This window comes from Microbispora sp. ATCC PTA-5024 (genome assembly GCF_000511135.2).
Taxonomy (GTDB): domain Bacteria; phylum Actinomycetota; class Actinomycetes; order Streptosporangiales; family Streptosporangiaceae; genus Microbispora; species Microbispora corallina.
Genome location: NZ_KI866523.1, coordinates 1,424,606 through 1,475,599 on the forward strand (window position 1 = coordinate 1,424,606; position 50,994 = coordinate 1,475,599).

Sequence of the window (50,994 nt, forward strand, 5' to 3'; positions counted from 1 at the left end):
GCGCCCTCGGCGGCGGGGTCCCGGGCGGGGCCGGGACGCGTGGGGGGAGGCTCGGGGACGCCGGGCGGCGCGGCCGGATCCGGAGCAGGGTCAGGAGCGGAGGCGGGCGGCCGGGTCAGGCCCGGGACGCCCGTCGTGTCCTGTGCGGTCAATGGGTGCTCACGCTCCGGGGCGGCGTCCGCTGATGGGCAGAGCGCACCCTAACCGACCTTGGTGACGCGGACGGGCTCTCCCGGGTGAACGGTGGACGGCGAACCGCTCCGGCACCGAACCGCCGCGCTCCCCGGCCCGCCGGGGGCGCGCTCGGGCTCTCCGGGGACGGCGAAAGGCCTGGAGGCGTCAGCGCGTCCCCGGCCCGCGGCGGCTCACGATCCATCAGCCGATAATCGGTCGCCCGGGTGCCGTCCGGCGTCCCACACTTGGCGGCATGGGCAGGACCGTGAGCGCGTGGGTGACGTACGGGGACGAGGTCCTCGGCGTTTCCGGGCCGTTCGCGGTCGACGTGCCGTGGTGGTCGGAGGTCGAGCCGGTGGTGGCGCACCTGCGGCAGGCCCTGCGGGTCCCGGTCGTCGTGCTGCGCCTGCTGCGGGTCGAGGGCGGCGACGGCGCGCGCGACGGCCACGTGACCTACCACGTGGAGGCGCTGGCCAGACCGGACGCGCCGCTCCCCGGCGGACCCGCCGAGCCCGGCCTGTCGGACGAGCCTCATCCGCTCCGGTCTCCGTGGGCGCGCCGGGAGGGCCTGATGGAGGCGCTCACCTGGGCCTCCGAGGCGCTCGCCGCCGCCGGGAGGCGTGTCGTCGGCCCGGTCGAGCAGCGCAAGACGTGGAACCTCGCCGGTCTGTTCCGCCTGCCGACCGCGGACGGGCCGGTCTGGCTGAAGACGACGCCGGCGTTCGGCGCGGACGAAGCGGCGGTCATCGGCGCGTTCGCCCGGGTGGACCCCGGTCTGGTTCCGGTCGTCCTCGCCGCCGCCGAGGGCCGGATGCTGATGGAGCACCTCCCGGGCGTGGACTGCTGGCAGGCCGGAGCCGACGTGGTCACCGCGGCCGTCACCCGCTTCGTCGCCGCCCAGGCCGCCCTGAGTGTCGCCCCCGCTTCCGGCACGGCGAGCCCCGCCGCTCAGGCCGTGAACACCGCCGCGAGCACCGCCGTCGCTGCGTCGGGCGGCGGCGCCTCGGTCGCGGCCACGCTGGAAGACCGGGTGCCCGGGCTCGCGGACCGCCGTACGGAGGGGATGGGACAGCGGGTGCGCACGCTGCTCGCGGGCGAGGGGGGCCGCGAGTTGACGGCGCGCGAGGTGGACGAGGCGCACGGCCTGCTCGAACGGCTGCCGCAGCTGGAGGCGTGCGGCCTGCCGGACACGCTCGTGCACGGCGACTTCCACCCGGGCAACTGGCGCTCGGACGGCGGTCCGCCGGTCGTGGTCGACTTCGCCGACGCCCACCTCGGCAACCCCGTGCTGGACGGGCTGCGGGCCTGGGACTTCCTGCCGGAGGACCGGCGCAGTGCCGCCGCCGCCGTGTGGATCGACGCCTGGAAGGCCGCCGTCCCCGGCAGCGACCCGGCCCGCGCGCTGGCCGTCGGCGAGCCGCTCGCGCATCTGGCGTACGCCGTGCGCTACCAGGAGTTCCTCGACGGCATCGAGCCGAGCGAGCGCGTCTATCACCAGGGGGATCCGGCCGCGTCGGTCCGGGCCGCCCTCCGCGCCGCGAACGAGCCAGGCTTCGCGCCGGCGTGGTGAGCCGGGAGCGTGACGAGGCGTGGAGCCGCCCCCGGCACGCTCCCGGCTGACCACGATGACGCGATGACGGCCGGACGCTGAATCTTTCAGAGCGTCGTGTCCGCGGCGGCGTCCCGGCACGCCCGCCCCGGGGCGCGTTCCGGGAGGTCGTCCGCCCGATGCGGCGTTCCCTCCGAACCGCTCGCCCGATGCGGGCCTTTACACCGGCCGATGCCGTACCGAGCCTGGGAGACGCGCGAACCGCCGACCCCGGGAACGGCGTCGGCGCCGGACGACCGTCACGACACGGGCGCAGGCGCCCCATCCGCGGAGATGATCGCTCATGGGACACGGCACGAAACTGCTACGGCGCGGACCTCGCACCACGGTCGCCGCCGTCGCCGTCGGCGCGCTCGCCACGGCGGGGGTGACACTGGGACCGGCGACGGCTGCCCGCGCCGCCGTCAGCTGCGAGGTGACCTACACCGGTTACCAGTGGGGATCGGGCTCGGGCGGCTTCACCGCGAGCATCGCCGTGAAGAATACCGGCGACCCCGTCACGGGGTGGACGCTCACGTTCACCTTCCCGGGCTCGCAACGGCTCACCCAGGGCTGGTCGGCGCAGTGGACCCAGACGGGGGCGAGGGTCACCGCGACCAGCCCGGCCTGGGGCGGCCCGGTCGGCGCCGGCTCGTCCTTCTTCCTCGGGTTCAACGGCACCTGGACAGGCAGCAACCCGCCGCCCACCGACTTCGCGATCAACGGCGTCCCCTGCACGGTGAACCAGGTCCCGGACCCGTCTCCCTCGGTGACTCCTGTGACGACCCCCTCGGCCACTCCCACGCCGCCCCCGCTGCGGATCGTGATCTCGCCCAAGTCGATCGTCGTTCCTGAGGGCGGCACGGCGGGCGTACAGGTCACGCTCAGCCAGCGGCCGCCGGGCAACGTGATCGTCGGCACGGGACGCGTGGCGGGCGACACCGACCTGACCGCCAGTGCGCCGCTGACGTTCACGCCGGAGAACTGGGACGTCCCCCAGACGATCACCGTCACCGCGGCTCAGGACGGCGACACGACGGACGGCTCCGCGACGTTCGACTCCCGCAGCAGTCAGATCACCGGCAGCAGCGCCGTCCTGTGGACGGCGGTCGAGCGGGACGACGACATCGTGCGGTAGTGCGCCGCGCCCACCGGTCCCGGCCCTGCGAGGCATGGCCGGGTGCCGGGCCGGGGATGTGGATCAGGCGGCGCCGCAGGCGGCGGCGCGGCCGAGGAGCAGGGCCCGCTCCCGGCCGTTGCGCGTCAGCGCCGCCGCCCGCTCGAACTCCGTCCGCGCCTCATCCGTGCGGCCCAGCTTCACCAGCAGGTCGCCGCGCACGCTCGGCAGCAGGTGGTAGTCCTTGAGCGCAGGCTCGCCGGCCAGCGCGTCGGCGAGGGCGAGCCCGGCCTCCGGCCCGTACGCCATGCCGACCGCCACGGCGCGGTTGAGCTCCACGATGGGCGACGCGGTCAGGGCGGTAAGCGAGCCGTACAGGGCCGCCATCCGGGCCCAGTCGGTCTCTCCGGCCGTGCGGGCGCGGGCGTGACAGGCCGCGATGGCCGCCTGCAGCGCGTACGGCCCGAGGGAGCCGCCGAGAGCCTCCGCGCGGGCGAGGGCCGCCAGACCCCGCCGGATGTGCAGCTGGTTCCACCGGCCGCGGTCCTGGTCGAGCAGCCGGATCGGCTCGCCCGAGGGCCCCACGCGGGCGGCAGACCGGGACTCCTGGATCTCCATGAGCGCGACGAGACCGTGCACCTCCGGCTCGGACGGCACGAGCTGCGCCAGCATGCGGCCGAGCCGCAGCGCCTCCGCGCACATCTCCGGGCGCATCCAGTCGTCGCCCGCGGTCGCCGAGTAGCCCTCGTTGAAGACGAGGTAGACGACCTCGAGGACCGACGACAGCCGGGCCGCCCGCTCCGCGCCCTCGGGCACCTCGAACGGCACCTCGGCGTCGGTCAGCGTCCGCTTGGCCCGGACGATCCGCTTGGCGACGGTCGGCTCCGGCACGAGGAACGCGCGGGCGATCTCGTCGGTCGTGAGGCCGCCGAGCAGCCGCAGAGTGAGCGCCACCCGCGCCTCGGTCGACAGCACCGGGTGGCAGGCGACGAACATCAGCCGGAGGACGTCGTCCTCGATGTGGTCCTCCAGGGCGGCCTCGATCTCGGCCGCCGTGGCGTCGCCGCCCGTCTCGAGCTCGCGGCCCAGCTGCGCGACCTTCTCCTCCAGACGTTCGCGGCGTCGCAGCATGTCGACCACCCGGCGCTTGGCGACCGTCATGAGCCACGCGCCGGGGTTGCGGGGCACGCCCGACTCGGGCCACTGCTCCAGCGCCGCGACCAGCGCGTCCTGCGCCAGCTCCTCGGCCAGGCCGACGTCGTGGACCATGCGGGTCAGACCCGCGATCACCCGGGCCGACTCGATGCGCCAGACCGCCTCCACCGCGCGCCGCGTCTCGGTAGCCGTCACAGCGCCCATTCAACCGCAGGCAACCGACAACCCGCAGGGTGCGGCGGGCGGAGGTCCCGGCGGGCGGCAGAGTGCGGAGGAGCGGCAGGGTGCGGGGGGCGGAGGCCTCGGCGGGCGGCAGGGGGCGGCGGCCCCGGCGGGCGGAGGTCTCGACGCCCCCGCCCGCCGTACGGGGGTCAGCGGCCGAGCTCTGGGAACGCCTCCTCGGCCGTCTGGGCCGACTGGCGGACCTCGACGACAGCCTCCTGGTCCCCCTGCACGGCGTACTCCACGGGGCACCGGGAGGCCCACTCGATGGCCTCCTCCCTCGACTTCACGTCGATGAGGAAGAAGCCGGCGACCAGTTCCTTGGCCTCGGCGAACGGGCCGTCCACCACGGTCTTCTTCCCGTTGGCGGTCACGACGCGGGCGCCGTGCGCGCTGGGGAACAGCCCCTCGCTGGCGAGCAGCACACCGGCCTCGGCGAGCTCGCGGCCGTACGCGCGCATGGCGTCGACCAGCTCCGGGGACGGTGGCGTGTCGGGGGACGGGTCGCCCTTGAGCAGCAGCATGAAGTGCATCGCGGTCTCCTTCGTTCTCGGTGTCCGTCTACCACCGCGTCGAACGGGAGGACGCCCGGAGGACACGGACCGCCACAGATTCTTCCGGAGCACCGGCACGACACCAGAGCCGGATGTCGAGCGCGATGCGCGGTAGGAAGCACGACGAATGCTTCCGCCGACTCAGACAGCGACCCGGCCATGCATCCAGGGCACTGCGGCTCGCCGAGCGCACCGGGACCTGCGACGTTCAGCTTCACCCGGCCGCTGTCGGTCGTCTCGATGCTGACGCTCGCGGCCGGCCGGCTGCGCCCTTGGACTTCCGCGACGCCTCGCAGCCGGTAAGAACCGATGTCCGCCTCTCCGGGTCGTCTGGGGAGCGATCCCATGCAGCAGCGATTGTGGCTGTCACCGTCACTGGTCCGGATACAGGCCCTCCAAAGCGTGTGCGACAACCTCATCGTGAGTTTCGGGCGTCGCCAGTTGCCTGATTCCGCCTGACGCCAGCCACCCTGGATTCCGCTCGGTGCCCTGCTTGGCCATCACCTCGGGTGCCGTGTACGCGCTGGCCCTTGCCTGAAATTCCGGGGTGATTTGTATTTCGTCGTCACCGGTCGCCAGCGGGTTGGGCTGGGCAGGGCGCGGGCCCGGGTCATCGTCCGCCAGCGGAGAGTCCAGGGGGTTGCCTTCCTTGTCCACCCGGGTGGTCTTCACATAAGTGCTGCCACTGGCGTCCCGCGTCACCGTCTGGATGGTCGCACCGCCGTCCCCGTGGTACTGGACCGCCGTTGTGCTCTGGTTGCCTTCGCTCGGGTTATCAGGGTTGTCCGTGAAGGTGACGCTGCGATCGGTTACCTTCCCGTTTTCGGAGTGCTCTCTGACCTGCTGCAGACTGTCCCCTTGGATCAGGCCGCCTGAAAGCATGCCCCAGTCATCTCCGTATCGGTCGGAGATCACTTTGCCATTGCCGTCCGTCGTGGTGATCGTTTTTTCGGAGACGATGTGATAGCGCCCGTCCTGATCGGTCTCTTCGCGTTGTGAAGATTTGCTTTCGGTGACGGTGCCGGCCCTGTCCGTGGTGATTTCACGCCGTTGTATCGAAGGCACTCCACCAGTTTGAGTGATGATCGAGGATCCGGTTCCTGTCGCGGTCGGGCCGCACGTCGATGGATCGATGTATCGCACGACGTACTGATCGACGGTGACGCCGGACGCCTCTGACATCTGGCCCTCTCGCACCTGCACGAGACGCCCACTCCCGTTGTACGTCAACTCCTGATAAGTGCCGTCTTTATTTGTCTTACGGAACACCTCATCGCCGCCGACACTTTGGCTTGGCTGAATAAGCGTGTTCTCGCAGCCGGGTCGGGGAATGAACGTCATGATCGCTCCCTAGGGGGCCGGCGAAGAGTCTTCTCAGTATCGCCAGGGACACCCTTCGTATTACAGGCCAGGGCAGGGCCATGATCGAGGACAGACTCCAGGGGCCTTGCCGTCCGCCGTCCATCACCGGCGGCCCTCGCGGGCCGGCACCCACAGCCTGGGACGGCCGTCGTCACTCCGCCGTCATCCGCAACTGGAGGGCGGGGTGCCGCGGAGCGTCGAAGCCGAGCGCCCGGTACAGCCCGGTGCCGTGCCGGGTGGCGTTCAGGTTGACGACCCGGACCTCGGTCTCGTCGCGGAACCACCCGAGCAGGGCCTCCATGCACAGCCGGGCGTGGCCGAGGCGCCGCCGGCGGGGGTCGGTGCATACGTTGAACACGTGCCCGTGGAGGCCGCTCGGGTTGGCGGGGCTGGGCGCGTGGCGGTCGCAGGTGCCGACCGCGCTGCTGACCACGCCGAGCGCGGGGTCGTCCACAACGAAGGCGGCGAGATCGACCCCGCCGGCCAGCCGTGTGGCGAACCACTCCTCCGCCGCACGGCGCCAGGGGGCGTCCTCGCCGCCGATCGCCACGCCCATGTCGGCCAGCATCACGGCCCGCAGGCGGACGAGGGCGGGCGCGTCGGCGACGACGGCTCTGCGTGCGGGAGCCGGGCCGCCGGGGAGCGGGGAGATCGCCATGTCCTCATTGTGCTGCTGCGGCGCCCCCAGGGCCGTCCGGTCAGGCGGTCGCCGCGGGGGCGTCCAGGGCGGCCACGACGTCCTGGAGGCGTCCCATCGCGTGGTAGGTGCCGAAGACGTCCATGTAGTCGCGCATCTCGGCGATCTCGCCGTCCCGCACGCGGAACATCAGCAGCCCGGACGCCGCGAACGGCCGGCCCTCGGCTCCCACCGTCCCGGTGCCGTGCCACTCGCCGACGATCACCTCAGGGTCGGCGGCCTCGTGCACGACCACGTCGTGGATCTCCGCGAGCCGGACCGGGCTCGCGCCCCACGCGGCGCGGTAACAGGCGCGCACCTCCTCACGTCCGGCCAGGCGCGGCGGAAACCCCGGCGCCCGGAACGGGAACTCGTGGGTCCCGTCCACGGCGTACAGGTCGGCGAGGTCGTCGGCCGACTTCGCGACCATCGCCCGGTGGAAGAGGGAGAGCACCTCACGCGGGGTGCGAGGGGACGTCATCATTCGCTCCGTTCGCTCAACGGTTGTTGACTCAACGACTGTAGAGCGAAACGGCGGCCTTGGTCAACGTCGGTAGAGTCATGGCGTGGAGGAGACGCCGACCAGCCGCGCCGAGCGCCGGCGCCGGACCGAGGAGCGGATCCTGTCCGCCGCGCGGACGGTCTTCGCCGAGCGCGGCTTCGAGCGCGCCACCATCCGGGCCATCGCCTCCTTGGCGGAGGTGGACCCGGCGCTCGTGATGCAGTACTTCGGCTCGAAGCAGGAGCTGTTCGACCGGGCCGTGCGCATCCCCGCGATCCCGCCGCTGAACGGCGCCCTGGACGAGCTGGTCGAGGAACTGCTGGCGAGGGTCGTCATCAAGATCGGGCCGATCCCGCAGGCGTCGCTGGCGATGATGCGGTCGATGCTCACGCACCCCGAGGCGGCCGAAGGGGTGCGCGCCCGCCTGGACGAGCAGGTGGGGCAGCTCGGGGCCGCCATCCCGGCCCGGGACGCCGAGCTCAGGGCCGCGTTGATGATCAGCACGATGCTGGGCGTGACGATCGCGCACCAGTTGCTCGACCTCACGGCCCTGCGGGACGTCCCCGCCGACCGGCTCGCCGAGATCGTACGGCCCGCCCTGGTCGCCCTGACCGGGCCGGAAGCCGCCACCGAAGAGTCCTGACCGGGCCGGAAGCCGCCACCGAAGAGTCCTGACCGGGCCCGACCTCACCGCCGCGGGTCCTGGCCGGGCCCGAGCGGAAGGTCCGGGCCACGGGCCGGTCGGGGGCGTCTCCGCAGCGAGAGGTCGCGGTCAGTCGGACAGGTCGCGGACGAGGGTCGCGACGAAGTCCTTGGCCGTCTCGTTGAGCTTCAGGACGAACCCGGTGATCAGGTCGAGCTGCTCGTCGTCGTAGTCGTCGGCCACCGCCCCGAACGCGGTCGCGACCCGGCCGAAGATCTCGTTGAGCGCCGCCTCGTGCCGTCCCGTCGAGCGCACCAGGACCTTGCGGCGGTCGGCCGCGTCCCGGTGCCGCTCGACGAAGCCGCCGCGCTCCAGCCGGTCGAGGAGCGCGGTCACGGCCGACGTGCTGAGGCCGGTCAGCTCGGCCAGCCGCCCCGCCGTCAGCTCGTGCTCGTGCCGGGCCAGGTCGAGGCACTTCAGGTCGGTCGGCCCAAGGCCGAAGTGGGCGGCGATGGCCTGGTGCATGATCACACCTCGCCCCGCGTTGTCCTGCATCGCCTCGGTGAGAGCCCGCAGGACCTCGGCACGACGGCCTGTTGACATCCGCCCTCCAACGCGTAATATCTCGAATTGTCTCGACGTATCGAAATTTCCTGTCCTTCGAACCAAACTAGCACGGAGGAGACGAGCATGAGAGACGAGACGATCCCGGTCCTGGTCGTGGGGGCCGGCCTCGCGGGGCTGTCCACGGCGGTGTTCCTCGGCGTCCACGGCGTGCCGTCGGTGGTCGTGGAACGGCATCCGACGCTGTCCGTCCAGCCCAAGGCCCGGGGGCAGATGCCGGCGACCATGGAGGCCCTCGCCACGGCCGGGGTCGCCGAGCGGTTCGTCGAGGCCGCCCCGCCGGGCGGCGAGACGAGCGTGATCGTCATCGCGGAGACCGTCACCGGCCCGGTCATGAAGGACTTCGTCATAGAGATGCCCGACTTCTCCCGGCTGTCTCCGGCGCCGTTCACGGCCGCGAGCCAGGAACGGGCCGAGCGCATTCTGGCGGCCCGCGCCGCCGACCTGGGCGCGGAGGTCAGGTTCTCCACGGAGCTGGAATCGTTCCGGCAGGACGACGAGAAGGTCACCGCCGTGCTCCGCGACGTGTCGACGGGAGACCGGCGGACGGTCACCGCGCGATACCTCGTCGGCGCTGACGGCCACAAGGGGACGGTCCGCGACATGGCGGGCATCGCCGTGCACGGACGCCTCGCGCCCAAGCCGGGACGCATCATGTTCCTGCAGTTCGAGGCCGACCTCGCCGTGGCGCTGCAGGGTTCCGCGTTCGGGCTGTTCTACCTGCAGAACCTCGCGCTGCCCGCCCGCGCCGCCACGGTCGTCACCACGGATCACCCCGGCCGCTACGTCCTCGCCCTGCCGTTCGGGCCCGACGAGGAGCCGGACGAGGAACGGCTGGTGGAGCTCGTCCGCGTCGCCTGCGGCGTGCCCGGCCTCGACGTGAAGGTCACCGACGCCGCCTGGTCGTCGTCGGGGAACCGCGTCACCCGGGTCGCGGACACCTTCCATGCCGGGCGCGTCCTGCTGGTGGGGGACGCCGCCCACCTCATGCCGCCCACCGGTGGCCAGGGCGGGAACACGGCCGTGATGGACGGCTACCACCTGGCCTGGAAGCTGGCCGCCGTCCTGTCCGGGACGGCCGGGCCGGGCCTGCTGGAGAGCCACGACGCCGAGCGCCGCCCGTACGCCGACGTGCTGGCCGAGCAGCAGTACGCCAACATGATCGAGCGGCAGTCGCCGCACCTGCGCGACGGGACGGAGGCCGAGATCCTCGACCCGATGGTGGGGCTGTTCGGCTACGTCTGCCCGGCCGGGGCCTTCGTCCCCGAGGAGGGCGGCGCTCCGCTGTTCGAGGACCCGTCCAGGCCGTCGGGCCGACCGGGATCGCGCGCCCCCCACGTACGGCTCGCGCGCGGAGACGAGACCATCTCGGCGCGTGACCTGTTCGGCACGGGGTTCGTCCTGCTCACGGCAGGCGGGCGGGACTGGCCCGACGAGGCCCGCCACGCCGTACGGGCGCTCGGCGTGACGGTGGACGTCCACGCCGTCGGCGGAGCGGACGGCCTGCGCGACGTCGACGGCCGGTTCCTCGCCGCCTACGGCATCACCGGCGCGGGAGCCGTCCTCGTGCGCCCGGACGGCGTCGTCGCGTGGCGGTCCCCAGGCGCGGCCGGCCCCGGCGACCTCGAACGCGCCCTCCGGCACGTCCTGGCCCTCGGCTGAATCCGGTCCGCCCCCGCCGCCAAGGCGCCGTCCCGGATCGGGCCGCCGCGGTCAGGACGGCCGGGCGCCGGACTCGCGGGCGTCGAGAAGCTCGTCCCAGTGCTCCTCGGCCCACGCGCAGATCGCGTCGATCGGCTCGATCATGCTGCGCCCGAGCGCGGTCAGCCCGTACTCGACGTGCTGCGCGGGCCCGGCGACGACCGTACGGCTGACCAGGCCGTCGCGCTCGAGCGCGCGCAGCGAGGCGGTGAGGACCTTGGCCGAGATGCCGCGCAGCGGCACCCGCAGCTCCGAAAATCGCCGCGGCCCCTGTTCGAGACAGCGGATGATCATGCCGGCCCACTTGTCGCCGATGCGGATCGGCATCAGGCCGGACGGGCACAGGGGGTCGAACATCTCGGGATCCAGCGGCGGGAGCACGCGTCCACGCTAGCCGGTATCCCGGCGGTAACCGGGTGCCCGGCTACGGTCGGCGGCGTCGGCCGGCGACCGGCGTCCGGCCCGGTGAAAGGGGTGCCCATGGGTGACGTCATCGTCTTCGGCGCGGGTGGCAGGGCGGGGCGGGCCGCCGTCCGCGAGGCGTTGCGGCGCGGACGCCGGGTGACCGCCGTCGTCCGCGACCCCGCCCGGCATCCCGGCCTCGGCGCGTACGGACCGACGGCGCCGGAGGCGGGGAGCGGTGCGGCGTTCAAGGGCGGCGCGGTGCGGGTGGTGGCGGGGGACGTCACCGACGCCGGGCGGATCGCCGAGCTCGCGGCCGGGCACGACGCGGCGATCGGGACGGCCGCCGACCTCGCCGCGCCGCCCGGGGAGTTCTTCCCGGCCGCGGCCCGCGCCCTGCTCGACGGGCTGGGCCGGGCCGGGGTCCGGCGGCTCGTCGTGGTGGGCCTCGCGTCCGTGCTGGAGACGGCCTCGGGGACGCTCCTCATGGACACGCCCGGCTACCCCGGCGAGTACCGCGCGTTCTTCCTCGGGCACGCGGCGGGCGACGAGGCGCTGCGGTCCGCGGACACCCCGATCGACTGGGTCGTCCTCAGCCCGGCCGGAGACTTCGACCACGACGGCGACCGCACGGGCCGGTACCGGGCCGCTCCCGCCGACGCGGACAGCCGGATCTCCTACGCCGACTTCGCGATCGCCCTGCTCGACGAGATCGACGAGCCGCGGCACCACCGCGTGCATCTCGGCGTCGAGACCGGCTGACGCCTCCGGCGGAACCACTGTGAGGAAAGTGAACGAAGGTGATTAGGCGCCCGCGGTCCGGGCAGGGGCGGATGCCATGCTCACCTCGACTTTCCCTGTGCCCGGCCACGCCGTGCAGGGGACACGGGCGGTGCCCGCGGCCGGGGGCCGGGGGCCGGGGACCGCCGCACGGCCGCGAGAGCACCGGACGTGTCCCTCGTGCGTACGCGAGCTGTTCGACCCGGCCGGCAGGCGCCACGGCTACGCCCTCGTCTCCTGCAGCGCTTGCGGCCCGGCGCCCAGGCCGGGGCTCGACGCGCCCCGCGTCCGGCTGGCCGACCTGTGCGCCGACTGCGTTGAGGAGTGCCGCCGTACCGGTGGCCGCCGCACCGTCGCCGACTCGACCGGCTGCGCGGCCTGCGGCCCCCGGCCGCGGTACGGCTGCCTGAGCGGGGAGGACGCCCTGTCGGCGGCCGTGGCGGCCGTCCAGGCCGGCTCCGTCGTGGCGGTCCGCGACATGTTCGCCGACCAGATCGTGTGCGACGCCCGGGCCGAGTACGCGCTCGCCCGGATGGACGGGACCCCGGCCCGGCCGCGCGTCCTGGTCCGGAACGTCTCCGCGGCCCGCCGGATCGCGAGCGTGTCGCCGGCGGACATCGCCGCCCTGGTCGAGCGCGCCGAGCCCTCGGTCCTGCTGCGGGTGCGCGACCACGAGGTCTCCCGCAAGCTCTGGCGGGGGACGCCCGACGTTGAGGTCTTCCTGCCGCGCACCCCGCTGCACCACCTCGTCACCGCCCGCCTGGACGCGCCGCTCGCCGTGTGGGACCGCCGCGACCAGGCCGGTAGCTGGCCGTACGACGGGGTGCTGGGCGTGGGCGGCGGGCTCGACGACATGGAGCAGGCGCTGCCCGCGGCGCCGGGGGAGGGGCTGCCCGAGTGGTGGCTCCCCGCCGCCGGAGCCTGACCGGCCGTCTCAGCGGACGGGTCCCCACACGCGTGATCCGGGCCTCGTGATCGAGCCGTCGTCGAATCGGTACACCTCGGTACCCTTCGCCCTCCGTCTCCCGCCGTCCAAGGGGAGAGGCCGTCGGAGACGGGGCGAGGTGCGGCGTGGCGGGACACGGGGACGGGAGCGCGGCGGCGTGGCTGGGCCATCCGGTGACGCTGGCCGCGGTGGCGGTGCTGCTGGTGAACGACCACGTGCTCAAGGCCGCCTGGCCGGGAGCGCTGACGGGGAAGCTGAGCGACGTCGCGGGGCTGCTGGTCGCGCCGCCGCTGCTGGCGTTCCTCGTGTCGGCGGTTCCACGCGCGGTCGTCGTCCGGAGGCTCCTGCGGCTTCCCGACGTGACGGCGGACCCGTCCGCGGCGGCCGTACGGCGGGCGGCGGTGGCGGCGACGGTGCTGGTCGGAGTGGGCTTCGCGCTCGTCAAGGCGTGCCCGGCCGGCGCCCTGCTGGCGGAGCGGGTGTGGGAGGCGGTCACGCCGTCGGCGCGGGTGGTCCCCGACCCGACCGACCTGGCCGCGCTGCCCGTGCTGGGGCTCGCGTGGCTGGTCCGCGCCCGAGCCCTGCGCCCGTCCGCGGCGGCTCGCGGGGCGCGGCGGGCCCGTCTCCTGCTCGGGCTGCCCTCGGCCGTGGTCGCGGTCGCCGCGACCTCCGCCCTGCCGGTCCCGCCCTCCGCCACGCACGTGGAGGCGCACGACGCGGTGATCGTCGTGTTCGGCGGGCCCGATGCGACCATGGCGTCGAGCGACGAGGGCCGCACCTGGCACACCTGGAACGGCATGGAGACCGGGCCGTCGCGCACGAGCGCCTGCGTTCCCGGCGAACCCCGCCGCTGCTACCGCGTCGTGCCGCGGCGGCTGAAGGTCGAGCAGTCGGACGACGCGGGAGCTACCTGGTCGACGGCGTGGGAGATCTCCCCGGGGCGGCAGCGCTGGCTGGAGCGCGGCCACCAGCACGTCTTCGGCGGAACGACCCTGGAGGAGTACGCCGACGACGAGATGGCCTCGGTGGCCCTGGCCGTGTTGCCGGTCCCCGAGGGACACGTGGTCGCGGTGGCGAACGGGCCCGACGGGGTCGTCCTGCGCGATCCGGCCGGGCGGTGGCACCGGCTGGGGTTCACGGAGTACGGCGACGGCCTGTCGGAGCAGGCCGCCCTCCCCCTCGCCGAGGGGGGCGACCTCATCGGGGGCGAGACGGCGATCGCCTTCCTGGCCGGGCTGCTCGTGCTGCTCGTCCTGCTCGGCTTCGCCGGGTGGCGGGCGAGGGCGTACGCGGGTTTCGCCGTGTCGTCCGCGTTCCTCTGGTGCGGGATGCTGATGGTGCTCGAGCTGGAGCGCTTCGAGCAGCTGCCGTTGCGCGCCCTGGGCCTGCTGATGGCGCTGGGCGGGCTGGTCGCCCTCATCGCCGTCTGGGGATCGTCGGGTGCGCCGCGTCCACCGGCGATCGCCCCGGCTCCGCTCACCGCCGTCGCCGTCTACTGGCCGTTCTACGCGTGGAGCGCGGGGTGGATCGACGACTATGGCCGGGCCGTGGCGGCCGCCGTCTTTTCCTGCGTCCTCGTCCTGGCCCTCGCCGTCGTGCTGCTGCGCCGGTCGTTCCGCCGGGCCGCGGCGGCCCGCGCGACGTCCTGACGCCGGGAGGACGGTTCCACCTGCGAAAACATCGCTTCTTCCCCTGATGGGTACGTACACCTGGGGGGGATCGCCATGAGGAAGATCGTCGCTGTCGCCGTGTTCGCCGCGATGACCATGCTCGGTACGGTCGCCGCCGGGGCGGGCCACCCGCCCCGCATCCAGCCGCAGGCCGAGCGCCAGCGCCAGCAGGACCAGCCCTGCGAAGCCGCGACGGACGCGGCCGGGCAGGCGGAGCAGACCGGGCAGGCGGAGGAGGTCCGGCCCGGCGAGCAGAGCTCTCTGTCCAAAGGAGAGGAGGGCGGACGGCCCGAGCGCGTGGAGGTCAGCAGGAGCCAGTTCGACATCCTCCTCGACCAGTGCCGCTTCGCCGACACAGACGAGGCGCGGTGCGCCTGCCGGGCCGCGGTGAAGGAGAAGTACCGCGTCGGCGCGGCCAACCCGTTCCTCGACTGCCGCACGTACTCGGGCGTCTCGGTGTGCGGGGAGCTCACCCTCAACCCGCGCCAGAAGGCCTGCGTCGAGGAGTCGGTGCAGGGCGGCATCACCTACCGCCGCGCCGAGGTCGAGTGCTACGCGTTCCGCTGACCCGGGATGTTTGCCGACGAAAATTCGGTGAAACCTGAATATTCTGGCCAACCCTGATTCGTGCGTGATCTACCCTGCGGAGGTGGACGCCAACAGCCAGGGCGCCGCCGAACTCCTGACAGTCCTGATGCGTACGGCGGCACGGTTCACCGAGATGGGCCGATCCCTTTCCCAGGACCACTTCCCGCACGTCCGATCCAGGGTGGTCTCGGACCTCGCCGGCTCCGTCGCTCGGCTCGGCGCGGAGCTGGAGCTCCCCGGGCACGAGCTGGTCTTCGAGGTGAACGTCGGGCTGGCCGACGGCGCGTTCACGGTCAGGGGCGACCTGGTCCTCGACGGGGAGGAGACCTACCTCGACCTCCCGCTCGTGGAGACGCCCGACGTCCGGCGGCTGGCCGCGCTGCTCGACCGGTACGTCGACGAGCTCACCGTCCCCGCCCGGCTGCACGTCGGCGACCTTATGGAGGACTGCGGACCGGAGCTGTGACGCCAGTCAGAGCGCCTGGAGCCCCTGGATCACCTCGCGCAGGATGCGCTCCTCCGGCAACTGGGCGACCGTCGCCTGCGGGCGGGCCGTGACGAGGCCCTGCTCGCGCAGGTCGCTCAGAAGGATCCGGACGACGTTGAGCGACAGGCCCAGGTCCGAGGCGAGGTCGGCCACCGACGCGGGGGACCGGCACAGGTGGAGGATCCGCAGGTGCTCGGGGTTCAACCCGTCCGTCCGCCCGTACGCCGAAGGGGCCGTCCTGATGATGGTCATCAGGTCGAAGTCGGGCCCGATGGGACGCGTCCGGCCGCGCGTGAGCGTGTAGGGCCGCAGCAGCGGCCCGAACTCCTGCTCTGTCACGACTCCTCCTGTGCGCGCCGCCAGCCGGACTGGAACGAGGAGAACAGGTCGCGCGACTCCTCGTCGGAGCGCCGCTCGCCAACGGCTCCCGGCTCCTCGCGCGACCACACGTCCGGTCCCGGCCGGGGCTCCTCCCGCAGCTGGGGCGCGAGGCTCGCCTGCCGCACCCGCCGGGGCAGCGCGTCCTCCCCGCCGTCGTGCGCCTGCTCGTCCGCGCCGTCGCCGAGCGGGGTGAGGGCCAGGGCGGGCGCCGGGGCGGGCGCCGGCGGCACGAGCCGCTCGACCGAGAAGTCCGTCACCCGGTTCTGCACCACGAGCTCCTTCGGCAGCAGCACCACCGCGCTCGTCCCGCCGTACGGCGAGGGCCGCAGCGAGACGCGGATGCCGTGCCGCCGGGCCAGCAGGCCGACGACGAACAGCCCGAGCCGGTCGCTGTCGGCCAGGTCGAACTCGGGCGGGTTCGCCAGCCGCTCGTTCAGATGGTGCATCTCCTCGGGGGCGACGCCGAGGCCGCGGTCCTCCACCTCGATGGCGAAGCCCCGGGCCACCATCTCGCCCCGGATCTGCACCCGGGTGTGCGGCGGAGAGAAGATCGTGGCGTTCTCCGCCAGCTCGGCCAGCAGGTGCACGACGTCGGTGACGGCGGCGCCGGCCAGGGCGTGGCCGTGGGGGACCTGGACGTCCACCCGCAGGTAGTCCTCCACCTCCTCCACGGCGGCGCGGGCCACGTCGTACAGGCTCACCGGGTCGCGCCAGCCGCGGCCGGGGGCGGCGCCGGACAGGATGATCAGGCCCTCGGCGTGGCGGCGCATGCGGGTGGTGAGGTGGTCGACGCCGAACAGCCGCTCCAGCATGTCGGGGTCGGTGATCTCCTGCTCCAGGGCGTCCAGCATGGACAGCTGGCGCTGCAGCAGCGACTGGCTCCGGCGCGCGAGGTTGAGGAAGACCTTGTTGACGCCCCTGCGCAGGTCGGCCTGGCCGACCGCGGCCTCGACCGCCGTGCGCTGGACCGAGCCGAACGCCTGGCCGAGGTTCTCCACCTCACGGGTGTCGCTCCCCTCGACGAGGGTGGGCGTCTCGGCCGCCACGTCGACGTCGTCGCCGCGCCGCAGCCGCTCGACGACGGAGGGCAGCCGCTGGTCGGCGAGCGTCCGGGCGGCCGTGTGGAGGCCGATGAGCTCGCGCGTCAGCCGGTGCGCGAACCGGACGGAGACGAAACCGGTGGCGAGGACCGCGGCGAGGCCGAGCACGCCCGCGATGCCGATGTTCCACAGGACGCCGCGCGCGAGGGGGACGGCCCGGTCGGCCAGCGTTTTGCTCGCCGACGCGCTGAGGTCGGTGAGCGAGTGGATCAGCGCCTCGGCGGACGTGGGCCAGGCGATCGCGTCGGGCGGCAGCGGCTGGCCGGCCCGCACCCTCGTCATCACCTCGTTCTCCATCCCGAGGAACGTGGTGTAGACGGGGGAGGCGTTCAGGCTCAGGAACGGCCGGCCCAGCTCCGAGTCGAGCTGGCCGACGCCGAGCTGGTAGAGCAGCCGGCGCTTGCCGACGAGTCCGGAGAACGCGTCCCGCTCGTCCGTGCTCATCCGGCCCGTGACCTGCGCCCCGGTCACGAGGGCCGACTGCTGGCTCGCGATCTCACGGCTGCGCCCGATGAGGATGACGGCCTTCGTCTGCTCCACCAGGTCGAGGTCGGGGGAGATCATCAGCCGGTCGTACGCCTGGAAGCCGATCTCCGCGACGTCGCTGTACTGCTCGATGGCGTCCAGCCGCGACAGCGACCGGTCGTCCACCTTGTCGCGCACGTCGTCGAGCCTGCCGACCTGCCGGACCAGCTGCTCCACCCGGTCGCGCATCGCGGGCGGCGTCTCGTCGACGGCGTTGAGCGAGACCCGTCCCAGCTGCTCCGCCGCGGCGTCGGTCCGCCGGCGCTGGTCGTCGAGCTCACTGTGGCTGGTGCCGGAGGTGGCGAGGTAGTGGACCGACAGGAACCGCTCGCGCTGCAACTCGGAGATGAGCGTCTGGGTCGGGACGACCACGTTGTCGTAGACGGTCTGGATCCGCAGCAGCTCAAGGCCACGCTGGACCGTCAGAGTGGCGGTGAACCCCCAGATGACCACCAGAGCGGTGACCGGCACGAGCAGGATCGCGAAGATCTTGAAGCGTATGGACCGTTTCCGACCAGCCATGAGACCCGCCCGTCGGTGATACCTGTGTTAATAGTGCCGAAACACTAGCAATCGGTGAGCTGTGCCACCAGGGATCATTCTTAACAAGTTAGACCGTAATTCCGGGTAACGGTCTTCCTGGAACGTTCTCTGACATTTCGGGCCAAGGGCCGTAACTTGCCAGCGCTTGTCTGGTTGTCAGACAATCTGAGGCATGAGGAAGGGATCCGGACCGCTCGCGGTGGTGGCCGCCGCGGTCCTCTGGGGCACGGCGGGCACGGCCGGGGCGCTGGCGGACGCCCCTCCCGTCTCGCTGGCCGCCGCGCGCCTGGTGCTCGGCGGGGCCGTGCTCGCCGCCGCGGCCGCCGCGGCCGCCGCGGCCCGTACGGGCTCGTCCACGCGGGGCCGGGGGAGCGTCGCCGTTCTCGCCCTGGGAGCCGTGGCCGTCGCCGCCTACCAGCTGTGCTTCTTCGCGGCCGTCGCCAGGACGGGGGTCGCGATCGGGACGGTCGTGGCCATCGGCAGCGGGCCCGTCTTCACCGGACTGCTCTCCTGGCTGGTGGAGCGTGCCGTGCCCACGCGCCGGTGGGCCGCGGGCACGGCGGCGGCCATCGCCGGGTGCGCCGTGCTCGTCACCGGGGGCGCCGCCGGCGGCGCGCACGCCGGAGGGGTCGCCCTCGCCCTGCTCGGCGGCCTCCTCTACGCCTTCTACGCCGTGACGGCCGCGCGGGCCATCGGCAGGGGCGCCCGGTCGTCGGCCGTCATGGGCGCGCTGTTCGGCGGCGCGGCGGTGATCATGCTCCCGGTCCTCGTGGCGACCGGCCCCGGCTGGCTGGCGCACCCGCGCGGCCTGCTCACCGCGCTCTACCTCGGCTGCGCGACCACCGCCCTGGCCTACTTCCTGTACGGCAGGGGCCTGCGGACCACCCCGGTGGCCACGGCGGCCACGCTCGCGCTCGCCGAGCCGGCCGTGGCGGCGCTGCTCGGCCTGGTGGTGCTGCGCGAGCACCTGTCGGCCGTCTCGTGGGCGGGTCTTGTGCTGCTCGCGCTGAGCCTCGTCGCGGTCGCCGTACCGGAGAAGGGGAAGGCCGTCACGGGGCAGGAGGGGGACCGCGTGGACCAGGCTCCCGCGCCTCTAGGCTCGTCGTCGTGACCGTCGCCCGTTCGCGCGCAGGAGCCGGAGGCCGGCCGTCGTGACTGCCTTGCGTCCCGTGTCGGCCGTGGAGGCGCTCGCGGCGGCCCTGCGGGAGCGGGTGCTGTCCGGCGACATCGAGCCCGGCGCGGCGCTGCCCGAGCAGGAGCTGTCCGCGCGGTACGGCGTGGCCCGCCCGACCGTGCGGGAGGCGCTGGCCGTGCTCGTCCACGAGGGGCTGCTGCGCCGGGAGCGCAACCGCAGCGCGTACGTCCCCGTCGTGACGGCCGCCGACCTCGCCGACCTGGTGTACGTCAGGAGGCCGCTGGAGGAGCTGATGGCGGAGGCCGTCGCCGGCCGCCGGGTCGCTGCCGCCGACGCCGCGCTGGACCGGCTGGCCGGGCTGCCGCCGGACGCGCCGTGGGCCGACGTGGTCGCCGAGCACATGGCGCTGCACGCGGCGCTGGTCGCCGCCGCCGGCAGCCCGCGGCTGGACCGCCTGTACGGCTCGCTGGCCGCGGAGACCCGCCTCGGGCTCGTCGGGCTGCGGCACGCCTACGAGGACCGCCACGAGCTGGCCGCCGAGCACGCCGGGCTGCTGCGGGTGATCGCCGAGGGGACGCCGGAGGAGGCCAGGCGGGCGGTCGGCGAGCACCTGCGGTGGCGCGAATCGTGACATCTGCCCGCCTGCCCCGCCGTTCTCTTGCGGGCGGCACGTTCAAGTCGTCACAATCGCGGCCATGCACGGCAACCCAGTGCCGGATTCCTATGTGTACGTGACGGAAGAGGGCGTGACCCGCCACTACGCCGACGGCAGCGTCGAGGCCCTCGCGTGGGAGGACGTCGTCGAGGTCAGGGTCGGCGGTCACGGACGCGCGGACGAGGCAGGCGACGTCCTCATCGTGCTGCTCGACCGCGAGGGCGAGGGGTGCGTCGTCCCCCGGTCGGCCACCGACGCGACCTTCCTGGCCCGGCTGCGGTACCTGCCCGACTTCGACCTCGACCGGCTCAGCACGGCCGTCGAGAGCGCCGCCGCCGACGGATACGTGGTGGTGTGGCGGAGCCCCGACCCGCCCTCGCCCTTACCCGACCTCGAGTACGACTGACCCCGTGGCGCCGTTCAGGCGCCGTACCGTCCCGCGCCCGCGCGGAAGCGCTCGACGCCGGCGAGGTTCTCGGCGCGCAACGTGGCCAGGCCGTGCCGGAACTCGGCGGCCAGCGCCTCCTCCTCCGCCAGCCCCTCCTGTTCCAGCACCGACATCCGGTCGCCGCGCAGGCACGCCTGCGGCAGCGCCGCGAGCCGGGCGGCCAGCTCCTCCGCGGCCTCGCGCGTCGTCCCCGGAGGGACCACCGTGGTGACCAGGCCCATCTGCAGCGCCTCCGCGGCGGGGACGGCCCGTCCGGTCAGGATGAGGTCGAGCGCCCGTCCCGTGCCGACGATCCGGGGCAGCCGCACGGTCCCGCCGTCGATGAGCGGCACCCCCCAGCGGCGGCAGAACACCCCGAACGTCGCGTCCTCGGCGGCGACCCGCAGGTCGCACCAGAGCGCCAGCTCCAGCCCGCCCGCGACCGCGTAGCCCTCGACGGCCGCGACGACCGGCTTGGACAGCCGCATCCGGGTGGGTCCCATCGGCCCGTCGCCGGCGGGCTCGATCCGGTTGCCGCGCTCGCCGCCCACCGCGTGCAGGTCGGCCCCGGAGCAGAACATGCCGCCGTCCCCCCACAGGACGGCGACCGACGCCGTCTCGTCGGCCTCGAACGCACGGAAGGCGTCGGCGAGGGCGGCGGCCGTCTCCCCGTCGACGGCGTTGCGGACCTCGGGACGATGCAGGATCACGGTGGTGACCGGGCCGTCCCGGTCGATGCGCACGGACATGCCGCCGAATGTAGTTCGGCCGGAGGCGTCCGGCATCCCCGCGCTTCCGGTCACGGCAGAAAGGACACACGGGTCTTTACAATTCCGTCACTTATATTCGTCGAGTTCGGCGGCCCGGCGATCATCACCGGCTGATTTCGATCAACGAAGAGTCCGGACCGCTCGTGGCGTTCCAGGTCCGTATTCCTCTGATTTGTGGCACAGTCGGCGTCCGTTTGACGGCCTGCCGGGCCCGAGGTCGCCCGTGTGGGCTGCGCCGTTGTTCGATCGGCGCCACGGACCCGCTCCCCACCTGCGCGGACGCCGGGATTTTCGGCTGGGCACGAGTCGGCATACATCCGGTGTCATTTCGCGGAAGCCGTCAAAACTGGCATCGTTGGACCGTTCCGTCAAGTCATTCCGGAAGCTTCACCGCGACCGGTTGTGGACAGTGATCGTTATTCCCCACTTGAGGCTCCCTCTTTACTATCGAGACCGAGTGCCTGATCGTGAAATTCTTGTGTTTCCCGTCAACCCGCGTGGCTCAACGGGTGTCATCGTCTGCGGAGTCCGACGACGAGGGGCGTGATAGATGGAGACGCGGTTGGGGCTGCCCCAGACGCGAGATGTCCCACGGAACGACGGCACGCGGAGATACAGCGGTACGGCGACGGCGTCGTACTTCCGGGTGCTCGTGGTCGGCGACCTGATCTGCTCGATCCTCGCGTTCGGCGCGGTCGAGGGGACGCGGCTCGCCCTGGGGGCGTTCATCCCGGTGGTCGACCTGATCTTCGGCGTCACTCTGACCGTTCTGTGGCCCGGCGTCATGGGCCTGGTCGGCAGCTACCGCAGGACCGCGCACGGCGAGGGCACCGACGAGTTCCGCGCCGTCACGCAGGGGGGCTTCGGCCTGGTGGCGACCGTCGCGATCGGGGCGTACGTCACGCAGACCACGGTGGCCAGGAGCTACGTCATGGCCATGATCCCGCTGGCGACGTTCGTCACGCTCGTGTTCCGCCATCGGATGCGCAAGCGCCTGCACCGGTCGCGCTCACGGGGGGAGTACCTGCGGCGGGTCGTCGCGGTCGGGCACTGCGCGTCGGTGCTCGACCTGGTGATGCAGTTCCGCAGGCAGCCGTACCACGGGATGCGGGTCGTCGCGGCGTGCCTGCCGGATCCGCAGGACCGGGGGCGGAGGCTCGACGTCGACGAGGTGCCCGTGCTCGGCGACTTCGGCGACGTCCCCGCGGTCGTCGACAAGGTGTCCGCCGACGCCGTGGCCGTCCTCGCCTGTCCCGAACTGGACGGCGCGGCGCTGCGCCGTCTCGCGTGGGGCATCGAGTCGAGGGGCGCCGACCTGTTCGTCGCCCCGGCGCTCATGGACGTCGCCGGCCCCCGGGTCAGCGTGCGGCCGGTCGCCGGCATGCCGCTGCTCCACGTGCAGCATCCGGACCTGGACGGCGCCCGCCAGTTCGTGAAGAGCGCGTTCGACCGGGTGGTCGCGGCGGTCGCGCTGACCGTCCTCGTCGTGCCGCTGCTGACGATCGCGGTCGTGATCCGCGCCACGAGCTCGGGCCCGGCGCTCTTCCGCCAGGTCAGGGTCGGGCGGCACGGGCGCGAGTTCAAGGTGCTCAAGTTCCGCACCATGGTCGTCGACGCCGAGCGGCTCAAGCCGGTCCTTCTTGACGGGAACGAGTCGGACGGGGTGCTCTTCAAGATTAGGAACGATCCAAGGATCACCCGCGTCGGCGGAGTCCTGCGGCGTTACTCGATCGACGAGCTGCCCCAGTTGATCAACGTGCTGCGCGGTGAGATGTCCCTCGTCGGCCCGCGGCCGCCGCTGCCGTCCGAGGTCGAGCAGTACGGCGTGGACGTGCGCCGCCGCCTCGTCGTCAAGCCGGGCATGACGGGGCTCTGGCAGGTGAGCGGCAGATCCGACCTGTCGTGGGACGAGTCGGTCCGGCTCGACCTGCGCTACGTGGAGAACTGGTCGCTCATGCTGGACCTGCAGGTGCTGTGGAAGACCTGGTCGGCGGTCACCCGCGGAGACGGGGCGTACTGAGGTGAAGGCTCTCGTCCTGGCGGGCGGCTCGGGGACCCGCCTGCGTCCCATCACGCACACCCGGGCCAAGCAGCTCGTCCCGGTGGCCAACAAGCCGGTCCTGTACTACGGCCTGGAATCCATCGCCGCGGCCGGCATCCGTGAGGTCGGCATCGTGGTGGGCGACACCCACGCCGAGATCGAGGCCGCCGTGGGCGACGGGTCCCGGTTCTCCCTGCAGGCCACCTACCTCCGGCAGGAGGAGCCCCTCGGGCTGGCGCACGCGGTCCTCATCGCCCGCGACTACCTGGGCGACGACGACTTCGTCATGTACCTCGGCGACAACTTCGTCGTCGGGGGCATCGAGAGCCTGGTCGGGCGGTTCCGCGGGCTCCGGCCGAGCGCGCAGATCATGCTGACCCGGGTGTCCGACCCGCGCCACTTCGGCGTCGCCGAGCTCGACGCGGCCGGCCGCGTCGTCCGTCTGGAGGAGAAGCCGCGCGAGCCGAAGAGCGACCTCGCCCTCGTCGGCGTCTACCTGTTCACCCCGGCCGTGCACGAGGCGGTGGCGGAGCTCAAGCCGTCCTGGCGGGGGGAGCTGGAGATAACCGACGCCATCCAGTGGCTCATCGACAACGGCCACGTGGTCGAGCCCTCCGTGATCTCGGGCTACTGGAAGGACACCGGCAACGTCGCCGACATGCTGGAGGTCAACCGGCTGGTGCTGGAGTCGGTGGAGCGCCGGATCGACGGCGAGGTGGAGGACTGCGAGCTCATCGGGCGCGTCGTCGTCGAGGCCGGCGCCGTCGTGCGCGGCTCGCGCATCGTCGGGCCGGCCGTCGTGGGCGCGGGTACCGTCATCAGCGGCTCGTACGTCGGCCCGTTCACCTCGATCGGCGCCGACTGCGTGCTGAGCGGGAGCGAGATCGAGTACTCCATCGTGCTGCCGCGCGCCTCCATCAGAGGGGTGCGCCGGATCGAGGCCTCGTTGATCGGCCACGACGTCGAGGTCACCCCAGCACCCGACACACCGAAGGCGCATCGCCTGGTGCTGGGGGACCACAGCAAGGTCCAGATCAGCTCGTGACGGCGTCCGGATCGCGGCCCACCCGGGCCAGGGCCTCGGCCTCGTACGCGCGGGCCAGCTCCTCGGGCATGGGGGTGAGGTCGGCGCAGCGCGCGAAGTCCCGAAGGGTCGTGCCGGTGCACGCGGCGTCCACGTTCGTGGCGCCCCGTCGGGCCCGCACGTCGTCGATGTTCACCGTGCGGAAGTCGATGCTGAACCGCGTGCGGCCCGAGGTGTTCGGCACGGTCGAGTGCAACTGGGCGCCGGAGAACAGCATGAAGCCGCCCGCCTCCGGCACCACGCGGAGCTGCGGATCGAGCTCGATCTCCTCCTCCGGCTTCGGCTGCTCGCGGGTGTCGCCGTGAACGTGCCGGGCAGCCGTGTGCCTGCTGGTGCGGTTCCACTCCGCGTAGTCGTACCGGGCGCTGCCGTTGGCGACGGGACGGCCGAAATATCGGGTGTGGAACGTCATCACGTTCTCCGGGACGACCGGGTAGATCGGCATCCACCAGTTGATCTGGTTGAAGGGCGCGGAGTACCAGCAGTCGCGGTGCGGATGGAAGGCGTAGGAAATTCCGGAGGTGAGGTAGTCGTGGGAGGTGGACGTGCGGAGCCGGGGCACGTCGAAGTAGGTGTGCTCAAGCGAACAGCCGATCTCCTCGATCACCATCGGCAGGAGCTTCTTGCATTGCGGGTGGTGGATGAAACGGGGCTTGAGATCGGCGAGGAGCGCCGCGAACCCTTCCACCGGCATCTCGAACTGGGCCGTCTCCGGATCCAGGCCGCCGAACGCGTCCTCGATGAGCTCCCGGGCGAAGCCGATCAGCTCCGTCGAGGACGGAGTGGCCGGGTAGACGAACACGTCGCCGGCGTAGAGATGGGCTCGCCGTTCCTCGTCGTCCATTTCACTGCTGGAAAAGAGCGTGGTCATCGGTGGAGTTTCTCCCTCGTCGAGGATGGCCGATGTCATTCTTACGCGCCATGAATCAGATGCGCATCACCTTGCCGATATTTTCTCGTATGTTTCGCTGGTGTACGGATTTCGTGACGGCCAAATCCTCGCCCCCGCGGCGCTTATCCTGTGAAGCGTCACTCCCGCACCGTGCGGCACAATCTCCAAAACGTTCCAGCTGAAGGACAGGTGTGGATCTCCTGTGAAAGTTCTCGTCACCGGCGGGGCCGGATTCATCGGCTCCCACTACGTCCGCACGCTGCTGTCCGGCGGCTACCCGGCCTTCGCCGGGGCGTCCGTGACGGTGCTCGACCGGCTCACCTACGCCGGTAGCCGCGCCAACCTGGCCCCGGTCGAGGGCCGGTACGCGTTCGTCCACGGCGACGTGTGCGACGCCGCGCTGCTGGCCGAGGTCGTCCCCGGGCACGACGTCGTCGTCCACTTCGCGGCCGAGTCCCACGTCGACCGGTCGATCGACGGCGCGGCGGACTTCGTCCGGACCAACGTGCTCGGCACGCAGACGCTGATGGAGGCGTGCCTGGCGGCGGGGGTGGGCCGCGTCGTCCAGGTGTCCACCGACGAGGTCTACGGGTCGATCGAGACCGGCTCCTGGGACGAGAGCGCTCCCCTGGCGCCCCGCTCGCCGTACTCGGCCTCGAAGGCGGGCGGCGACATGATCGCCCTCGCGTACGCGGTCACGCACGGGCTGCCGGTGTCCGTGACGCGGTGCGGCAACAACTACGGGCCCTACCAGTACCCGGAGAAGGTCATCCCGCTGTTCGTCACCAACCTCATCGAGGGACGGCCCGTTCCGCTGTACGGCGACGGCGGCAACGTCCGCGACTGGATCCACGTGGACGACCACTGCCGCGGCATCCAGCTCGTGGCCGAGGTGGGCGAGCCCGGCGAGGTCTACCACATCGCGGGCACGGCCGAGCTGACCAATCTCGAGCTCACGCGGCGCCTGGTCGATCTCCTCGGCGCCGCGCCGGAGCTGGTGGAGCGGGTCCCCGACCGCAAGGGACACGACCGCCGTTACTCCCTCGACGACCGCAGGCTCCGCGCCCTGGGATACGCCCCCCGGGTGCCGTTCGACGAGGGACTGGCGGACACCGTGCAGTGGTATCTCGACCATCCGGCGTGGTGGAAGCCGCTGCGCGCGGGCCTCCGGTGACGACGTGGACTCCGTGCGACCGTCCCGGCCGGCGGCGGCGCCTCCCCGGACCGCGCCCGTCGCGGCGGCGGACGCGCGCCGGCTGGCCGGCATCGGGCTCTGGCTGGTGCTGCTGCCCCTCGCCGGGTGGGCGGGGCTGCGGCTGGCCGGCGCCGAGCCGAAGTTCCGGTGGTCCCAGGCGGTGTCGTTCACTCCGTACGCCGCGGCGGCCTCGCTCGTGCCGCTCCTCGCCGCGGTCGGGCTGCGCCGGCGGGCGACGGCCGTGGCGGCCTTCGCGGTGACCGCGTCCCTCGCGGCGGCGGTCCTGCCGCGGGCCCTGCCCGACGGCAACCCGCCCGCGGACGGCCCGTCGCTGCGCGTGCTGTCCGCGAACCTCTACCACGGCTCCGTGCCGGCGGGGGCCCTGATGGACGCGCTGCGGCGGCACCGCCCGGACGTGCTCGTCATGGTGGAGTTCACCCCGGAGACGGCGGCCGCGCTCGACCGCGCCGGCGTCGCGCGGCTGCTGCCGTACCGGGTGTCGGCGCCGGAGCCCGACGGTCAGGGGTCGGCCGTCTACTCGCGCCTGCCCCTCCGCGCGGACGGCCCGCCGCTGCCGGGTGAGGGGCCGCGCCAGATCCCCGCGCTGCTCACGCTGCCGGACGGGCGGGAGGTGAGCGTTGTCGCGGTGCACGCGTGCGCGCCGTCCGGCGGCTGGCGCTCGGGCTGCTGGGCGTCGAGCATCCGGGCGCTCCCCCCGGCGGGCGGGCGGCTGCGCGTCCTGGCGGGCGACTTCAACTCCACGCTCGACCACGCGGTGCTCCGCGAACTGATCGCGACGGGTTACCGGGACGCGGCGGACGTCACCGGAAAGGGGCTGGCCATGACATGGCCGTATCTGGATCAGCCGTGGTTCTTCCCCAAGGTCGCCATCGACCACCTGCTCGCGGACTCCCGCATCGCGATCCGGAGCTTCGCGACGTCCGCGCTGCCGGGAACCGACCATCGCGCGGTGGTCACCGAGATCACCCTCCCGGCGGCGTCGTGACCAGGTGGATGGTGACCGGCGCCGCAGGCATGCTCGGCGCCGACCTGGTGACCCTGCTCCGGCACGAGGGCGAGGACGTCGTCCCCCTGGCCCGGCGCGACCTCGACCTGCGTGACCCGCGCGCGGCCGCAGCAGCCGTCGCGGACGTGAAACCGGACGTCGTGGTCAACTGCGCGGCGTGGACGGCGGTCGACGAGGCGGAGGCCCACGAGGAGGAGGCGCTGGCGGTGAACGGCCACGGCGTCCGCCGGCTCGCCGCCGCCTCCGCGGGCCACGGAGCGACGCTGATCCACATCTCCACCGACTACGTCTTCGACGGCTCGGCCCGCCTGCCGTACGCCGAGGACGAGCCGGTCGACCCCGTCAACGCGTACGGGCGGACCAAGCTGGCGGGGGAACGGGCGGCCCTGAGCCACGGCGGCCACGTCGTCAGGACAGCCTGGCTCTACGGCGAGCACGGCGCGAACTTCGCGACCACCATGATCCACCTCGCCGGCGAGCGGGACACCGTCTCCGTGGTGGACGACCAGCACGGTCAGCCGACCTGGACGGCCGATCTGGCCGAGCGGATCGTCCTGCTGGGCCGCTCGGGCGCGCGCCCCGGCGTCTACCACGGCACCAACGCCGGCCGCACGACCTGGTACGGCTACGCGCGGGAGATCTTCTGCCTGCTCGGCGCGGATCCCGACCGGGTCAGGCCTACGACCAGCCGCGACTTCCCGCGTCCCGCCCCGCGCCCCGCATACAGCGTTCTGGGGCACGCGGCGTGGACGCGGGCGGGGATGGCCCCGATGCGGGACTGGCGGGAGGCGCTGCGCGACGCGTGGCCACGCCTGACCCGGAGCCTGTGACGTTTGGGGGCGTGCGGCCGATATTCCACGGACGGCAATCGTGAAGACGGGTGGAACGGGCCATGGCCGGATGACGGCGCCGGGGCGGGCGCGCAGGCGGTCGGTCCTGGGCACGACCCTGGACGCGATGACGATGCGGGAGGTCGTCGCGGCCTGCGTGGACGCGGTCGACGGCGGCGGACGCCTGACGATCGGCGTGGTCAACGCGGCGAAGATCGTCAACATGCGGACGGACGGCACGCTGCGACGGTCGGTGCTCGACTGCGACCTGATCCTCGCCGACGGGCAGGCCGTCGTGTGGGCCGCCCGCGTGCTCGGGCACCCGCTGCCGGAACGGGTGGCGGGGATCGACCTGTTCGTGGAGCTGCTGGCCGAGGGGGAGCGGCGCGGATACCGGCCGTACTTCCTGGGGGCGACGCCCGAGGTGCTGGCCCTGCTGGTCGAGGAGGTGCGGCGCGGCCACCCCGCGCTGCGCGTCGCGGGGGCCCGCGACGGCTACTTCGCGGCGGAGGACTCGGAGGCGGTCGCGGCGGAGATCGCCGACTCCGGGGCGGACATGCTGTTCCTCGGCATCACCTCGCCGAAGAAGGAGATCTTCGTCCGCGACTGGGGCGAGGCCACCGGAGCCAAGGTCATCCATGGTGTCGGCGGGTCCTTCGACGTCCTGTCCGGACGGACCCGGCGGGCGCCGCGAACGTGGCAGCGCCTGGGGCTCGAATGGCTGTACCGTCTCCTGCAGGAGCCGGTCCGCCTGGGCCCCCGCTATCTCAAGACCAACGGGAGGTTCCTCCTCCTGGTGGCCGTCGGCCTGATGCGCCGCGGCCGTGACTAGTACACGACCCGGTCAAGCGAGTACCGCCGACGGCCTCTGGAGTGACACGTGACGCAGCAGCACCGCCGAATCGCCATGCTGGGCCCGGGAGCGCCGGCCGACCTGGTGTCGGACATGGTCGACCTCGCGGTACGCGGCCTGCCCCCGGGATACGTGGACGGCGAGTTCGTCTTCACCCGGCGCGGCGTGCGCCGGCCCGACGGGTCGTGGGACGCCGTCACCGAGGGGCGGAGCGTCCGCTACTCGGCGATCGTGGCGCTCGGCGTTGCCGCCCTTCCGGAGGAGCGACGCCGCGCGGCGCTCGCGGGGGACACGGTCCTCGACCTCGCCGGCCGCCTCGTCGAGCGCCTCCCCGCCGTGGAGGGGCTGGGCGACGCCGCGCTCATCTGCTGGGCGGCCGCGGAGACGGGGCACCCCCGCCTGGACGTCGCGCTGCGGCGGCTGGCCGAGCTGGACGCGTCCTCGTCGCAGAGCCAGGTGTTCACGGTGGAGGCCGCCTGGGCCCTGGCGGCGCTCGTCGCCGCGCGGTCGGTGCTCGGCGCCGACGCCGGGCTGGACGGGCAGCTGGAGCGCTCCCGCGACCGCCTGCTCGCGGGCCTGGCGTCCGACCGCCTGTACCGTCACGTCCTCGGCCCGTCGTCCGGGCCGCTGGTGCCGTGGTACCGGGCGCACGTGGGCTGCTTCGCCGACCAGGTCTACCCCCTCCAGGCGCTGGCGCGGCTCCACGCGGCGCTCGGCGACCCCGCCGCGCTCGCGGCCGCCGAGCAGGTGGCCGAGGGCATCTGCGAGGCCCAGGGCGAGCAGGGGCAGTGGTGGTGGCACTACGACGCCCGCTCGGGCGCCGTCGTCGAGGGCTACCCCGTCTACAGCGTCCACCAGCTCGCCATGGCGCCCATGGCCCTGCTGGACCTGGCCGACGCCGGGGGCGCCGCCCACCTGCGGGAGATCGCCGCGGGCGTGCTCTGGATGACCGAACGGCCGGAGACGGACGAGTCCTTGATCGACACGGGCCTCGGCCTGACATGGCGTAAGGCGGCCAGGGACGACCCTGGCAAGCTGGTGCGGGGGCTGCGCGCGGTGGCCACCCGGGCCCACCCTGCGGCCCGGCTCGCGACGCTCGACCGGCTCTACCCCCCGGTCGCCATCGACCGCGAGTGCCGCCCGTACGAGCTCGGCTGGCTCCTGTACGCCTGGCTGTCCGACCTCAGCGCCGACGGGTCATGAGCCCGTCGCCCGGCTGCTGTCGTCCCGCAGCCAGGTGGTGTAGTCGCCGGCGCGGATGGCGGGACGCGCCCTCCCCCGCGCGAGGACGGTGACGCCGACGAAGACGGCCGCGGCGGGCAGCAGCCACGGCTCCCGCAGGACGATCCCGACGAGGTCTCCCACGGTGGTGCGCGCGGACGGGCCGCCCGAGCCGCTGACCTGCTCCCACTCGTGGATGCCCGTCGCCGCGCGGACGCGGCGCCGCAGCAGGTCGGCGAACGTGCGCGGGGTCTGGATGCCGGCCCGCGCCCCGGTCACGACCGCGCGCTCGTCGTCGGCGAACGCCAGGGACACGGCCAGGTCGTCGGCCATGACCGCGGGGAGCGACCGGATCCGGTCGTTGCCCTCCTCGGTCACCGCGATGACGCCCCGCCCGAACAGGCCCGCCCGCACGTGCGGCAGGCGTGTCCAGACGGCGTAGTAGAGGCGCACGGCCCACGGCCGGTCGGCGAGCGCCAGGTCCCGCTCCGGAGCCGTGGCGAGCAGGGCGCCGGAGCCGTCCAGGGGAGCGGTCAGCGCGCGGACGCCGTCCGTGCTCAACGTGACGTCCGCGTCCACGTAGAGCCGGGGGAAGCCGCGGGCGGCCCGGTCGCCGAGGCGCAGCGCCTCCCGCTTCGAGGGCACCGGGGTGGTCACCACGCGCACGCCGTGCGCCCGCGCGACGGACTCCGTCTCGTCGGTGCAGCCGTTGGCGACGACCACGATGTCGAGCTCACCCGGCCGGGCGTCGTGGAGCAGCCCGGAGAGGAGGCGGCCAAGGACCCGCGCCTCGTTGTGCGCGGGGATCACGACGCTCGTCACAGGGAGCAGTATGGACGGTTCCATCCGTCTCAGGAAGCGGCGTGGCGGGGGAGGATTCCCGATTCCAGCGCCTCCTTCAGGGTCGGCGCCGCCGCGTCCTTCGCGGAAAGTATCGGCTCCTCGCCGAGCGGCCACTCGATGCCTATTCCCGGATCGAGCGGGTGAACGCCGTGCTCACGTTCCGGCGCGTACGGCTGTGAGCACAAATAGACGACCGTGGCCTGCTCGCTGAGCGCGAGGAACGCGTGGCCGAGCCCTTCGGCGAGGTACACCGCCCTCCGGGAGACGTCGTCGAGCACGACCCCCTCCCACCCGCCGAAGGTGGGCGAGCCCGCCCGGACGTCCACCACGACGTCCAGCACGCTTCCCGCGACGCAGGTGACGTACTTCGCCTGGCCGGGCGGCACGTCCGCGAAGTGGATGCCGCGCAGCACCCCTCGCCGGGAGACCGAGCAGTTGACCTGCGCCAGCTCCATCGTGTGCCCGATCGCGTCCCGCAGGTCCCCGGCGCGGAAGCACTCGAGGAAGTCGCCCCGGACGTCGCTGTGGATACGTGGGGTATGGCTCCACGCCCCGTCGATGCTCAGCCGCTCCATGGCCGCAAAGCATGACACAAGACGTGTAACGCTCCACGCCCGTCACCCGAATTACCGCTGTCGAACTCCGATGCTGGGGGGGAAATGCCAGCACGTTTTCTGCCAGCCCATTCCGCCCTGAACACGTCCCCGAAAAGGCCCGTATTAATTCCGTCGTACGGCCTGGGGGCTTTTTGATGACGACGTGTCGTCTGTGCGGCTCGGCGAGCCTCATCGGCGTGGTCGACCTCGGCGCGACCCCCCCGTGTGAACGGTTCCTCACGGCGGAGCAGCTCGACGAGCCGGAGATGACCTATCCGCTGCACCTGCGGCTGTGCACGGACTGCCGGCTCGCCCAGATCCCGGCGCTGATCACGCCGGAGGACACCTTCACCGAATACGCCTACTTCTCGTCGTACTCGACCTCCTGGGTGGAGCACGCGCGCAGGTTCGTGGCGGACGCCGTCGAGAGGCTGCGCCCCGGCTTCGTGGTCGAGGTCGCCAGCAACGACGGCTACCTGCTGCGGCACGTCGTGGAGCGGGGGATCCGGTGCCTCGGCGTCGAGCCCTCGGCCAACGTGGGCCGGGCGGCCAGGGACGCGGGCGTGCCGACCGTCACGGAGTTCCTCACCCCCGAGACCGGCTCCGCCATACGAGCCGAGCACGGACCGGCCGACCTCGTCGTGGCCAACAACGTCTACGCGCACATCCCCGACGTGGCCGGGTTCACGCGGGGCCTGCGCGCCCTCGTGGCCGACGACGGGTGGGTCTCCGTCGAGGTCCAGCACCTGCTCACGCTGATGGAGCTCAACCAGTACGACACCATCTACCACGAGCACTTCCAGTACTACACCGTCGACTCGGCCCAGCGGGCGCTGGCGAGCGGCGACCTGACCCTGGTGGACGTCGAGCTGCTGCCGACGCACGGCGGGTCGATCCGGCTGTGGGCCCGCCCGTCCGGCACGGGAGCCGAGCCGGGCCCGCGCGTGGCCGAGGTCCTCGCGCGGGAGAAGGCCGCCGGACTGCATGAGCTGTCCGGATACGCCCAGTTCGCGGACCGGGTGGCGCGGGTCCGGCGCGAGCTGCTGGCCTTCCTCGTCGACGCCGCCGCCCAGGGCAGGACCGTCGTCGGGTACGGCGCCCCCGGCAAGGGGAACACCCTGCTCAACCACTGCGGGATCCGTCCCGACCTGCTGCGGTACACGGTGGACCGGAACCCGTACAAGCACGGGCGCTTCACCCCCGGCGCCCGCATCCCCGTCCTGCCGCCCGACCAGATCGCCGTCGACCGGCCGGACTACGTGCTGGTGCTGCCCTGGAACCTGCGCGAGGAGCTCACCGCCCAGCTCTCGTACGTCCGCGACTGGGGCGGCCGCCTCGTGTTCCCCATCCCCCGCCTGGAGATCGTGTGAAGGTCGTCCTCTTCTGCGGCGGGCGCGGCACGCGGATGCGCAGCGACCTGCCCGGCGGCGGCATGCCCAAGCCCATGCAGCTCGTCGGACCCCGCCCGCTGCTCTGGCACGTCATGCGGTACTACGCCCACTTCGGGCACCGGGAGTTCATCCTCTGCCTCGGGTACGGCGCGCAGCACATCAAGGAGTTCTTCCTCAACTACCAGGAGACCGTCTCCAACGACTTCGTCCTGCGCGGCGGCAAGGTGAGGCTCCTGTCCACCGACATCTCCGACTGGTCGGTGTCGCTGGTCGACACCGGCGTCGACTCGCCCATCGGGGAGCGCCTGCGCCGGGTGCGCCCGCACCTCGGAGACGAGCCGATCTTCCTGGCGAACTACGCCGACGTGCTCACCGACGCGCCGCTGCCGGAGATCATCCGGAGGTTCGAGGCCACGGACGCCGGGGCCTCCATGATGGTCGTCCCGCCGTCGAACACCTTCCACTGCGTGGACGTGGGGGAGGACGGCAGGGTCGGCGGGATCACCCCGGTCAGCGACATGCCGCTGTGGGTCAACGGCGGCTTCTTCGTGCTCCGCCAGGAGATCTTCGACCACATCCCGGAGAACGGCGACCTCGTCGCGGACGGGTGCGCCGAGCTGGCCAAGCGCGGCCGGCTGCTCGCCTACCCCCACCGCGGCTACTGGCGGCCGAGCGACACCGTCAACCAGCGGCTGGAGCTCGACCAGGCGTGGGCCCGCGGCCACCGGCCCTGGGCGCTGTGGGAGAGCGAGTGATCGCGCTCGGCGCCGGCGGTGTGCGCGCGGTCGCCGCGCTCGGCGCCCACTGCGACGACCTCGCGATCGGGGCGGGCGGGACGCTGCTGTCACTGTGCGCGGCGCACCCGGGCGTCCGCGTGGACGCGCTGGTGCTGTCGGGCGGCGGCACGGAACGGGAGGACGAGGAGCGCGCCGCCCTCGCCGCCTTCTGCCCGGGCGCCGACCTGCGGCTGACCGTTCTGAAGCTGCCCGACGGACGGCTGCCCGCCCACTGGGACGAGGCCAAGAGCGCCGTCGAGGAGCTGCGCGCGAGGACCGACCCGGACCTGCTGCTCGCCCCCCACCGCGGTGACGCGCACCAGGACCACCGCGGCCTGGCCGAGCTGGTGCCCACGGCCTTCAGGAACCATCTCGTCCTCGGCTACGAGATCGTCAAGTGGGACGGCGACCTCGGTCGTCCCTCGGCCTACCAGCCGCTCTCCCCGGAGGTGGCGCGGGCGAAGGCCGACCTGCTCCAGCGGCACTACCCCTCGCAGCGGCACCGCCCCTGGTACGACCCGGAGGCGTTCCTCGGCCTCGCCCGCATCCGGGGGATCGAGTGCGGCGCCCGGTACGCGGAGGCCTTCCACGTGAACAAGCTCATCCTCGACCTGGAGAACAGATGCGGGTATTGCTGACCGGACACCAGGGCTACCTGGGCACGGTGATGGCCCCGGTGCTCGCCGAGGCCGGCCACGAGGTGGTCGGGCTCGACTCGGGGCTGTTCGCCGACTGCGTGCTCGGCCCTCCGCCCGCCGACCCCGAGACGTACACGGTGGACCTGCGCGACGTCGAGCCCCGTCACCTCGCCGGGATCGACGCCGTGGTCCATCTGGCCGCGCTGTCCAACGACCCCCTCGGGTCGCTGGCTCCCGAGCTGACGTACGACATCAACCACCACGCCTCCACCCGGCTGGCCCGGCTGGCCCGCGACGCCGGGGTGCGCCGGTTCCTGTACGCCTCCACCTGCTCGGTGTACGGCGCCTCGGGCGGCGACGACCTCCTCGACGAGGACGCGCCGCTCCGGCCCGTGACACCGTACGCGGAGTCCAAGGTCCGGGTGGAGGACGACCTCGTCGCGCTGGCGGACGACGACTTCACGCCCGTCTTCCTGCGCAACGCCACGGCGTTCGGATTCTCCCCGCGGCTGCGCGCCGACATCGTGCTCAACAACCTGGTCGGCCACGCGCACCTGTCCGGCGAGGTGCGGGTGCTGTCCGACGGCACCCCGTGGCGTCCGCTGGTCCACGCGCGCGACATCGCCGAGGCCTTCGCCGCGGCGCTGGCCGCGCCGCGCGAGAACGTGCACGCGAAGCCGTTCAACGTGGGGACGGAGCTGAACAACCTCACGGTCGCCGAGATCGCGGCCGAGGTCGTGGAGGCCGTGCCGGGGTCGGCGCTCGTGATCACCGGGGAGTCGGGCGCCGACCCGCGCTCCTACCGCGTGGACTTCTCCCGGGTCCGCGCCGCCCTGCCCGGGTACGAGGCGCGCTGGACGGTCAAGGCCGGCGCACTCGAACTGGTCGAGGCCTACCGCCGGCACGGGCTGACCGCGGACGACTTCCACCGGCGGTTCACCCGTCTCGCCCGGCTCTCGGACCGGCGGACGGCGGGCGACGTCGACGCGTCGCTTCGCCCATGAGCGACATGCACGCCCTGGTGCGGCGGCTGTACCCGCTGTGCCGCAGCATCACGGGCGACGGGGTGCGGCGCACGCTGGAGATCGTCTCCGAGTCGATCCCCCTGGAGATCAGCGAGGTGCCGACGGGCACGCAGGTCCTCGACTGGACGATCCCCAAGGAGTGGAACATCCGGGACGCCTACATCAAGGACGCGTCCGGCGCCCGCGTGGTCGACTTCGCGGCGTCGAACCTCCACGTCGTCGGCTACAGCGTGCCCGTCTCGGCCACCATGACGCTGGACGAACTGCGCCCGCGCCTGCACACGCTGCCGGACCAGCCCGATCTGGTGCCCTACCGGACCAGCTACTACGCCGAGACGTGGGGCTTCTGCCTGAGCGAGAACACGCTGGCCGGGATGGGGCCCGGGCCGTACGAGGTGCGCGTGGACTCGACGCTCGCCGACGGGCACCTGACGTACGGCGAGCACGTGATCCCGGGCGGCGAGGAGGAGGTGCTCGTCTCCTGCCACGTGTGCCACCCGTCGCTGGCCAACGACAACCTCGCGGGTGTCGCCGTGGCGGTCCGGCTGGCCCGGTGGCTCGCCGGCCGGAAGGAGCGCCGGTACACCTACCGCTTCGTGTTCGCGCCCGGCACGATCGGCGCGATCACGTGGCTGGCGCGCAACCGGGACCGGGTGGACCGCGTCAGGCACGGCGTCGTGCTCGCCTGCGCCGGGGACCGCGGCGCGCTCACCTACAAGCGCAGCAGGCGGGGGGACACCGAGATCGACCGGGTGTTCGCGCACGTCCTGCGCGACCGCGAGCACACGCTGCTCGACTTCTCCCCCTACGGATACGACGAGCGGCAGTACTGCTCGCCCGGCTTCGACCTGGCGGTGGGCAGCCTGACCAGGACCCCTTACGGGGGCTACCCGGAGTACCACACGTCGGCCGACGACCCCGACTTCGTCTCCCCGGAGGCCATGGAGGACACCCTGGACGTCTGCCGCCAGGCCGTGGAGATCCTGGAGCGCAACCGCGCCTACGTGAACCTGAGCCCGTACGGCGAGCCGCACCTGGGCAGGCGCGGCCTGTACGGATCACTCGGGGGACGCAGTGATACGAAACAGGCGCAGATGGCGATGTTGTGGGTGTTGAATCTCAGCGACGGGCTGCACACCCTCCTGGACATCTCGGAACGATCCACCCTTCCGTTCGCCGCCGTGGCAGAGGCGGCCCGGGCTCTGCATGACGCGGGACTGGTGAAGGAGTCAGCCGGATGACGCAGTTCGAGACGTCCACGCGACCGGGGCCCCTCGGCCTGCGGGTCGGCGAGGTCGTGGAGGTCCGCGACGCCGAGGAGATCCTGGCGACGCTCGACGAGAAGGGCGAGCTGGACAGCCTGCCCTTCATGCCGGAGATGCTGCGCTTCTGCGGCCGGCGGCTCACCGTCCACAAGGTCGCGCACAAGCTCTGCGACACGATGACCGGCACCGGGATGCGGAGGATGCGGGACGCGGTCCACCTGGTCGACGCGCGGTGCGACGGCTCGGCGCACGGCGGCTGCCAGACCTCGTGCTCGCTGTACTGGAAGGAGGCCTGGCTCCGGCGCGTCGACCCGGACCAGCCGGCACCCGACGCGGCGCCTGGCGCGGCACCTGGCGCGGCACCGGACGCCGCGCCCGTCCCCGCGCCCGGACGCAGCCTGCCGATCCTCGAGGTGAACACGCGGCGGGAGCCCGGTGAGGACGGCGAGACCCGCTACCGCTGCCAGGCGACCGAGCTCCTGCGCGCCGCGCCCGAGCCCCTGCCGTTCCGCGACCTGGGCCAGTACGTCACGGACGTCCGGGTCGGCAACGCGGGGGTCCTCGCCACCCTGCGGACCGTCTTCTTCGGGCTGTTCAACCGGTTCCAGCGGATCAGCCGCCGGCTTCCCTCGTGGATGCGGTTCAGGGACGGCATGGAGTGGGGATTCGTCGCGCCCGGACCGAACACCGCGACCCCGACGGCCGAGACCGGCCTCCAGCCCGGCGACCTCGTCCGGATCAGGCCGCGCGACGCCATCGTCGCCACCCTCAACAGCGGACGGCTCAACCGGGGGATGGGCTTCGAGGAGGAGATGGCGCGGTACTGCGGCCGGGAGGCACGGGTGCGGGCCCGGGTCGAGCGGTGCATCGACGAGAAGACGGGCCGGATGCTCCAGATGAAGAGTCCCTGCATCATCTTGGACGGCGTCGTGTGCGCGGGTGTGTACAAGGCCAACTGTCCTCGCGAGTTCGTCCCGTTCTGGCGGGAGATCTGGCTGGAGCGCGTCGGCGAGCGCGGCTAGGGACCGGGGAGATCTGCCATGCACGAGCAGCAGGGCGCTGAGGCCGGCGAGCGGTCCCCGGCCGAGGCCGACGCCGAGCACCTCGAGGCGATCGGCCGTAAGGCCGGCCGCGGGTTCGGCTGGAGCCTCCTGGGCGCCCTGGCGACGCGCGCGGGCTCCTTCCTCATGGGGCTGGTGCTGGCGCGTCTGCTGTCCCCCGCCGACTTCGGCATCTTCGCGGTGGCCCTGGCCGCGACCCAGTTCGTCATGGTCGTCAAGGACATCGGGATCATGGCCGCGGTCGTCCAGTGGCGGGGCAGGCTGGAGGACGTCGCGCCCACCGCCACCACCCTCTCCATGATCTCCGCCGTCACCCTGTACGCGATCTTCTGGGTGGGCGCGCCGTACTTCTCGGCGCTCGCGGGCAGCGCGGAGGCCACGCCGGTCGTCCGGATCCTCACCTCGGTCATCCTCATCGAGGCGATCACCGCGGTGCGCAGCGCGACGCTCCTGCGCCGGTTCCACGTGGGCAAGAGCTCCAAGGCCGTGCTGGCCGGGTTCCTGGTGAACGCCCCCGTGGCCATCGCCCTGGCCGCGAACGGCGCGGGGCCGTACAGCTTCGCCTGGGGGCAGGTCGCGGGCGCGGTGGTGACCGGCGTGCTGATGCTCGTGTACGCCCGGCTGCCGTGGCGGATGGGATTCGACCGGCCGACCGCGGCGAAGCTGCTCTGGTTCGGGATCCCCTCCGCGGCGGGCATCGCGCTGGAGGTCGTGCTCCTCAACGTCGGCTACATCATCGTCGGCGCGATCATGGGGCCGGTGTGGCTCGGCTTCTACCTGATGGCGTTCAACATGTCGAGCTGGGTGCCGGGGCTGATCGGCACCGCGATCCGCTCGGTCTCCATCGCCGGGTTCTCGCGGCTGGCGGAGCGCGACGAGGCGTCGCTGTCGATCGGCGTCCAGAAGACCGTGCCGCTCCTGGTCGCCGCCGTCCTGCCGCTGGCCGTCCTCATGGGGGTGCTCGCACACCCGCTCATCCACTACCTGTACGGCGACAAGTGGGGGCAGTCGGCGGGCGTCCTGCGGTTCCTGGCGGTGCTGATGGTGCTGCGCATGCTCACCTCCCTCGCCCTGGACATCCTCAACGGCCGGGGCGCGACGCGCTCGACCGTCTGGATGAACCTGGGGTACGGCGCCGCCACGATCCCCGCGGTGATCGTCGGCACCCACCTGGACGGCATCCGCGGCGCGGCGATCGGCCAGACCGCCGCCGCCCTGCTTGTCGCGCTTCCGCTCGCGATGACCGCGGTGCGCCTCGCCGGCGTGCGGCTGACCCCCATCCTGCCCGCCCTGGTACGGCCGCTGGCCGGAGCCGCGGTCTCCTGCGCGGTCACCGCGGCCCTCGCCGCGCTGACGCGGGGCAGCGACTTCCTCCAGCTCGCGGTGGCGGGCGGCGCCGGGTTCCTGGTCTACGTCCTGATCGTGGTGCCGATGGAGCAGATCAGGACGGTGCGGGATCAGGCGGTACGGCGGCTTCGCACGGCGCTCGTGCGCCCCCACCCCGTGCCGGCCGAGGCGACGTCCAAGGAGAGCTGAATGCCAGGGTCCGACAAGCTCGTCTCCATCGGCATGCCGGTCCGCAACGGCGCGGACCGGATGGAGCCGGCCGTGCGGTCGGTGCTGGCCCAGGATCACGAGCGGCTGGAGCTCGTGATCTCCGACAACGCGTCGACCGACGGAACCGAGGAGTTCTGCCGCGCGCTGGCGAGGGAGGACGGCCGGGTCGTCTACCACCGCCAGCCGCGCAACGTCGGCGTGGTCGGGAACTTCGTGGAGGTCCTGCGCCGGTCGCGGGGCGAGTTCTTCCGGTGGATGGGGGACGACGACCTGCTCGAACCGCAGTGCGTGTCCCGGTCGCTGGAGCCGTTCCTCACGGACGGACGGCTCATCCTGGTGACCACCGACATGACGTACACGGAGCCCGACGGCTCGGTGCACAAGCCGTCCTACGAGGGCGCCGGGATGCTCTCCGACGACCCGGTCGACCGGCTGACCGAGCTGTGGGAGGCGGTCACGACCGAGCACATGCGCCTCGACCCGCTGTACGGCATGATGCGGCGCGAGGCGGTGGCGGCCATCCCGCGGCCCGTGATGATCCGTGAGGACGAGGTCTACGCGACCATGCTGGCCCTGGCCGGGCCGTGGGGCCACGTGCCCGAGGCGCTCGCGCATCGCAGCCTGCGCCTGCGGCGGCTCTCGCAGATCGCCCGGGGGATCGGCGCGCCCGCCTGGACCGCGCACTTCGCCACGACGCTCCAGTTCCGCGCGATGTACCGCAGCCTCCGCACGGTCGACCTCACCCCCGACCAGCGCCGCCGCGCCCGGGCCCTGCTCGCCCGGATCTACGGACGCCGGCAGCGCCAGATGGTGGCCCACCGCGGCCGCAAGCTCACCGGCCTCGCCGTCCGCCTCATCCGGGGATGACCCCGGGCCGACCGAACCGATCTGCACCAGACGAAAGGCGGATCCCCTGATGACGTCCTCGCCGCGAAGCGGGTTCGACCGGTTCCTGGTACGCGTCACGCGGCTGCTCATGCAGCCCGGCCGGGTGCCTCTCGCCGTCATGCGGCGGCTGCCGTTCGGCTCGTACGAGTTGCGCTGCGCGCTCGACCTCTTCCCCCGGCCCCACTACGCGTACGGCGTGCAGCAGGCGGCCGAGCTGGCCCGGCGGCTGGGCGTCGGCCGCATCAGCGTGATCGAGTTCGGCGTGGCGGGCGGCGCCGGGCTGGTCGAGATGAGCCGGCAGGCGCGGCTGGCGTCGGCCGCGACCGGCGTGCACGTCGAGGTGTACGGCTTCGACACCGGCGCGGGCCTGCCGAAGCCGACCGACCACCGCGATCTGCCGTACATCTGGCGGGAGGGCGACTTCAGCATGGACGTCGACGCCCTCCAGGCGCGCCTGCCCGACGCGGGGCTGATCCTGGGGAACATCGCCGACACCGCGAGGGAGTTCCTGGACGACAGGCGGCCGGCGCCCATCGGCTTCGTCTCCATCGACGTGGACTTCTACTCGTCCACGGCGGCGGCCCTGGGCGTCTTCGCCGGCGACCACAAGTACTTCCTGCCCCGGGTCTTCTGCTACCTGGACGACACCGTGGGCGACGACGACCAGATCCTGCACAACGAGTTCGTCGGCGAGCTCTGCGCGATCCGGGAGTTCAACGAGGCGAACACGGCGCTGAAGCTGGCCCCCATCAACGGCCTGCGCCACAAGCGCGCCGTGGCCGCTCCCTGGAACGACAACATCTACGCGCTGCACCGCTTCGACCACCCCGACTACGGCCGGTACGTCGGGCGGCCCGACAGCGAGACGGAGCTCCCGCTGGTGTAACGAACGGGGGGACGCGGACGAGATAGGGAGTGAACATTATGCAGATGAGGGGCACTCCCTATGACCGCGCTCTTTTCCAACAGCGGAGCCGATGACGACGCCCGCCGGCGCACGATCTACGAGGGAGGAATCTTCGTCTACTCGGCGACCCCCGCGTCCGTCGAGCTGATCGGGTTCGCCCGCGCCCTGATCGAGGAGGCGTTCCAGGGCCTCGACCCGGAGACGGCCCAGTTCGAGCTGCCCGTCGAGGACTACGTGGCGCTCCTGGCCGACCTCAAGCCGCGCTTCATCCACCATCCCGAGTGCGCGCGGCTGCTGCCGCTCGTGCTCGCCGAGGCCGGCTGCGCTCTCGACCGCACCTACTTCGACGTGCCCCGGCTGCGCACGTCCACGTCGGACGAGTACCTCACCTCCGGCATCTCGTACGCCTACCACGCGCACCGCGACTGCTGGTACTCGGCGCCCTTCAACCAGGTCAACTGGTGGATGCCGATATATCCGGTGTCGGCCGACAACGTGATGGCCTTCCACACGCAGTACTTCGCCCGGCCCGTGGCGAACGGCAGCGAGCGGTACGACTACGCCGACTGGACGGCGGTCGGCCGGCCCACGGCGGCGGCGCACGTCCACAGCGACACCCGCGAGCAGCCCAGGCCCGAGGAGGCCATCGAGCTGGAGCCGCAGGTGCGGGTGGTGCCGGAGCCGGGAGGCTTCCTCATGTTCTCCGGAGCGCACCTGCACTCCACCGTGCCGAACACCTCGGGGCGGACGCGCTTCAGCATCGACTTCCGCACCGTGAACATCGACGACGTGCGGGCCCGCCTCGGCGCGCCCAACGTCGACGCCCGGTGCGCGGGCACCACGCTGCGCGACTTCAGGCGGGCCGCGGACCTCACGCCCATGCCGTCCGAACTCGCCGAGGAGTACGAGGCCGAGGCGCTCGCCCGGGTGCGGTGACCGCCGGGGTGCGGTGACCGCCAGGATGGGGTGACCGCCCTACCCGCGGCGCAGCGCGGTCCACAGCGCCCGCCACCCGCGGTGGCGCTGGAACGGGAGCTCGAAGACCGACGCGAACAGCCACGCCGCGAGCAGGCTGAGCGGCACGCCGATCGCCAGCGTGGTCAGGAACACCGGCAGGCCCGGCGCGAGACGCGGCGCGAGGACCAGCCGGTTCAGCACCACGAGGATCGGCGCGTGGATGAGGTAGAGGCTGTAGGAGAACGAGCCGAGCCGGCGCAGGGCCCGCGTGTCGAGCAGCCGCACGAAGGGCCGCGGGCGGCCGCTCGCGACGGCGGCGATCAGGAGCGCCACCGCCGGGCCGACGACCAGGTCGACCCAGAAGTAGTGGCCGACCACCCACACCGGGCCGCCGGCCACGATCATGAGGAGGACCGGGACCGCGGCGAGGAGGGCCAGCCAGGGCAGCCGGGGGACCCACCGCGACCCGTGCGCCCGCTCCACGCCCGCCGCGACCGCGCCCAGCGCGAACAGCACGGCGAACTGCGGGGTCAGCCGCATGAACAGGTCCACGGCCGGGACGGCGGGCGCGAGCAGCCCGATGGCCGCGACGACCACGGTGACCCCGCCGACCAGGGCGGCCGCCCCCGCCCGTCGCAGGATCAGCAGCATCAGCGGGAACGCCACGTACAGCTGGGCCTCCACCGCGATGGACCAGAAGACGCCGTTGGGGCTCGGCGACCCGAACAGGTCCTGGACGAGCAGGCCGTACACGAGGACCGACTTGAGGGTGGGACTGCCCTGTCCCGGCTGCGGGATCAGCGTCCAGGCCACCACGAGGCTGAACAGCAGGGCCGTCCAGTACGGCGGGAGGATCCGCCAGGCCCGCCGGTAGGCGAACCGGCGCAGGCCGTCCAGCCGCCATCCCGACCGCGCGGGGGACACGGCCAGGGAGAAGCCCGACAGGACGATGAAGACCACCACGGCCAGGTGCCCGTAGACGAGCCACCCGGCCCACGCGGGCCCCGCGTTGACCGGGAAGCCGGGATAGGAGAGCAGCCAGCAGTGGTGCAGGACCACGAACAGGGCGGCGAGGCCGCGGATGCCGTCCAGGCCGGCGAGCCGGGTGGGACGGGCCCTCGCGGGCGCGGCCGAGGTGGACGGGACCGTCGCCTGGTCCGCGTGGAGCTCCATCCGCCGTACTCCCGTCGCCGTCCGGACCGACCGCCGCACGTATATCGGAGCGACGGCGGCGGACGTAACGATCGGCGGCGCGATCGGATACGGGCCCCTGCCGGAACGGTGTAACGGGAATGCGGACCCCGACGATTTCCCCCCGTAAGGTTCCGGACGTCTGGTGGCAGGCCGAAGGCTATTGACGAGGCCGGGGGGACACGTGGATTTCTGGAAGACGATCGCCGGTCTCGCCCTGAGAAAGACGGTCGCGCTCCCCCTGCTGGCCCTTGCGATCGCCGCCGGCGCGGCGGCTTTCTTCCTAGTCCCGACCACGTACGAGGCCGACACCTCGCTGGTGCTGGCCACCCCGGTCAACGGCGGCGTCTCCTCCAAGGACCCCAACCGGCCGCTCGAGCGCGCCAATCCCCTGCTGCAGTTCAACGACGCGCTGAAGACGGCGGCGAGCATCGTCATCCAGTCGATGAACACGCAGGACGTGTGGACGCAGCTCGGCGCTCCGAAGGACGGGCCGACCGTCATCACGATCGACGACGGCCGCAGCAACCCCAAGGTCCTCGACATCACCGGCCCGTACATCTACATCCGGGTGCAGGCGCGCGACCCCGGGACCGCCTCAGCGGTGCTGGCGAACGCGCAGCGCCGGGTGCGCGAGGAGCTGATCGGCTGGCAGAAGACGCTCGGCGCGCCGCCGACGACCTTCCTCACGGTCGCCAACATCGTTCCGGCGTCCCGTCCGGAGGCGTCGGAGTCGGCGCGGTGGCAGGGCGCGGCCGGAGCGGGCCTCCTGGTCGCCTGCGCCGGTCTGGCCGGCGCGTACGCGCTGCGGCGCAGGGCCGCCCGCCCTCGTCCCCACGACGCGGTGACACCCGGCGAGGAGGCGCGGCCGGTGGACGTCGCCGGCGCCGAGTCGCCGGAGCAGTCGCGTCCCCCTGTCCTCCAGACCGCCGGCCACGACGACGCGCTCCCGGACGACGCCGACCCGATCCTGTGGGACACCCAGGAGATCGCCGTCGTGAAGGACGGGCAGGACGGGCAGGACGGGCCGGAGGCGGACGAGACGCCGCCCAACGGCATCGACCGCCGGTTCGTGAGCGTGGTCAGGGACACGCGCGCGGACGACGACAAGGACTGAGGCATGGACTTCTGGGCCACCGTCCTCGTCCTGTTCCGGAGGTGGTACGTCACCTTCCCGGTCTTCGCGCTGGTGCTCGCCGGCGCGGCCGGCGTCTACGTCAAGTTCCCGAAGACCTACGTCTCCTCCTCGGCCCTCGCGCTCACGGTCCCGCGGGACGGGGGGAGCGTGCCGGCGGATCCCAAGTTCCCCAATCCCGTGGTCAACCCCATCGTCAACATCGACAGCGGGCTGGGCCTGTCCGCGTCGATCCTCATCCAGGGGCTCAACACGGCGGAGATCGCGGAGAAGGCGGGGGTGCGGCCCGGCGGACGGACGACGTTCAAGGTCAGCAACGGCACCACCAACCCCGAGTTGATGATCACCGTGCCGTTCGTGGTCATCTCCTCCGAGGCCCCCACGCCCCAGGAGGCGTACGACGTGGTCGTGCGGCTCAACCGGCTCGCGCAGGAGAAGCTGGTCGAGCAGCAGCGCGCGCTCGGCGCGCCCCCCGCCACCTACCTCAAGGCGCTCGAGGTCGTGCCGCCGACCACGCCAGAGGAGAAGACGGGAAGCAGGCTGCGGGCGGCGTTCGTGGCGCTGGCGATGGGCCTGTTCCTCGCCATGGCCGCCGCGTTCGCGGTGGAGAGCATGGCCCAGGCCCGCCGTGCCCGCCGTGCGGAGCCCCCGCTCGCCGTCAACGGCGTCCCCGTCCCCCATGGCCTGCGGGCGGCGGCCCGGCCGCTGCTGCGGCGCTGATCGGCGCGTTCCGTGGCCATCGAGACGCTGGAGACGGCGACGCCACGCCGGGCCGACGGCGCGACGCTCGTCTGCCTGTTCGTGCTGGCGTTGTTCCTCATCCCGGCCCGCCTGGTGCTGCGCGGGCTGCCGATGTCGCTGTCGCTCGCCGACATCCTCGCCCTCGTCCTCCTCCTGGTCTGGCTGTTCGCGCAGTTCACCTCCACCCTCGGCGCGGCCAAGGGGACGAACCCCGTCCGCACGGGGATCTTCGCGTTCGGTATGGCGCTGCTGACCTGCTACGGCTTCGGCGCGCTCGGATACCTCAGCTCCGACGAGCTCAACCTCGCCGACCACTCCCTGGTCCTGTTCGTGGGCTACGTCGGGCTGGTGCTCGTCGTCTGCGACGGCGTCCGGGGACGCGACCGGCTCGACTTCGTGATGAAGACGATCGTGGTGGCGGGGGTCGTGGTCTCGGTGGTCGCCACCTTCCAGTACCTGCTGAACGTCGACCCGACCTCCTACATGACGCTCCCCGGCTTCCGGCACACCTCGGTGGAGGGCACGGAGACCGTGATGTCGAGGGCGGACCTGCGGCGGGTGGCCGGGACGCTGGGCCACCCGATCGAGCTCGGGGTCGTCTGCGCGATGATCCTGCCCTTCGGCGCCCACTACGCGTTCCGGGCGGGCAGCCGGGGCGAGCCGGCTCTGCGCTGGTGGCTGGCCACGGCTGTGATCGCGGCCGGGCTGATGTTCTCGGTGTCCAGGTCGGCGGTGATCGGGCTGGTCGTCATCGCGCTGACGCTGTTCCCCGGGTGGCCGGTCAGGCGGTGGCTGGCGACGCTGGGGGCGCTCGCCGTGTTCCTGGTCGTGATGAAGGCGGCGGCCCCCGGCCTGCTCGGCACCTTCTACAACCTGTTCGCCAACGCCACCTCGGACGACAGCATCCTCTACCGCACGCACGACTACCCGTTCGCGCTGCTGGAGATCGCGAAATATCCGATCTTCGGCCGAGGGCTCGGCACCTGGTACCCGTACAAGCACCAGGTGTTCGACAACGAGTACCTGCTCTCGCTGGTGGAGACCGGCATCGTGGGCGTGGTCGCGTTCGTCGGCATCCTCGTCTGCGGGGTGGCGACGGCGCTGCGCGCGCGCCGGCTGAGCGGCGACCCGAACGTCCGCAACCTCGCCCTCACCGTCGCCGCGTGCCTGCTGGTCCCGCTCGTCACCGCGGCCACGTTCGACCTGCTCTCCTACCCGGGCGTGACCAGCCTGATGTTCCTGCTGATCGGCGCCGCGGGCGCCCTGCTGCGCACCGTCAAGGACGAGAACGCCGCCCGGGCGGCCGCACCCGGCGGCGACGGGGCCGGGGCGTCCGGGCTACGCCGTGAGGCGGGCGCGCAGGTCGGCCCAGGATCCGGCTGACAGGTCGCGACGACTGATCGCGCCCGCGGGCAGCGGCCAGGGGAGCGCGAGATCGGGGTCGTCGTACCGTACGGCGAGGTCCTCCGCCGGGTCGTGCTCCCGGTCGATGCGGTAGCAGACGTCGGCCTCGGTCAGCGCCTGGTAGCCGTGCAGGATGCCGGGAGGCACGTAGAGGTGGGCGAAGGTCTCGTCGTCCAGCAGCACCGACACCTGCTCGCCGAAGGTGGGGGAGCCGGGACGGGCGTCCACGAGCATGTCGAGGACGGCTCCGCGGGCGCACCGGACGAGCTTCGCCTCGCCTTTGCCCGAGCGGCCGTGCATGCCGCGGATCGTCCCCGGGCGGGAGCGCGACTGGCTGTCCTGGATGAAGGCGGCCGGATCGAGTCCCTGCTCGGCCGCCACGGCGGCGTCGAAGGTCCGGGTGAAGAAGCCGCGCTCGTCGTGGTGGGGCACGGGGACGAACAGCAGCACGCCCTCGATGGCGAGTCGCGTCACTTTCACACCGGTGTAGTCGCGGCCCGCCGCTTCTCCGTTACGACCGCGTCCCCGGACCGTCCCGGTCCGCCGGTCAGGGGAGCGCCCGGAGGCGTCTCGACGGCCGCAGGAGGGCCACCAGGGACGCCCGTGCGGTCCGGCGCCCCACGAGGGTCCGCACCGCCTCGCCGAGGACCACGGCCATGAAGAACGCGGACGAGGCGAGGGGACCGCGCCGCCTTCTGAACAGCCGCACGCGGTTCGTGGTGAGCAGCGCGGCGAGGACCGGGTTCACGTTCGCCTCGCCGCCGATGTGCTCGATCACTGCGCCGGGCTCGTACCAGAGGATCCAGCCGCGGTCGCCGGCGCGCAGCGCGAACTCGGTCTCCTCGCTGTACAGCAGGAAGGACTCGTCCCACGGCCCGAGCTCCCGGATGGCCGGCACGGAGATGAGCATGGCCGCGCCGGTCGCCCATTCGGCGCGGCCCGCCGTCTCGTAGCGGCGCGGGTCGGCGATCACCTCGCCGAGCCGCCACATCCGGCCCGCCAGCCGCCCGCCGACCAGCGCCTCGGCCAGCGCCCCGCGTACGGTGGGCGCGCGGCGCAGCGACGGGTACGTGTGCCCCTCGGGGGTGACCAGCCGGGGGACGGCGATGCCGCGGCGAGGCGCGCGCAGCGCGTCCGCGAGGCGGGCCAGCGCCCCCTCCCGCACCCGGCAGTCGGGGTTGAGCACGGCGACCGCGTCGAGCCGGTCGAGATCCCCCGCTCGGTCGAGGAAGGCGATCCCGGCGTTGATGGCCGCCGCGTAGCCCGCGTTGCGCCCGACCTGGACGACCGTCGCTCCCGCCCGCTCGGCGATCGCCACGGACTCGTCCCGCGAGGCGTTGTCGGCCACGACCACCCTGACGAGGCCGGTCGAGCGCGCGCCGGCCGGCAGCGACTCCAGGCAGCCGGCCAGGACCGGCGCGCTGTTGTACGTGACGATGACGACCGCGATCCGCGGGGTCTCGGGCATGCGGTCCTCCGGCAGTCGGACAGTCTCCGCCAGGCGCATGCTAGGGCGGCGGGGACGGCCCCGCAATCCACCCTTCGAGCGTTCCAATCCGGCTGTAACGGATGTCGATTCCCCGCGCGATATTCAGACCGGAGCCTGGCGGGCCCTTCGAATCGAGCGGGCCGGGATGGAGAAGCGGATGCAGGAGACCGAGACGTTCACCTTCCGCCGGGAGGAGCTGTTCCCGCTCGCCGACCGCTGGCGTGTCTCCTTCCTCGAGGCGAAGCCCTTCAGGCACGTGGTGATCGACGACTTCCTCCCGCCCGGCGCGCTGGAGCCCGTGCTCGACGAGTTCCCGGAGCCCCGGGACGCGAGCTGGCAGCAGTTCGACAGCTCGCGCGAGATCAAGCTGGCCCTTTCGGACACCGAGCGGATGGGCCCGGCCACCCGGAACCTGCTCGCCGAGTTCAACGGCCAGGTCTTCGTCGAGTTCCTGGAGCGGCTGACCGGCATCGAGCAGCTCGTCTCCGACCCCCACTTCGAGGGCGGCGGGCTGCACCAGATCCGGCCCGGTGGATTCCTCAAGGTGCATGCGGACTTCAACCGGCACCGCAGGCTCAACCTCGACCGGCGCCTCAACGGCCTGCTCTACCTCAACAAGGACTGGGAGGAGAGCTACGGCGGGCACCTGCAGCTCTGGGACGTGGACATGACCCGCTGCGAGCACAAGATCCTGCCCGTCTTCAACCGGTTCGTGGTCTTCGCCACCACGGACGACGCGAACCACGGGCACCCCGATCCGCTCACCTGCCCCGACGACCGGGCGCGCCGTTCCATGGCGCTCTACTACTACACGAACGGCCGTCCCGGCGAGGAGACCGGCGACGACCACACCACCGTGTTCAAGCGCCGGCCCGGCGAGGAGTGGAAGAGCAGCTTCCGGCAGACGATCAAGCGGTGGACGCCCCCCGCCCTGGTGGACCTGCTCGCCCGCAAGTGAGACCGGTAGCCGTCGGACTCGTCGGCGCCGGTCCCTGGGGCTCGGGGTTCCACGCGCCGATGCTCGCCGCCGGACCGCAGACGCGCCTGGCCGGCGTGTGGTCGCGCCGGCCCGAGCGGGCACGCGAGGTGGCCGCGCGCTTCGCCGTACCGGCGTTCGAGGACTACGACCTGCTGCTGGACGCCTGCGAGGCCGTGGCCTTCGCCGTGCCCCCCGAGGTGCAGGTGTCCATGGCCGTCCGGGCGGCTCGGGCCGGGCGGGCCGTGCTCCTGGAGAAGCCGCTCGCCCCCGACCTCGCCGGCGCGACGGCGCTCGCGGAGGCCGTCGACGCGGCGGGCGTGCCGACCCAGCTGATGCTCACCCGGCGGTACCGGCCCCAGGTGCGCGAGTTCCTGGACCGGGCGCGACGGTTCCGGGCGCGCGGCGCCCAGGCGCGCCATCTCACCGACGAGCTCTTCTCCGCCGCCTACGCCACCCCCTGGCGCAGGCGGCAGGGCGTCCTCGACGACTTCGGGTTCCACGCCCTCGACCTCCTCGACGCGGCGCTGGGGACGGTGAAGGATGTGATGGCGGTCGGCGATCCGCACGGGTACATGGCGCTGACGTGTGTGCACGAGGGGGAGGGCGCGGTGAGCCAGCTCGCTCTGTGCGGCTCGATCGGCTCGCCGCACGGGCACCACAAGACGGTGGAGCTGTACGGGCGGGAGGGCGCCCTCGTCCTCGACTTCCGTGAGCTGGCCGATGACTCGGCGCCGACCCGGGAGAACGTCCGGTCGGAGTTCGCGGCCACCGTACGGTCCGGAGTGCCGCACACCGTCGACGTCCACCACGGCCTCCACCTGCAACGGCTGTTGGAGCAGGCGCGATCGCAGCTCCGCGGCGTCGGCGACGGCCCGTGAGGCGGCTCTCGGCGGTGGCGGGGGCCGTCGCGCTGACGCTGGTGTCGGGATGCCAGGCGGCGACGTCCGACACGGGTGGCCGCCCTCCGGAGAAAACCCGGCCGGCCGCGTCCCCGAGCGCGAGGGTGCCCGCGAGCCCCGAGGCCCGGGAGTGGCCGGGGCCGGACACCACCGGCGTCCCCCCGGGCACGCCCCTTCGCCCGTCCGGGTCGATCAGGGTGACCAGGGAAGGGACCGTCATCGACGGCCTCGACGTGCACGGCGAGATCTCGGTCGAGGCCGACGACGTGACCATCCGCAACACGCGCGTCCGCGGGATCCCCGGCTGGTGGGGGATCCTGCAGCGGCAGGGTTTCTCGGGCCTGACCGTCCAGGACGTGGAGATCTTCGGGAACGGCAGGGAGCGCACGCAGTTCGGGATCCTCAACCAGGGCGGGATGATCACGGTCAGGCGTGCGGACATCCACACGATCTCGAACGGCATCAGCACCGAGCAGGGACTGATCGAGGACTGCTACGTCCACGACCCGAAGCTCTACAAGGGCGACCACATCGACATGATCATGTCGTCCGGGCCGCCCGCTCCGGGCACCCAGCTGATCATCCGCCACAACACGGCCGTCAACACGCTCGACCAGACGGGCGCGATCTCGCTGTTCCAGGACTTCGGCGTCGTCCACGACGTGACCGTGCAGGACAACCTGCTGGCGGGCGGCGGCTGGTCGTTGTACGCCGGGGCGGGCGTCAAGGGCACCTCGTCGAACGTCAAGGTGATCGGCAACGTGTTCAGCCGCAAGGTGTGGCCGAAGGGCGGGCAGGCGGGCCCGGTGGCGTACTGGGACGCGCACGGGCCGGGGAACGTATGGCAGGGCAATAAATGGGATGACGGCCGGCCCGTTAAACCCGACTAATACCCTTAACCTGCGACTGCTGAGGCATTTGGGCAATTTGAGGCTCTCGCACAATGAGATGAAATTGAGATCGTTTGAGAGAATCGTCCACCTGTCGTTCTCGATATGGCTAACCTCCCCAACGAGCCTTCATAAGGAGGCGGGCAGTCGGCACAACTGCCGATCCGGAAGGAGTCGACTGTGGGGCGGAGCCATGGGAACGGGGGAACGGCTGGTCTGCTGGCCGCGGCGGGGCTGGTGGTCGCCTTCGCCGGCGTCGGATGCGGCGTGAGCGCCGGGGACGTCTCGGACAAGTTGGCCGCGCTGACGGATGTCAACACGTGGGGGGGAGGCGACGAGCCGGACTCCGGCGCACGGCCCTCGCCCGCGGGTGAGGCGCACCCGCTGCCGTCCGGAGCCGGCGCCGCCGGCCGGGGCGGCAACGCGAGCACGGCGAGCGCAGGCGGCGGGCACGCGGTCGTGGCCCGGCCGGCGCCCACCTGGTGGTTCCCC

General features: G+C 72.6%; 52 protein-coding genes. 36 read left to right on the forward strand and 16 right to left on the reverse strand.

Annotation, left to right across the window (positions count from 1 at the left end):
* Nucleotides 1–427 precede the first annotated feature (427 nt).
* Together MPTA5024_RS19130 and MPTA5024_RS41020 are read left to right on the forward strand one after the other, a co-directional pair.
* Nucleotides 428–1,744, forward strand: a complete 1,317-nt coding sequence (locus MPTA5024_RS19130; RefSeq protein ID WP_063794712.1) for an aminoglycoside phosphotransferase family protein — start codon at nucleotides 428–430, stop codon at nucleotides 1,742–1,744.
* A gap of 322 nt (nucleotides 1,745–2,066) precedes the next feature.
* Nucleotides 2,067–2,900 carry a cellulose binding domain-containing protein gene (locus MPTA5024_RS41020; protein ID WP_051458345.1) on the forward strand — a complete coding sequence of 278 codons (834 nt, stop codon included), beginning with the start codon at nucleotides 2,067–2,069 and terminating at the stop codon, nucleotides 2,898–2,900.
* Nucleotides 2,901–2,963: 63 nt separating this feature from the next.
* Here MPTA5024_RS41020 and MPTA5024_RS19140 read toward each other — a convergent pair whose 3' ends face one another.
* From MPTA5024_RS19140 to MPTA5024_RS19160, 5 genes are all read right to left on the reverse strand, one after another.
* Nucleotides 2,964–4,229, reverse strand: a complete 1,266-nt coding sequence (locus MPTA5024_RS19140) for an RNA polymerase sigma factor (RefSeq protein ID WP_232326530.1) — start codon at nucleotides 4,227–4,229, stop codon at nucleotides 2,964–2,966.
* A gap of 176 nt (nucleotides 4,230–4,405) precedes the next feature.
* Nucleotides 4,406–4,789: a YciI family protein gene (locus tag MPTA5024_RS19145; protein ID WP_036325382.1), complete on the reverse strand. Its 384-nt coding sequence runs from the start codon at nucleotides 4,787–4,789 to the stop codon at nucleotides 4,406–4,408.
* 393 nt (nucleotides 4,790–5,182) lie between these two features.
* Entirely contained in the window at nucleotides 5,183–6,151 is a 969-nt protein-coding gene (locus tag MPTA5024_RS41025) for a hypothetical protein (protein ID WP_157099550.1), read from the reverse strand.
* Between the two features lie 172 nt (nucleotides 6,152–6,323).
* On the reverse strand, nucleotides 6,324–6,830 hold the full coding sequence (locus MPTA5024_RS19155) for a GNAT family N-acetyltransferase (RefSeq protein WP_051458346.1): 507 nt from the start codon (nucleotides 6,828–6,830) through the stop codon (nucleotides 6,324–6,326).
* 40 nt (nucleotides 6,831–6,870) lie between these two features.
* Nucleotides 6,871–7,329, reverse strand: a complete 459-nt coding sequence (locus tag MPTA5024_RS19160) for a nuclear transport factor 2 family protein (RefSeq protein WP_036326790.1) — start codon at nucleotides 7,327–7,329, stop codon at nucleotides 6,871–6,873.
* 85 nt (nucleotides 7,330–7,414) lie between these two features.
* On the opposite strand from MPTA5024_RS19160, the gene MPTA5024_RS19165 reads away from it, so the two are divergent.
* The gene (locus tag MPTA5024_RS19165) at nucleotides 7,415–7,993 is read left to right on the forward strand and encodes a TetR/AcrR family transcriptional regulator (RefSeq protein WP_036325386.1); all 579 of its coding nucleotides are present in this window, start codon (nucleotides 7,415–7,417) and stop codon (nucleotides 7,991–7,993) included.
* A gap of 129 nt (nucleotides 7,994–8,122) precedes the next feature.
* Here the strand turns inward: MPTA5024_RS19165 and MPTA5024_RS42345 are convergent, their stop codons facing one another.
* Nucleotides 8,123–8,596 carry a MarR family winged helix-turn-helix transcriptional regulator gene (locus MPTA5024_RS42345; protein ID WP_036325388.1) on the reverse strand — a complete coding sequence of 158 codons (474 nt, stop codon included), beginning with the start codon at nucleotides 8,594–8,596 and terminating at the stop codon, nucleotides 8,123–8,125.
* A gap of 87 nt (nucleotides 8,597–8,683) precedes the next feature.
* Here MPTA5024_RS42345 and MPTA5024_RS19175 point away from each other — a divergent pair, with 87 nt between their 5' ends.
* On the forward strand, nucleotides 8,684–10,279 hold the full coding sequence (locus MPTA5024_RS19175) for an FAD-dependent monooxygenase (RefSeq protein ID WP_036325390.1): 1,596 nt from the start codon (nucleotides 8,684–8,686) through the stop codon (nucleotides 10,277–10,279).
* A gap of 51 nt (nucleotides 10,280–10,330) precedes the next feature.
* Here the strand turns inward: MPTA5024_RS19175 and MPTA5024_RS19180 are convergent, their stop codons facing one another.
* Nucleotides 10,331–10,699: a winged helix-turn-helix transcriptional regulator gene (locus MPTA5024_RS19180; RefSeq protein WP_232326531.1), complete on the reverse strand. Its 369-nt coding sequence runs from the start codon at nucleotides 10,697–10,699 to the stop codon at nucleotides 10,331–10,333.
* A 99-nt stretch (nucleotides 10,700–10,798) separates the two neighbouring features.
* Between MPTA5024_RS19180 and MPTA5024_RS19185 the strand changes: the two genes are divergently transcribed.
* From MPTA5024_RS19185 to MPTA5024_RS19205, 5 genes are all read left to right on the forward strand, one after another.
* The gene (locus tag MPTA5024_RS19185) at nucleotides 10,799–11,482 is read left to right on the forward strand and encodes an NAD(P)-dependent oxidoreductase (RefSeq protein WP_036325393.1); all 684 of its coding nucleotides are present in this window, start codon (nucleotides 10,799–10,801) and stop codon (nucleotides 11,480–11,482) included.
* Between the two features lie 76 nt (nucleotides 11,483–11,558).
* On the forward strand, nucleotides 11,559–12,425 hold the full coding sequence (locus MPTA5024_RS19190; protein ID WP_084369799.1) for a Sua5/YciO/YrdC/YwlC family protein: 867 nt from the start codon (nucleotides 11,559–11,561) through the stop codon (nucleotides 12,423–12,425).
* Nucleotides 12,426–12,571: 146 nt separating this feature from the next.
* A complete protein-coding gene (locus MPTA5024_RS19195) occupies nucleotides 12,572–14,095 on the forward strand; it encodes a hypothetical protein (protein ID WP_051458348.1) in 1,524 nt (507 codons plus the stop codon).
* A gap of 75 nt (nucleotides 14,096–14,170) precedes the next feature.
* Entirely contained in the window at nucleotides 14,171–14,683 is a 513-nt protein-coding gene (locus tag MPTA5024_RS43635) for a hypothetical protein (RefSeq protein ID WP_232326533.1), read from the forward strand.
* Between the two features lie 82 nt (nucleotides 14,684–14,765).
* A complete protein-coding gene (locus tag MPTA5024_RS19205) occupies nucleotides 14,766–15,170 on the forward strand; it encodes a hypothetical protein (RefSeq protein WP_157099551.1) in 405 nt (134 codons plus the stop codon).
* Between the two features lie 6 nt (nucleotides 15,171–15,176).
* On the opposite strand, the gene MPTA5024_RS19210 is transcribed toward MPTA5024_RS19205, so the two are convergent.
* Nucleotides 15,177–15,530 (reverse strand): DUF742 domain-containing protein, encoded by a 354-nt coding sequence (locus tag MPTA5024_RS19210; protein ID WP_084369800.1) that lies wholly within the window; start codon nucleotides 15,528–15,530, stop codon nucleotides 15,177–15,179.
* Nucleotides 15,527–17,719 (reverse strand): sensor histidine kinase, encoded by a 2,193-nt coding sequence (locus MPTA5024_RS19215; RefSeq protein WP_051458349.1) that lies wholly within the window; start codon nucleotides 17,717–17,719, stop codon nucleotides 15,527–15,529. Before MPTA5024_RS19215 ends, MPTA5024_RS19210 begins: the two co-directional genes overlap by 4 nt.
* A 193-nt stretch (nucleotides 17,720–17,912) precedes the next feature.
* Between MPTA5024_RS19215 and MPTA5024_RS19220 the strand changes: the two genes are divergently transcribed.
* From MPTA5024_RS19220 to MPTA5024_RS19230, 3 genes are all read left to right on the forward strand, one after another.
* Nucleotides 17,913–18,851, forward strand: a complete 939-nt coding sequence (locus tag MPTA5024_RS19220) for a DMT family transporter (protein ID WP_084369801.1) — start codon at nucleotides 17,913–17,915, stop codon at nucleotides 18,849–18,851.
* A 58-nt stretch (nucleotides 18,852–18,909) separates the two neighbouring features.
* Nucleotides 18,910–19,506, forward strand: coding sequence for a GntR family transcriptional regulator (locus tag MPTA5024_RS19225; RefSeq protein ID WP_232326534.1), 597 nt, complete (start codon nucleotides 18,910–18,912; stop codon nucleotides 19,504–19,506).
* A 64-nt stretch (nucleotides 19,507–19,570) separates the two neighbouring features.
* The gene (locus MPTA5024_RS19230; RefSeq protein ID WP_036325401.1) at nucleotides 19,571–19,936 is read left to right on the forward strand and encodes a hypothetical protein; all 366 of its coding nucleotides are present in this window, start codon (nucleotides 19,571–19,573) and stop codon (nucleotides 19,934–19,936) included.
* Nucleotides 19,937–19,950: 14 nt separating this feature from the next.
* Here the strand turns inward: MPTA5024_RS19230 and MPTA5024_RS19235 are convergent, their stop codons facing one another.
* A complete protein-coding gene (locus tag MPTA5024_RS19235; protein ID WP_036325402.1) occupies nucleotides 19,951–20,706 on the reverse strand; it encodes a crotonase/enoyl-CoA hydratase family protein in 756 nt (251 codons plus the stop codon).
* 571 nt (nucleotides 20,707–21,277) lie between these two features.
* Here MPTA5024_RS19235 and MPTA5024_RS19240 point away from each other — a divergent pair.
* Both MPTA5024_RS19240 and MPTA5024_RS19245 read left to right on the forward strand, forming a co-directional pair.
* Nucleotides 21,278–22,747 carry a sugar transferase gene (locus MPTA5024_RS19240; RefSeq protein WP_084369802.1) on the forward strand — a complete coding sequence of 490 codons (1,470 nt, stop codon included), beginning with the start codon at nucleotides 21,278–21,280 and terminating at the stop codon, nucleotides 22,745–22,747.
* A 1-nt stretch (nucleotide 22,748) separates the two neighbouring features.
* The gene (locus MPTA5024_RS19245; protein WP_036325404.1) at nucleotides 22,749–23,813 is read left to right on the forward strand and encodes a glucose-1-phosphate thymidylyltransferase; all 1,065 of its coding nucleotides are present in this window, start codon (nucleotides 22,749–22,751) and stop codon (nucleotides 23,811–23,813) included.
* Here MPTA5024_RS19245 and MPTA5024_RS19250 read toward each other — a convergent pair.
* On the reverse strand, nucleotides 23,803–24,723 hold the full coding sequence (locus tag MPTA5024_RS19250; RefSeq protein WP_036325405.1) for a hypothetical protein: 921 nt from the start codon (nucleotides 24,721–24,723) through the stop codon (nucleotides 23,803–23,805). The two genes, MPTA5024_RS19245 and MPTA5024_RS19250, sit on opposite strands and share 11 nt — an antisense overlap.
* A 223-nt stretch (nucleotides 24,724–24,946) precedes the next feature.
* On the opposite strand from MPTA5024_RS19250, the gene rfbB reads away from it, so the two are divergent.
* From rfbB to MPTA5024_RS19275, 5 genes are all read left to right on the forward strand, one after another.
* Nucleotides 24,947–25,918, forward strand: a complete 972-nt coding sequence (gene rfbB, locus MPTA5024_RS19255; protein ID WP_036325406.1) for a dTDP-glucose 4,6-dehydratase — start codon at nucleotides 24,947–24,949, stop codon at nucleotides 25,916–25,918.
* 4 nt (nucleotides 25,919–25,922) lie between these two features.
* On the forward strand, nucleotides 25,923–26,945 hold the full coding sequence (locus tag MPTA5024_RS19260; RefSeq protein ID WP_051458350.1) for an endonuclease/exonuclease/phosphatase family protein: 1,023 nt from the start codon (nucleotides 25,923–25,925) through the stop codon (nucleotides 26,943–26,945).
* A complete protein-coding gene (gene rfbD / locus MPTA5024_RS19265) occupies nucleotides 26,942–27,796 on the forward strand; it encodes a dTDP-4-dehydrorhamnose reductase (RefSeq protein ID WP_232326535.1) in 855 nt (284 codons plus the stop codon). The genes MPTA5024_RS19260 and rfbD overlap by 4 nt, the downstream gene beginning before the upstream one ends.
* Before the next feature lie 70 nt (nucleotides 27,797–27,866).
* Complete coding sequence (locus MPTA5024_RS19270) at nucleotides 27,867–28,628, forward strand: WecB/TagA/CpsF family glycosyltransferase (protein ID WP_036325408.1); 762 nt, start codon at nucleotides 27,867–27,869, stop codon at nucleotides 28,626–28,628.
* Nucleotides 28,629–28,676: 48 nt separating this feature from the next.
* Nucleotides 28,677–29,852, forward strand: a complete 1,176-nt coding sequence (locus MPTA5024_RS19275) for a hypothetical protein (RefSeq protein ID WP_051458351.1) — start codon at nucleotides 28,677–28,679, stop codon at nucleotides 29,850–29,852.
* On the opposite strand, the gene MPTA5024_RS19280 is transcribed toward MPTA5024_RS19275, so the two are convergent.
* Both MPTA5024_RS19280 and rfbC read right to left on the reverse strand, forming a co-directional pair.
* Nucleotides 29,847–30,692, reverse strand: coding sequence for a glycosyltransferase (locus MPTA5024_RS19280; protein WP_036325413.1), 846 nt, complete (start codon nucleotides 30,690–30,692; stop codon nucleotides 29,847–29,849). The genes MPTA5024_RS19275 and MPTA5024_RS19280 overlap by 6 nt on opposite strands.
* Before the next feature lie 29 nt (nucleotides 30,693–30,721).
* The gene (rfbC, locus tag MPTA5024_RS19285; RefSeq protein ID WP_036325416.1) at nucleotides 30,722–31,288 is read right to left on the reverse strand and encodes a dTDP-4-dehydrorhamnose 3,5-epimerase; all 567 of its coding nucleotides are present in this window, start codon (nucleotides 31,286–31,288) and stop codon (nucleotides 30,722–30,724) included.
* A 176-nt stretch (nucleotides 31,289–31,464) separates the two neighbouring features.
* On the opposite strand from rfbC, the gene MPTA5024_RS19290 reads away from it, so the two are divergent.
* From MPTA5024_RS19290 to MPTA5024_RS19335, 10 genes are read left to right on the forward strand one after another with little or no spacing between them, the layout of a single operon-like run.
* The gene (locus MPTA5024_RS19290; protein WP_036325419.1) at nucleotides 31,465–32,679 is read left to right on the forward strand and encodes a class I SAM-dependent methyltransferase; all 1,215 of its coding nucleotides are present in this window, start codon (nucleotides 31,465–31,467) and stop codon (nucleotides 32,677–32,679) included.
* Entirely contained in the window at nucleotides 32,676–33,455 is a 780-nt protein-coding gene (locus MPTA5024_RS19295; RefSeq protein WP_036325421.1) for a glucose-1-phosphate cytidylyltransferase, read from the forward strand. Before MPTA5024_RS19290 ends, MPTA5024_RS19295 begins: the two co-directional genes overlap by 4 nt.
* Nucleotides 33,452–34,114, forward strand: coding sequence for a PIG-L deacetylase family protein (locus MPTA5024_RS19300; protein ID WP_036325423.1), 663 nt, complete (start codon nucleotides 33,452–33,454; stop codon nucleotides 34,112–34,114). Before MPTA5024_RS19295 ends, MPTA5024_RS19300 begins: the two co-directional genes overlap by 4 nt.
* The gene (locus tag MPTA5024_RS19305) at nucleotides 34,099–35,118 is read left to right on the forward strand and encodes an NAD-dependent epimerase/dehydratase family protein (protein WP_036325425.1); all 1,020 of its coding nucleotides are present in this window, start codon (nucleotides 34,099–34,101) and stop codon (nucleotides 35,116–35,118) included. Before MPTA5024_RS19300 ends, MPTA5024_RS19305 begins: the two co-directional genes overlap by 16 nt.
* On the forward strand, nucleotides 35,115–36,380 hold the full coding sequence (locus MPTA5024_RS19310; RefSeq protein ID WP_036325427.1) for a DUF4910 domain-containing protein: 1,266 nt from the start codon (nucleotides 35,115–35,117) through the stop codon (nucleotides 36,378–36,380). Before MPTA5024_RS19305 ends, MPTA5024_RS19310 begins: the two co-directional genes overlap by 4 nt.
* A complete protein-coding gene (locus MPTA5024_RS19315) occupies nucleotides 36,377–37,426 on the forward strand; it encodes a hypothetical protein (protein ID WP_051458352.1) in 1,050 nt (349 codons plus the stop codon). The genes MPTA5024_RS19310 and MPTA5024_RS19315 overlap by 4 nt, the downstream gene beginning before the upstream one ends.
* An 18-nt stretch (nucleotides 37,427–37,444) precedes the next feature.
* Nucleotides 37,445–39,001 carry an oligosaccharide flippase family protein gene (locus MPTA5024_RS19320; protein ID WP_084369803.1) on the forward strand — a complete coding sequence of 519 codons (1,557 nt, stop codon included), beginning with the start codon at nucleotides 37,445–37,447 and terminating at the stop codon, nucleotides 38,999–39,001.
* Complete coding sequence (locus MPTA5024_RS19325; RefSeq protein ID WP_036325429.1) at nucleotides 39,002–39,889, forward strand: glycosyltransferase family 2 protein; 888 nt, start codon at nucleotides 39,002–39,004, stop codon at nucleotides 39,887–39,889.
* A 49-nt stretch (nucleotides 39,890–39,938) separates the two neighbouring features.
* Entirely contained in the window at nucleotides 39,939–40,796 is an 858-nt protein-coding gene (locus MPTA5024_RS19330; protein WP_051458353.1) for a hypothetical protein, read from the forward strand.
* Between the two features lie 60 nt (nucleotides 40,797–40,856).
* The gene (locus tag MPTA5024_RS19335; protein WP_036325430.1) at nucleotides 40,857–41,753 is read left to right on the forward strand and encodes a hypothetical protein; all 897 of its coding nucleotides are present in this window, start codon (nucleotides 40,857–40,859) and stop codon (nucleotides 41,751–41,753) included.
* A 39-nt stretch (nucleotides 41,754–41,792) separates the two neighbouring features.
* On the opposite strand, the gene MPTA5024_RS19340 is transcribed toward MPTA5024_RS19335, so the two are convergent.
* Entirely contained in the window at nucleotides 41,793–42,947 is a 1,155-nt protein-coding gene (locus MPTA5024_RS19340) for an acyltransferase family protein (RefSeq protein ID WP_051458354.1), read from the reverse strand.
* Nucleotides 42,948–43,149: 202 nt separating this feature from the next.
* On the opposite strand from MPTA5024_RS19340, the gene MPTA5024_RS19345 reads away from it, so the two are divergent.
* Genes MPTA5024_RS19345 through MPTA5024_RS19355 form a run of 3 tightly spaced genes read left to right on the forward strand, consistent with a single transcriptional unit; the run spans nucleotide 43,150 to nucleotide 46,224 of the window.
* On the forward strand, nucleotides 43,150–44,082 hold the full coding sequence (locus tag MPTA5024_RS19345) for a hypothetical protein (protein ID WP_036325431.1): 933 nt from the start codon (nucleotides 43,150–43,152) through the stop codon (nucleotides 44,080–44,082).
* 3 nt (nucleotides 44,083–44,085) lie between these two features.
* Complete coding sequence (locus MPTA5024_RS19350; RefSeq protein ID WP_036325433.1) at nucleotides 44,086–44,820, forward strand: hypothetical protein; 735 nt, start codon at nucleotides 44,086–44,088, stop codon at nucleotides 44,818–44,820.
* A gap of 12 nt (nucleotides 44,821–44,832) precedes the next feature.
* Nucleotides 44,833–46,224, forward strand: coding sequence for an O-antigen ligase family protein (locus tag MPTA5024_RS19355; protein ID WP_051458355.1), 1,392 nt, complete (start codon nucleotides 44,833–44,835; stop codon nucleotides 46,222–46,224).
* Here the strand turns inward: MPTA5024_RS19355 and MPTA5024_RS19360 are convergent.
* Complete coding sequence (locus MPTA5024_RS19360) at nucleotides 46,180–46,719, reverse strand: dTDP-4-dehydrorhamnose 3,5-epimerase family protein (RefSeq protein WP_232326536.1); 540 nt, start codon at nucleotides 46,717–46,719, stop codon at nucleotides 46,180–46,182. The genes MPTA5024_RS19355 and MPTA5024_RS19360 overlap by 45 nt on opposite strands.
* A 73-nt stretch (nucleotides 46,720–46,792) precedes the next feature.
* Nucleotides 46,793–47,713, reverse strand: coding sequence for a glycosyltransferase family 2 protein (locus tag MPTA5024_RS19365; RefSeq protein ID WP_036326828.1), 921 nt, complete (start codon nucleotides 47,711–47,713; stop codon nucleotides 46,793–46,795).
* A 178-nt stretch (nucleotides 47,714–47,891) separates the two neighbouring features.
* Here MPTA5024_RS19365 and MPTA5024_RS19370 point away from each other — a divergent pair, with 178 nt between their 5' ends.
* The 4 genes from MPTA5024_RS19370 to MPTA5024_RS42350 form a co-directional block, all read left to right on the forward strand.
* Nucleotides 47,892–48,692 (forward strand): 2OG-Fe(II) oxygenase, encoded by an 801-nt coding sequence (locus MPTA5024_RS19370; RefSeq protein WP_036326830.1) that lies wholly within the window; start codon nucleotides 47,892–47,894, stop codon nucleotides 48,690–48,692.
* Nucleotides 48,689–49,591, forward strand: coding sequence for a Gfo/Idh/MocA family protein (locus MPTA5024_RS19375; protein ID WP_036325437.1), 903 nt, complete (start codon nucleotides 48,689–48,691; stop codon nucleotides 49,589–49,591). Before MPTA5024_RS19370 ends, MPTA5024_RS19375 begins: the two co-directional genes overlap by 4 nt.
* Complete coding sequence (locus MPTA5024_RS19380) at nucleotides 49,588–50,502, forward strand: right-handed parallel beta-helix repeat-containing protein (protein WP_036325439.1); 915 nt, start codon at nucleotides 49,588–49,590, stop codon at nucleotides 50,500–50,502. The genes MPTA5024_RS19375 and MPTA5024_RS19380 overlap by 4 nt, the downstream gene beginning before the upstream one ends.
* 180 nt (nucleotides 50,503–50,682) lie before the next feature.
* Nucleotides 50,683–50,994 (forward strand): hypothetical protein (locus MPTA5024_RS42350; RefSeq protein WP_198167229.1); only part of this gene is annotated, 312 nt, incomplete at its 3' end.

Coding starts and splice junctions, on each gene's coding strand:
- MPTA5024_RS19305 (WP_036325425.1), top strand. CDS start 34,099: ATGCGGGTATTGCTGACCGGACACCAGGGCTACCTGGGCACGGTGATG.
- MPTA5024_RS19130 (WP_063794712.1), top strand. CDS start 428: ATGGGCAGGACCGTGAGCGCGTGGGTGACGTACGGGGACGAGGTCCTC.
- MPTA5024_RS19325 (WP_036325429.1), top strand. CDS start 39,002: ATGCCAGGGTCCGACAAGCTCGTCTCCATCGGCATGCCGGTCCGCAAC.
- MPTA5024_RS43635 (WP_232326533.1), top strand. CDS start 14,171: ATGAGGAAGATCGTCGCTGTCGCCGTGTTCGCCGCGATGACCATGCTC.
- MPTA5024_RS19330 (WP_051458353.1), top strand. CDS start 39,939: ATGACGTCCTCGCCGCGAAGCGGGTTCGACCGGTTCCTGGTACGCGTC.
- MPTA5024_RS19340 (WP_051458354.1), bottom strand. CDS start 42,947: ATGGAGCTCCACGCGGACCAGGCGACGGTCCCGTCCACCTCGGCCGCG.
- MPTA5024_RS41025 (WP_157099550.1), bottom strand. CDS start 6,151: ATGACGTTCATTCCCCGACCCGGCTGCGAGAACACGCTTATTCAGCCA.
- MPTA5024_RS19215 (WP_051458349.1), bottom strand. CDS start 17,719: ATGGCTGGTCGGAAACGGTCCATACGCTTCAAGATCTTCGCGATCCTG.
- MPTA5024_RS19160 (WP_036326790.1), bottom strand. CDS start 7,329: ATGACGTCCCCTCGCACCCCGCGTGAGGTGCTCTCCCTCTTCCACCGG.
- MPTA5024_RS42345 (WP_036325388.1), bottom strand. CDS start 8,596: ATGTCAACAGGCCGTCGTGCCGAGGTCCTGCGGGCTCTCACCGAGGCG.
- MPTA5024_RS19175 (WP_036325390.1), top strand. CDS start 8,684: ATGAGAGACGAGACGATCCCGGTCCTGGTCGTGGGGGCCGGCCTCGCG.
- MPTA5024_RS19320 (WP_084369803.1), top strand. CDS start 37,445: ATGCACGAGCAGCAGGGCGCTGAGGCCGGCGAGCGGTCCCCGGCCGAG.
- MPTA5024_RS19190 (WP_084369799.1), top strand. CDS start 11,559: ATGCTCACCTCGACTTTCCCTGTGCCCGGCCACGCCGTGCAGGGGACA.
- MPTA5024_RS41020 (WP_051458345.1), top strand. CDS start 2,067: ATGGGACACGGCACGAAACTGCTACGGCGCGGACCTCGCACCACGGTC.
- MPTA5024_RS19365 (WP_036326828.1), bottom strand. CDS start 47,713: ATGCCCGAGACCCCGCGGATCGCGGTCGTCATCGTCACGTACAACAGC.
- MPTA5024_RS19335 (WP_036325430.1), top strand. CDS start 40,857: ATGACCGCGCTCTTTTCCAACAGCGGAGCCGATGACGACGCCCGCCGG.
- MPTA5024_RS19370 (WP_036326830.1), top strand. CDS start 47,892: ATGCAGGAGACCGAGACGTTCACCTTCCGCCGGGAGGAGCTGTTCCCG.
- MPTA5024_RS19155 (WP_051458346.1), bottom strand. CDS start 6,830: ATGGCGATCTCCCCGCTCCCCGGCGGCCCGGCTCCCGCACGCAGAGCC.
- MPTA5024_RS19290 (WP_036325419.1), top strand. CDS start 31,465: ATGACGACGTGTCGTCTGTGCGGCTCGGCGAGCCTCATCGGCGTGGTC.
- MPTA5024_RS19185 (WP_036325393.1), top strand. CDS start 10,799: ATGGGTGACGTCATCGTCTTCGGCGCGGGTGGCAGGGCGGGGCGGGCC.
- MPTA5024_RS19270 (WP_036325408.1), top strand. CDS start 27,867: ATGACGGCGCCGGGGCGGGCGCGCAGGCGGTCGGTCCTGGGCACGACC.
- MPTA5024_RS19250 (WP_036325405.1), bottom strand. CDS start 24,723: ATGACCACGCTCTTTTCCAGCAGTGAAATGGACGACGAGGAACGGCGA.
- rfbC (WP_036325416.1), bottom strand. CDS start 31,288: ATGGAGCGGCTGAGCATCGACGGGGCGTGGAGCCATACCCCACGTATC.
- MPTA5024_RS19310 (WP_036325427.1), top strand. CDS start 35,115: ATGAGCGACATGCACGCCCTGGTGCGGCGGCTGTACCCGCTGTGCCGC.
- MPTA5024_RS19315 (WP_051458352.1), top strand. CDS start 36,377: ATGACGCAGTTCGAGACGTCCACGCGACCGGGGCCCCTCGGCCTGCGG.
- MPTA5024_RS19145 (WP_036325382.1), bottom strand. CDS start 4,789: ATGCACTTCATGCTGCTGCTCAAGGGCGACCCGTCCCCCGACACGCCA.
- MPTA5024_RS19230 (WP_036325401.1), top strand. CDS start 19,571: ATGCACGGCAACCCAGTGCCGGATTCCTATGTGTACGTGACGGAAGAG.
- MPTA5024_RS19240 (WP_084369802.1), top strand. CDS start 21,278: ATGGAGACGCGGTTGGGGCTGCCCCAGACGCGAGATGTCCCACGGAAC.
- MPTA5024_RS19350 (WP_036325433.1), top strand. CDS start 44,086: ATGGACTTCTGGGCCACCGTCCTCGTCCTGTTCCGGAGGTGGTACGTC.
- MPTA5024_RS19220 (WP_084369801.1), top strand. CDS start 17,913: ATGAGGAAGGGATCCGGACCGCTCGCGGTGGTGGCCGCCGCGGTCCTC.
- MPTA5024_RS19235 (WP_036325402.1), bottom strand. CDS start 20,706: ATGTCCGTGCGCATCGACCGGGACGGCCCGGTCACCACCGTGATCCTG.